Source organism: Variovorax ginsengisoli (assembly GCF_030811835.1).
GTDB lineage: Bacteria > Pseudomonadota > Gammaproteobacteria > Burkholderiales > Burkholderiaceae_C > Variovorax > Variovorax ginsengisoli_C.
The window spans coordinates 1-53,977 of the sequence record NZ_JAUSRO010000011.1 but is presented as its reverse complement, the minus strand read 5'-3'; the positions used below and the strand labels follow the sequence as shown (position 1 = coordinate 53,977).

The following is a 53,977-nucleotide window of genomic DNA, read 5'->3' as shown; positions in this document are numbered from 1 at the left end:
GCGAGCAGATCACCGAACGCGGTTTGGGCAACGGCATCTCGATCCTGATCTTTGCAGGCATCGCGGCCGGTCTTCCGAACGCGGTGGGTGGGTTGCTGGAGCTGGTCCGAACAGGTGCCATGAATGTGCTGGTCGCGATCTTCATCGTTGCCGTGGTTGCCCTGGTGACCTACTTCGTGGTGTTCGTCGAACGTGGCCAGCGGAAGATTCTCGTGAACTATGCGCGGCGTCAGGTCGGCAACAAGGTGTATGGCGGTCAATCGTCGCACCTGCCCCTGAAGCTGAACATGGCTGGCGTGATTCCTCCGATCTTCGCATCGTCCATCATCCTGCTGCCGGCAACGCTGGTCGGATGGCTCAGCACAGGCGAAAGCATGCGTTGGGTGAAGGACATTGCAAGCGCGCTCACACCTGGTCAGCCGATCTATGTGATGCTCTACGCTGCCGCGATCGTGTTTTTCTGCTTCTTTTACACGGCACTCGTGTTCAACAGCCGGGAAACTGCCGACAACCTGAAGAAGAGTGGCGCGTTCATTCCGGGTATTCGCCCGGGTGACCAGACAGCGCGCTACATCGACAAGATCCTGGTTCGCCTGACATTGGCTGGCGCGGTGTATATCACCTTCGTCTGCCTGCTGCCGGAGTTCCTGATCCTCAAGTACAACGTGCCGTTCTATTTCGGTGGAACCTCATTGCTGATCATTGTGGTGGTCACCATGGACTTCATGGCCCAGGTGCAGAACTACATGATGTCCCAGCAGTACGAGTCGTTGCTCAAGAAGGCCAACTTCAAGACCTCGTAGGGGTTCAGAAGGTTCGAAAGTCGACGCCGCAAGGCGGACGCGCATTGATAGTGTTTCAGGCGATTGTTCGCCGCGTTGAACAAGTTTTAGGAGAATCAAATGAGAGTTTCGGCTTCGGTCAAAACCATCTGCCGTAATTGCAAGATCATCCGCCGCAAAGGTGTGGTGCGTGTGATCTGTACCGACCCGCGCCACAAGCAGCGCCAGGGTTGATCAAAGAGTATTAGAGGACGCACATGGCACGTATTGCTGGCATCAACATTCCGCCGCACAAGCACGCTGAGATCGGCCTGACCGCCATCTTCGGTATCGGTCGCACCCGCGCCCGTCAAATCTGCGAAGCGAGCGGCATCGAATATTCGAAGAAGATCAAGGATCTGACCGACGCTGATCTCGAAAAGATCCGCGACCAGATCGCTCTCTTCACCATCGAGGGCGATCTGCGCCGCGAGACCACCATGAACATCAAGCGCTTGATGGACATCGGTTGCTATCGTGGCTTCCGCCATCGCCGTGGCCTGCCGATGCGCGGCCAGCGCACGCGCACCAATGCCCGCACCCGCAAGGGTCCGCGCAAGGCTGCGCAGTCCCTGAAGAAATAAGGATAAATCAGCATGGCTAAAGCTCCTGCCAACAACGCCGCACAGCGCGTTCGCAAGAAGGTTCGCAAGAACGTTGCGGACGGTATCGCTCACGTGCACGCTTCGTTCAACAACACGATCATCACGATCACGGACCGCCAGGGCAACGCTCTGTCGTGGGCGTCGTCGGGTGGCCAAGGCTTCAAGGGCTCGCGCAAGTCGACGCCTTTTGCTGCACAGGTCGCTTCGGAAGTGGCGGGTCGTGCTGCAGTCGAACAAGGCATCAAGAACCTCGACGTCGAGATCAAGGGCCCCGGTCCTGGTCGCGAATCGTCGGTGCGCGCCCTGGCTGCGCTCGGCATCCGGATCAATTCCATTGCCGACGTGACCCCGGTGCCGCACAACGGTTGCCGTCCGCAAAAGCGTCGTCGCATCTAAGCGTTCGACGCAACGCGCAGTCCGCTTCACGGCGGCTGCGCATTTTGTTTTCAACGACAAGCCCACCGCCATCGGCACGCCGCTGATGGCTCCCGTGCGAAACGCGCGGCAGATGACATAAAAGGAAGATCAAGTGGCACGCTATCTCGGCCCCAAGGCCAAACTCTCCCGCCGTGAAGGCACCGACCTGTTCCTCAAGAGCGCACGCCGTTCGATCCAGGACAAGTCGAAGTTCGATTCCAAGCCCGGCCAGCACGGTCGCACTTCGGGTCAACGCACCTCCGATTTCGGCCTGCAACTGCGCGAAAAGCAGAAGGTCAAGCGCATGTACGGCGTGCTGGAAAAGCAATTCCGCCGCTACTTCGAGGAAGCCGATCGTCGCCGTGGCAACACCGGCGCCAACCTGCTGTTCATCCTTGAATCGCGCCTGGACAACGTCGTCTATCGCATGGGCTTCGGCTCGACGCGTGCCGAAGCGCGCCAGCTCGTGTCGCACAAGGCGATCACGGTCAACGGCAAGTCGGTGAACATTGCGTCGTACCTGGTCAAGACCGGCGACGTGATCGCCGTGCGCGACAAGTCGAAGAAGCAGACCCGCATTGCCGAAGCCCTGCAGCTCGCAGCGCAAGTCGGTATGCCGGCATGGGTGGATGTGAACGCCGACAAGGCAGAAGGCACCTTCAAGAAGGTTCCGGATCGCGACGAATTCGCAGCCGACATCAACGAATCGTTGATCGTCGAACTCTATTCGCGCTAAACGGACGACGACGAAGCTGCTGCGCGGCCTCGTCCTTGTGATTTTTTGTTCCCTCCGCGCTGCACCGCGACAGGGCACTTCACCAGCCTTACCGGTGTAACGAACCGGGGGTATTGAGAGGAAGTCTGCATGCAAACCACCCTGCTGAAACCCAAGACCATCCAGGTCGAGCAAATCGCCGCCAACAAGGCCAAGGTGACGCTCGAGCCTTTCGAGCGCGGCTACGGCCACACGCTGGGCAACGCGCTGCGTCGCGTGCTGCTGTCGTCGATGGTCGGTTATTCGGCCACCGAAGTGACGATCGCAGGCGTGCTCCACGAGTACTCGTCGATCGATGGCGTCCAGGAAGACGTCGTCAACATCCTGCTGAACCTCAAGGGTGTGGTGTTCAAGCTCCACAACCGCGATGAAGTCACGTTGAGCCTGCGCAAGGACGGCGAAGGCCCGGTGCTGGCATCGGACATCCAGACGCCGCACGACGTCGAGATCATCAACCCCGATCACGTCATCGCTCATCTGTCGCAAGGCGGCAAGCTCGACATGCAGATCAAGGTCGAGAAGGGCCGCGGTTACGTGCCCGGCACGATGCGCCGTTACGCCGACGAGCCGACCAAGTCGATCGGCCGCATCGTCCTCGATGCATCGTTCTCGCCCGTCAAGCGCGTGAGCTATACCGTCGAAAGCGCCCGCGTCGAGCAGCGCACCGACCTGGACAAGCTGCTCATCGAGATCGAGACCAACGGTGCCATCACCGCGGAAGATGCGGTCCGCGCCTCGGCCAAGATCCTGGTGGAACAACTTGCCGTGTTCGCACAGCTCGAAGGTGGTGAACTCGCTGCGTTCGATGCGCCCGCACCGCGCAGCGCCCAGCAGTTCGATCCGATCCTGCTGCGCCCGGTCGACGAGCTCGAACTCACGGTCCGTTCGGCGAACTGCCTGAAGGCCGAGAACATCTACTACATCGGTGACCTGATCCAGCGCACTGAGAACGAGCTGCTCAAGACCCCGAACCTGGGTCGCAAGTCGCTCAACGAAATCAAGGAAGTCCTCGCTTCGCGCGGTCTGACCCTGGGTATGAAGCTCGAAAGCTGGCCGCCGGCCGGCCTCGACAAGCGATAATTCGATTCATCGAAAGATAGGCCCCTCTTGCACCTTGCGGTGCGGGGCCAGTGCAATGGGCAGTACCTGATCCGGCTGCCTGTTTTTATAAAGTAAAGGAAAAGCACCATGCGTCACGGACACGGCCTTCGTAAACTCAATCGCACCAGCTCGCACCGCCTGGCGATGCTGCAGAACATGATGAATTCGCTCATCGAGCATGAAGTCATCAAGACCACGGTCCCCAAGGCCAAGGAACTGCGTCGCGTCATCGAACCGATGATCACCCTGGCCAAGAAGCCCACGCTCGCCAACAAGCGCCTGGCCTTCGACCGCCTGCGCGACCGCGACAGCGTCGTCAAGCTGTTCGCTGATCTGGGCCCGCGTTTCGCGGCACGTCCGGGCGGCTACACCCGCATCCTGAAGATGGGTTTCCGCGTGGGTGACAACGCCCCGATGGCACTCGTTGAACTGGTGGATCGCGCCGAAGAGAAAGAATCTTCGGAAGCCTCGCAAAACGCCGCAGAATAAGCTATACTTCTATCTTGCCGCGCGATGGAGCAGCCTGGTAGCTCGTTGGGCTCATAACCCAAAGGTCGCAAGTTCAAATCTTGCTCGCGCAACCAATTGAAAGCCCCTGTTCGAAAGAACAGGGGCTTTTCTTATTGGCCTTCGATCCTTGAGATGCGAGAGTTTCAGATCATCCGGCTCAGAATCCGTTTGCCCGATAACTCATGCTTGGCCAGCGCCGCCAGGTGAAGTGCGATGCAGGCGCCCAGCGTTGCGGTCGCCACGGTGTGCGAGTTTCTGAAGAGGTGAAGCGCAGAGGCATCCGTGACGAGTTGAGGAAGCTGTACGACTTCGAACAGGCGGATGTCATGGGGCATCATCAGCACGCCTGAGATCAGGACCGCTGCGATCACTGCATAGAAAAAGAGATGCATGGCACCTGCCAAAAGGGCTTCACGGTTCGACAGGGAGGCAGGGCGAGCGGGTGTTCCTCGCTGCAGGCGGTGCCAGATGCGAAAGAAAAAGAACGGAATGAAAAGGGTGGTGATCGAGACGTTGAAGCTGGCAATCTGATTCCTCACGCCAGGCTCGACGTTCTGGGTGGTGATCACAAAGCCCGAAATGGAGGCCCATAGGATCACCACAGCAGACACCCAATGGAGGACGCGCGCTGTCCTGTCGTACTTTTCTGCGGTGGCTTTCATCAAGATGCCTATTTCTTCGGTCCTGACGGGCGCGACTTCGCTCGACCACGGCGCCATCGCATGAGCGGTCGCGGAGCGGCCTTGGCCGCACGCGAAGCGCACCTCCAGAAGGGTAAGTCGCAGACCGTGCAGCCGATGGCTGGAAAAGCGCGTGTTTCGACAGCCATATCGATGCATAAGGGCCGAAGTCCGCGCTGGCGCCCCACCGGGCGCCGCTGTTTCAGAAGTCGACCAGGCTCAGACCGATGCTCAACACCGTACGCTTGCGGTTGTAGTCGACCAGCGTGTCGCCGTAGCCATAGAACAGCTGGGTGTGAAAGCGAAGATTGCTCTTGACGGGGTCGCCGATGGGCTTCATCCATTCGACGCGCACCGAGCCACGCCCGCTGTCGCGCAGGTTGTTGCGCACGGTCATGCTGAAGGAGTTCTTGCTGTCGTAGTTCCAGCGGCCGGTGAGTTCCGCGCGCCCGATGTAGTCGCTGATGTCAGGGTTGTCGTCGCTGTCTGCGCTCTCCTTGAGGCGGCTCCAGATCTTGCCGGTGACCTGGAAGCGGTCGTCGAGTTCGGCACCGCCCATCAGGTAAGTGCGGTTCCAGCTGCGCGACAACGGCAGTGCCTGGCCATTCGACTGGTGGACGAGGCCCAGGCCGGCATAGCGCCAGCGCCAGCCACCGGGCAGCTTGAAGTCGGCGGGATAGACATACATCAGCTCCGGCTCATGGTCGGTGGAGCGAAAGGGCCGGGAGAGTTCGCCGTTAAACACCTGCCAGGTCGACTGCTGCGAGTAGGCGAACCAGATCGAATCCTTCTTGTCAGGGTCGTTCTGCGTGAGCAGACCCTGGGCGAGCTTGGTGCGCATGGACAGTCCAATGCGCATCTCGTTGGCCTGGTAGTTGGTGGCGGTGCCGGTGTGGCCGGCGGAGGGCGATGTCGGTATTTCGGGCTTGTGCGTCGCGGCGGAGACGGACACGTTGAGCGGGCGGTAGCCGCGGAAGCCAAAGGTGCCGCAGTCACTGCCGTTTTCCAGCTCCCAGAAGCGCGACAGTGCCGAATACTGTCGATCGCGGCATCCCTCTTCGGTCGCCACGGAGACCACGCGCGTGGCGGGAATCGCCGCGTCGACGGGCGGCGCGGGCTGTGCGCTGGCAAGCACCGACGGTGCGGCCGGTACGGCGGCTGCGGGCAGCGTCTGCTGCTGGGCCCATCGATCGAAGCAGGCCAGGCGTGCGTCCTTGTCGCTGCCCAGTTGCTGGCATTGCTGCCAGGTGAGCTGCGACTGCGCGAGCGGACTCGGCGGCTTGTCCATGGCCTGCGCATGAGCGCTGCCGGCCACGGCGGCCAGCGAGGCGAATCCGACCCATGCCTTGAATCCGATGGACCCGGTGCGTCCGCGCCGCAGGTTGAAGAGTGCGGGCTTGCCGCGGTACGGCGTCGTCATGGCGCTTTAGCTTTCTTGGTGAGCACAAAGGAAAGGGTGGCATCGTCGGCGGCGTTGCGCCAGGTGCCCTTGAACTCCCTGCCGCAGGAGCCCCGGGTCATCCGGCCCGACCAGACCGCACTGATGGTGCGGCCGTCCTGCGACTCGTCGAGGGTGAACACGCCATCGTCGTCGATGTCGCCAGCAAGTTGCGCGCCCGCCGCGCGGCGCATGATCTCGCCGCGCACGCTGCCAGGGTATTCGGGATGGGGCCGGAAGTTCACGCTCGCTGCCTCGATGGCGCCTGACGGCTGCGTGAAGAGAGCGTCCCAGCCGCCGTAGAGCGCCTGAACGGGAACGTCGTCGGTGCTGGTCGGACACCCGGGCGTGCCCGCAGGCGGGGCGGTCGCACAGCCGGCCACCCCAACGCAGAGCGCGGCGGCGGCGAGCAGGGCGGCGAGGGAAGGGGGGCGAAAGGTCGTCATGGCTGGTTGGCTGCAGCGGCCGCTGCGGCGGTATCGGCCGCGCGCTGGGCGAATTCGGCGCGCAGCGCCTTGAGCTTCTCGCGCGGATCTTCTTTGGCGGTGGTCTTGTCGAGCGCCATTTCGGCGATGAAGCGGCTGGGGATGGCCGGGATCATTTCGCGGCCCTTCTTGCGGCGTTTGGTCCAGCTCACGGCCAGGCTGCGCTGCGCGCGGGTGATGCCGACGTACATCAGCCGGCGCTCTTCCTGCAGGCGTTCCAGCGTGTTCTCGCTGACCTTCTCCTGCTTGCCGTTCTCGTCGTCGAGCTTGAAGGGCAGCAGGCCCTCGTTCACGCCGATGAGCATCACGTGCGGCCATTCGAGGCCCTTGGAGGCATGCAGCGTCGACAGGGTGACCACGTCCTGGTCTTTCTCGCGTTCGCTGATGGTCGACAGCAGCGAAATGGTTTGCGCCACCTCCAGCAGGCTCTTGCGTTCGCTCTCGATATTGCTGATGGCGCCGGAGGCGTCGTCGAGTTCGCCGCCCGCACGTTGCGACATCCAGTCGACGAACTCCAGCACGTTGGTCCAGCGCGCGGCCGCCGCCTGTTCGCTGTCTTCGCCGTCGTAGAGATGCTGCTCGTAGCCGATTTCCTTGAGCCAGTCGAGCATGAAGGCACGCGAATCCTCGGCGCCCATCGTGCGGCGCGCCTTGTATTCGAGGTCATTGATGTAGCGGCCGAATTCGTGGATGCCTTCGACGGTGCGCTTGGGCATGACGCTGGGCAGCGAGGGGCTGAAGAGCGCCGCGAACAGGCTCAGCTTGTACTGCGTCGCAAAGCTGCCCAGCGCGGCCAGCGTGGTGTGCCCGATACCGCGCTTGGGCGTGGTGATGGCGCGCAGGAAGGCCGGGTCGTCGTCGTTGTTGACCCACAGGCGAAACCAGCCGCACAGGTCCTTGATCTCGGCGCGGTCGAAGAAGCTCTGGCCGCCCGACACCTTGTACGGAATGTTGGCCTTGCGCAGCGCTTGCTCGAACACGCGCGCCTGGTGGTTGGCGCGGTAGAGGATCGCGAAGTCCCGGAACTCCTTGTATTGCTTGCCCTGCGTGACCGTGCCGCCGGCGCGCAGGCTCTGGATGCGGGCGACCGCCCGTTCGGCCTCGTGCGCCTCGTTGTCGGCGTCGACCAGGCGCACCGGCTCGCCTTCGCCCAGCTCGGAGAACAGCGTCTTTGGAAAGAGCTTGGGGTTGGGGCCGATCACGTTGTTGGCTGCGCGCAGGATGGCGCTGGTCGAGCGATAGTTCTGCTCGAGCTTGACCACCTTGAGGTTCGGATAGTCGACGGGCAGCTTGCGCAGGTTGTCCAGCGTGGCGCCGCGCCAGCCGTAGATCGACTGGTCGTCGTCGCCCACGGCGGTGAAATGGCCGCGCTCGCCCACCAGCGCCTTGAGCACTTCGTACTGGGTGGCGTTGGTGTCCTGGTACTCATCGACCAGCACGTGGCCCAGCGTCTGCTGCCACTTGGCGCGCACTGCGTCGTGCTCGTGCAGCAGCTTGAGCGGCATGCCGATCAGGTCGTCGAAGTCCACGCTCTGGTAGGCCGACAGCCGCTCTTCGTAGCGCGCCATGATGCGCGCGGTGATGCGCTCGTTGTCGTCCACCGCCAGCGCTTCGGCCTGGGCGGCGTTCAGGCCCATGTTCTTCCACTTGCTGATGGTCCACTGCCAGATGCGCGCGGTCGCCAGATCGCTGGTGCCACCTGCATCCTTGAGGATCTTGGCCACGTCGTCGCTGTCGAGGATGCTGAAGGCGGGCTTCAGACCGAGCACGGCGCCGTCCTCGCGCATCATGCGCACGCCCAGCGCGTGGAAGGTGCAGACCACCACATGCTTGGCGTCGCGCCCGATCAACCCCTTGGCGCGCTCGCGCATTTCTGCGGCGGCCTTGTTCGTGAAGGTGATGGCGGCAATGCGCTTGGGTGCCATGCCGGCCTGGATCAGGCGCGCGATCTTGTGCGTGATCACGCGCGTCTTGCCCGAACCCGCGCCCGCGAGCACGAGGCAGGGCCCATGCAGGTAATTCACTGCTTCCTGCTGGGCGAGATTGAGACCGGAAGACATGGGAGAGACATCGGGCACGCAGCGCAAAGCGCCGCACGCAGGGCAGACGGAAGCGCGCAATGATACTGGCCCGACCTACAACCCTGCCGAACGCGGCATGCTAGCTTCTGCGCCGACCATGCGCACGCCCCACACCTCCCTGAACCGTCGCCGCCCGATCGGCGCCATCTTTCTGACCTTTGCGCTGACCCTGGCGGCCACCCTGCTGGTGCTCAACTTCACCAGCGGCGAGAAGAAGATCGAGGACCGGGTCGAGCGCCAGTACGCGTTGCACGATCCGCAGTTCCAGCGCGCGCTGGGCGTGCTGCTGGGGCCGCCCATCGTCGGGGGCAATCGCTTCGAGTCGCTGCACAACGGCGACCAGATCTTCCCGGCCATGCTCGAGGCCATCCGCAGTGCCCAGCAGAGCATTACCTTCGAGACCTACATCTACTGGTCGGGCGACATTGGCCGCGCCTTCGCCGATGCACTGGCAGAACGGGCGCGTGCCGGTGTCAAGGTACATGTGCTGCTCGACTGGGTTGGCAGCGCAAAGATCGACGCGCATTTCCTCGAAGAGATGCGCGCCGCGGGCGTGGCGATCCAGAAATTCCATGCGCCCAGCTGGTACGACATTGCACGCATGAACAATCGCACCCACCGCAAGCTGCTGGTGGTCGACGGTCACATCGGCTTCACCGGCGGCGTAGGCATCGCGCCCGAGTGGACGGGCAACGCGCAGGACCCCTCGCACTGGCGCGACTCGCACTACCGCGTCGAAGGCCCGGTGGTCGCGCAGATGCAGTCGGTGTTCATGGACAACTGGATCAAGGCCTCGGGCGAGGTGCTGCACAGCGAGCGTTACTTCCCGGCCATTGCCCCGGTCGGCGACGGGCGCGCACAGGTGTTCAGCAGCTCGCCGTCGGGTGGCAGCGAGAGCATGCACCTGATGTATCTGCTGGCGATTGCGGCGGCCACACGCACCATCGACCTGTCGAGCGCGTACTTCGTGCCCGATGCGCTCACCAGCGACGCGCTGATCGCCGCCCTGCGGCGCGGCGTGCGCATCCGCATCATCACGCCCGGGCCGATCATCGATGCGCAGACGGTGCGCCATGCGTCGCGCGCCAGCTGGGGCCCGCTGCTGCAAGCCGGTGCCGAGATCAGCGAATACCAGCCCACCATGTTCCACTGCAAGGTGTTCACGGTCGACGGGCTGCTGGTGTCGGTGGGCTCGACGAACTTCGACAACCGGTCGTTCCGGCTCAACGATGAAGCCAATCTCAATGTCTACGACGCTGCATTGGCCGCCAGCGAGACCGCTGTATTCGAGGAAGACCTGAAGAAATCCAGGCGTGTCACGCTGGAGGCTTGGCAGAACCGCCCCTGGCGCGAGCGGGCGATGGAGCGTCTGGCCTCGCTCATGGCCTCGCAGCTGTAAAGCCGCGCGGTGCGGGAGTTGGCGACAATCGCGCCCGTGCTGCAGATTTTCGCCATCACCTTTCCGTTTTTCGCACTGATCGCGGCCGGGTACCTGGCCGCCCGCTGTCGTCTGCTGCCGTTGGAGGCCATTCCGGGCCTGAACGCCTTCGTGCTGTACTTCGCGCTGCCTTGCATGCTGTACCGCTTCGGTGCAGGCACACCCATTGGCCAGTTGCTCGACGGCAGCGTCGCGCTGGTGTGGGGGGCGGGGGCGCTGGCCGTGGTCGGTGGCGTGATGGCGCTGACCCGGCGTGGGCCACGAAGCTGGAACGACGCGGCCTTCGGCGCGCTGGTGGCGGCTTTCCCCAATACCGGCTTCATGGGCGTACCGTTGCTGGCTGCACTTCTGGGTGCGCAGGCCGTCGGCCCGGTCATCATCACCATGGCGTTCGACATGGTTGTGACGTCCTCGCTGTGCATCGCGCTCTCGCGGCTCGACGGGGTGGGCGATCGGGTGGGGGGCACCTCACCCGGCACCTCACGCGGCGGTGCTGCACAGGCCTTGCGCCAGGCGCTGCGCGGCATGCTGCGCAACCCCATGCCGTGGGCCATGCTGCTGGGCGCACTGGCTTCCGCGCTGCAATACCGGGCGCCGGCACCCGTCGACGCCACCGTGGCCATGCTGGCGTCGGCGGCCTCGCCAGCGGCGCTGTTCACCATTGGCGCGGTGCTCGCGCGGTCGGCCTTGCAGGCCCGAGCAACGGGTCACCGTGCACCGGTGGGCGAGGTGTTGCCCGTGGTGGTCGCCAAACTGGTCGTCCATCCGCTGCTGGTGTACGGCTTGGCGCAAGGGGCCCGCGCCATCGGGCTGCCACTGGACCGCACGGCGCTGGTGGCCCTGGTGTTGGTGGCGGCGCTGCCCAGTGCGAGCAATGTCTCGATGCTGGCCGAGCGCTTCGGCGCAGACAACGGGCGCATCGCGCGCATCATTCTGTGGACGACGGTGGCTGCCTTTTTCAGTTTTCCGCTGCTGGCCGCCTGGCTGCACTGAATTCGCGCCGGCCAACCCGGCCGATGTGTGGAATCAGGGTGTCAGCACGCCCAGCTTGTAGGGGTCGGCATCGCTCAGCAGTTCGCACTTGGACACATCGCGGCCCTGCGTGCCGTCGCAGTAGTAGGTGTTGTAGATGCGGCCGAACAGCGTCGGTGTGGAAGTGAACAACACGCCGTGGTCGGGTCGCCAGTTGTCCGGCGGTGGCGCTTCGGCGGCAGGTGCTGCCGGCAGATCGGCGGTCAAGGACGTGTCGGCCACGGCCGGGCCCGAAAGGTCTGCGAGTGTCTTCTGCACGCCGACGCCGCGCCAGCGTCCGACCAGGTCGGCGGACTGTGGCCGCGAGGCCACAGGAATCATCAAGGCATTGATATACAGGCCGCGGCCGAACCTGTGCTCGGTGCCCGCCAAAAATGCATAGGCACAGGCTGCCTGGCATTGGCCGATCATCTCGGTGCGGACACCGCTTGCGCGAATCGCCGCAGCATAGCTCTCCGCCACGTCGGCATTGCCTCCAGTGGAGTTTTCGAACACCACCGTGCGGACCTTGTCCGACGCCAGGTGCTCCTTGAAAGCTGTCAATGCGGTGCCGTCGAGCGCGCCGGTGACGAGCAAGCGGTTGCCCTCGAGCTCCAGTTCCGCAGACGATGCCACGCCCGCCGCCAACGCAAGCATGAGGACACCCAGATTCCGTGACAGCGCTTTCACAGGAACACCACCCCGCAGAGATTGGACGACTTGACTCTACCTGCGATATGTAGCCCGCGTGTGAGACACGGTGACAATATGTTTCGGATGCCTTCCTACACCGCCGCGCCGACACATCGTTGACATTGGTGTCCTGATCTGAACCGGATGGTCCGGGTCGGATGGTTCTCTGTCCGCGTATTCACAGACTCTGTGAATGGCGTATCTCTTGGAAGGCGTGTGTGATGAGCACCTGGGTTCGCTGTCTTGGTGGGGGAATGTGGCTCGCGGCCTGCCTCTGGGCCTGGCATGCGGGCTGGCTCGGACCGGTCGCTGCGGGTGTGGCCGGCGCGGCGAGCCTGTTGGTCTGGTGGGGCGCAGGCGGCGCTCCGCGTCGGCGTCGGACGGCGCTGCGCTATGTCGAGATGGCCAAGCAGCCCGTCGGCATGCCTTGAGCCATGCAGCGCCCCGCGCTGGCCTGCGCCAGCGCGGGGCAGACGCTCAAGGCGTTCCGGATGCCATGCGCTGGAACTCGGCGCGTTTCATCTGCAGGTAATCTGAGCGCTCGACTTCATGGAGTTGTGGCGCGTAGCGTTCGGTGGCGTCGAACCATTGCGCCAGCCGTTGGTCGAGCTGGCCTGTCGCGGGTGCATCCAGGTAGCTGTCAATGGCCAGGTAATAGCGCATGGTGTTGCGTTCAACCACGCCGCGCACGCCACCGATCGGGGTCGGCTTGCCCGAGCCGTCGCCAGTGGCCGGCAGGGTTGTGAAACCGATCTTGTCGCTGCCCAGCGTGGCCAGGTAACCCTTCATCGCAAGCCGTGCGGCGGTACCGTAGGCATAGGCATAGCCCAGGTGGATGAAAGTCTGGCGGCCTTCGATCGGCGTGGCTTCGAGCACGATGCGGTAATTGCGTGTGGACATCGGTCCTTGCGCTGCGTCGAGCCGCACGTCCAGGTAGTCCGAGGTGGCCGCCGCGACCCGATAACCGAACGCGATGCGCTGGGCGCTGTCGAGCGGCTGGTCGAATTTGCGCCCCACGGCAACCGCCACTGTGGTGTCCTTGCCGCCCCCTTGCACCGCGCAGTGCTTGGTGTTGAGGTGCAGCATGAGGATGTCGCACCAGACGCCCGGCTGCTGGAGCGCGCGTGCGACATCGCCAAAGGGGTGGTCGATGACCGCATAGATGTCGCCGCTGAGCCGGTCGGCGGCCTCGTTGGATTGCAACGCGAGCTTGCGGCCGAAGACGTTGTGCTCGAGCTGCGCGCCGAGCGCCTGGTAGCGGTCGCGCAGCGCCTGTGGGCCAGCGCCCGTCTGCGGCGTCGCAGCCTGGGCCAAGGCTGCCAGCGGTGCGAGGGCTGCGAAGGCCGCCATCAAGAGGCCCGCCAGCAGGTGCCCTAGCGCGGGCGGGCGCTGCACGCGGCGCATGATCGTCGAAGGCACTGGATGATTCATGGGCGCCAGTCTTGGTCTCGCGACGGGGCGGGCGTGCAGGACATCGGCCTCAGATGCTGTGCGGATCGACGTCGATCAGCCAGCGGATCACGCCCTTGCCTTCGGGTTCGCGGCGCAGCGCGTGCAGCAGGGGTTGCCATGCGGCGAGCAGCCGCTGGAGCGCGGCGCGCGAGGGGCTTTCGAGCAGCATCTGCGCGCGTTCCACGTTGGCCACGCGCTGGATCGCCAGCGGCACGGCCGGGTAGCGGGTGACCCGGTCAGCGCCTTCGAGCACATCGGCCGCAGCGCTGGCAGCCGTCAGAAAGGCCTGCGCTGCCTCCTGCGTGCGCGCGTCCGCCCGCAGCAGCGCCTGGAAGGCGAAAGGCGGCATGCCTGCGGCGCGGCGGTCTTCGAGTTCCGGCTCCGCGAAGCTGGTGTAGTCGTGCCGGCGCAGTGCCGCAAACAGCGGGTGCTGTCCGTGGTGCGTCTGCAGCCACATCTCGGCGGTCGTGCCCTGGGCGGCCAGGTAGGCCGCGTCGCGGCCCGCTCGCCCGGCCGACTGCATCAGCAGGCTGAACAGACGCTCGGGTGCGCGGAAGTCACTGGAGAAGAGCGCGCCGTCGGGGTTGATCGCCGCCACCAGCGTGATGCGGCGAAAGTCATGGCCCTTGGCGATCATCTGCGTGCCGACCAGCACGTCGACTTCGCCCGCATGCACGGCGGCCAGCTGCGATTCGAGGGCGCCTTGCGCCCGCGTGCTGTCCGCGTCGATGCGCGCGATGCGCACCGGCGTGCCGTCGGGCCGTTTCACGTCGGCGAAGAGTTCGCCCAGGTGCTCTTCCAGCCGCTCGGTGCCACGGCCGACCGGTGCGATGTCCAGGTTGCCGCAGGCCGGACACGCGCGTGGCACGCGTTCGGCAAAGCCGCAATGGTGGCAGCGCAGCGTGCGGTCGATCTTGTGGAACACCCGGTAGGCGCTGCAGTGCGGGCATTCGCTCTTCCAGCCGCAGTCGCCGCAGGCGAGCACCGGCGCATAGCCGCGGCGGTTGAGGAAGACCATGCTCTGCTCGCCGCGCGCGACGCGTTGGCCGATGGCGTCGAGCAGCACGCCGGAAATCACGGTCTTGCCCGGCTGCAGGTTCATGTCGACGGTCCGCACCGTGGGCAACGCGCCGGCGCCCACGCGAGACGGCATCGCCAGGCGCTGGTAGCGCCCGCCCGAGTCGGTGCCTGCCGCCGGCCGGCTCTGGTGCCAGCTCTCGAGCGAAGGCGTGGCCGAGCCCAGCAGCACTCGGGCGTTCTCGCGCTGCCCGCGCCACACCGCCAGGTCGCGCGCCGAGTAGCGCGCACCCTCCTGCTGCTTGTAGCTCGGGTCGTGCTCCTCGTCGACCACGATCAGCTGCAGCCCCGGCATCGAGGCGAACACCGCCATGCGGGTGCCCAGCACGATGCGCGCCGCGCCGCTGTGGGCCGCCAGCCAGCTCGCCAGGCGCTGCGGGTGCGTCATGCCACTGTGCAACGACACCACCGAACCGTTGCCGAAACGCGCATCGAAGCGCGCCTTGAAGCGGGTTTCGAGCTGCGGCGTCAGGTTGATCTCGGGCACCATGACCAGCGCCTGCGCGTCCGGCTGGCGTTCGAGCAGCGTGGCGACGGCGCGCAGGTAGACCTCGGTCTTGCCGCTGCCGGTGCTGCCGAAGAGCAGGAAGGTGCCGCTGCCGGCTTCGATGCGTGCCAGGGCTTCGGATTGCTCCTGCGTCAAGGCGACGGGCAGGGCCTGTGGGGCCTGCATGGCTTGTGGTGTGTGGTCGGCCGGCGCCTGTGCGGGAGGGGCCTGCCGCTTGAGCCGCCGTGAGAGCTGCACGTTGGTCAGATCGCGCAGTTGCGGCGGCAGCGCAGCCAGCGCGATTTCGCCGAGCGAGCGCTGGTAGTAGCGCGCTGTGAACATCACCAGGTCGCGCCAGGCTTCCCCCAGGGGTGCGAGGCCGTCGAGCGCGATGCCCACGGGCTTGAGCGTCATCGCCGAGGCGTCCGGTGCGGGGGGGGCCGCGTGCACCTCACCCTCGTCGAGCGCCGAGCGCCACACCACGCCCAGCACCTCGCGGCGGCCCAGCGGCACCCGCACCAGCGTGCCCGGCGCCAGGGCCCGGTCGCTGGCATAGCTCAGCAGATCGCCGAGCGCGGCGTGGGCGGGGGTGTGGACCGCCACGTCGATGCGCCAGCTCATCGCACGCGTCCTCTGGGCGGGTTTGTTAAAGCGAGTTTGAGCAAAATGGCTTAAGTTGTTGATTTTCCTGCGATTTAAAAGGCATCCAGAGTTTCTGTGGATAACTTTGTTGATATCTGGGCCTGACACGCTGCCAAGGCCCGCAAATCAACGCTTCCACTGGATTGCCCGTAAAAAAAGCAATGTTCAAAACCTATATGAATCAATGACTTAAGAGCGCTATCGTTTGAGGAGCGCCGGGCGGGGTCCCAACGATTTTTTTCTGCACCGCAACACATGTTTTGTGCATAAGTCAGCCGCCTCGCAACAGTTTGGGCTTGACAAACGCAATTCACCGCCATCGGGGGTGCATCTGGCCGCAGCCCCGCGCGAGCACTTGCAGCGTCTACCGCCGCATCGCGCGCGACTGCGTGTGAACCGCCTCCACCAGCGCTGCCACATGCTCGGGCGGCGTGAACTGGCTGATGCCATGGCCCAGGTTGAAGATGTGGGTCGGACCGGTGACCGACAGGTCCGCATGCGGTGTGCCGAAGGCCTGCAGCACCTTGGCCACCTCGGCTTCGATCTGCGCCGGCGGGGCAAACAGCACGTTCGGATCGATGTTGCCCTGCAGGGCCTTGGCATGACCGTCGGTGCCTTCGGCGACCAGGCGGCGCGCCACCGACAGGTTCACGGTCCAGTCGACGCCCAGCACCTGGCAGTCGAGCGCGCGCATGGCGTCGAGCCACAACCCGCCGCCTTTGGTGAACACAAGGCGTGGCACGGGCTGACCGTCCGGCCCCGTGCGCTTCAGGCCCGCGAGCACGCGCGCCGTGTAGGCCAGGCTGAATTCCTGGAAGGCGCCATCGGCCAGCACACCACCCCAGCTGTCGAAGACCATCACAGCCTGCGCGCCCGCATCGATCTGGGCGTTCAGGTAGGCGGCCACCGAATCGGCGTTGACCGCGAGGATGCGGTGCATCAGGTCGGGACGGCCGTAGAGCATGCTCTTGACGCGACGGTAGTCGCTCGAACCCGCACCCTCCACCATGTAGCAGGCCAGTGTCCATGGGCTGCCCGAGAAGCCGATGAGCGGCACGCGGCCGTCGAGTGCCCGGCGGATCGACGTCACGGCGTCGAACACATAGCGCAGCTTTTCCATGTCGGGCACTTCGAGCGCCGCCACCGCCGCCTCGTCGCGCACCGGGCGTGCGAAGCGCGGACCTTCGCCGGCTTCGAACGACAGGCCCAGGCCCATGGCGTCGGGCACGGTCAGGATGTCGGAGAACAGGATGGCGGCGTCCAGCGGGTAGCGCGCAAGCGGCTGCAGCGTCACTTCGGTCGCGTAGTCGGTGTGGGTGGCCAGCCCCATGAAGCTGCCGGCCTTGGCGCGCGTGGCCACGTACTCCGGCAGGTAGCGCCCGGCCTGGCGCATCAGCCAGATCGGCGTGTGATCGGTGGCCTGACGCCAGCAGGCGCGCAGGAAGGTGTCGTTTTGCAGGGGGGCGAAGGGCATGCGTCGATTGTCGCCTGCCCTGTGCGCCGGGCGCTTGCTCAGGCCGGAACCCGCACGCCGCGCTTGTGCACCTCGGCGCGTCGGTAGAGCAGCAGCGTGGCCAGCAGGCCGCACAGCGCGGCCGCGGTCATCCACAGGCCGGGCGCGCCCTTGTCGCCGGTGACCTCGATCAGGGCGGTGGCAATGGCCGGCGTGAAGCCGCCGAACAGGGCCGTGGCCAGGCTGTAGGCCAGCGAAAAACCGGCCGTGCGCACGTTGACCGGCATCACCTCGGTCAGTGCCACCACCATTGCGCCGTTGTAGCTGGCATAGAGGAAGGACAGCCACAGCTCGACCTCCAGCATGCGCATGAAGCTTGGGGCGGCTACCAGCCATTTGAGCGCCGGGTAGGCCGTGAGAATGGCCAGCACGGTGAACAGCACCAGCAGCGGCTTGCGGCCCACGCGGTCGGACAGGGCGCCCATGATCGGCAGCCAGATGAAGTTGGAGATGGCCACGCACAGCGTGACGATCAAGGCGTCGGTGGTACTCAGGTGCAGCACGCTCTTGCCGAAGGTCGGCGTGTAGACGGTGATCAGGTAGAAAGAGACGGTGGTCATCGACACCAGCATCATCCCGGCGATGACCAGACCCCAGTTCTCCACCATCGAGCGAAAGATCTCGCGCGCGTCCGGGCGGTGCTTGCGCGCCATGAACTCCTCGGTCTCCTGCAGCGAGCGGCGGATGACGAAAAGCACCGGCACGATCAGGCAGCCCACGAAGAAGGGCACCCGCCAGTAGAAGTCGCCGATCTCCTGCGAGCTGAAGGTCACGTTGAGCCAGTAGCCCAGTGCCGCGGCCACGACAATGGCGACCTGCTGGCTGGCTGACTGCCAGCTCACATAAAAGCCCTTGTGGCCCGGGGTCGCCATCTCCGACAGGTAGACCGACACGCCGCCGAGTTCCACGCCGGCCGAAAAGCCCTGCAGCAGCCGGCCGATCAGCACGAGGAATGGCGCGGCCAGGCCGATGGTGGCGTAGCCCGGCACGCAGGCGATGAGCAGGGTGCCCGCCGCCATCAGCGCCAGCGTGACGATCAGGCCCTTGCGCCGGCCCACGCGGTCCACATACGCGCCCAGGAAGATCGCGCCCAGCGGGCGCATCAGGAAGCCCGCGCCAAAGGTCATGAAGGTCAGCATCAACGAGGCGAACTCGTTGCCTGACGGGAAGAAGGCCTTGGCGATCTGGTTCGCGTAGAAGCCGAACAGGAAGAAGTCGAACATCTCCATGAAGTTGCCGCCGGTCACGCGAAGGACGGTGGCGAACTTGGAGGACGGCGGGCCCTGGACGATGGGCGGGTGGGCGTTGGCCAAAGAAGTCTCCGAATTCTGAATCGGCAGGCAGTGTCGGCGCGGGAGTCTGACCGCTGGCTGACTCGCCCCTCGGCCGGGGGGGCTGCGGTACACTCGCGCCGCGTTGTCAGGTGTCCTGCCGCTTCCTGGAAACGGGGAAGTGGGCAGGGTGAAACGGGAAGTCGGTGCGCGGTGGTGACAACACCCCGCCATGCCGACGCTGCCCCCGCAACGGTAAGCGAGTCGAAAGCAAGACCCCGGGATCCGGTCCCGAACCACTGTGTCACGAACGGCATGGGAAGGTGGTCTTCGCTGGTGTGCACAGCCCGTGCGCACCGCTCGCGAGCCCGGAGACCGGCCTGACGACCAGCGCATGACCTTGCGGTGGGCGAGGATCGGCGGGCGACGCATGGCGTCCGGCTCGATGCATCGCTGCATCCGCCGGAACCGACCCACCGACGCCTCCCGATTTCCTTCCTCCGCCAGGTCGTACCGACCATCGAACGCGCGGCGGGCGCGGAGGAAGCAACATGAACGAGCGAGCCATCGCTCCACCCGATACGCTCCACAGCGCGTCGAAGCCGGGAACCGTCTGGTTCGTCGGCGCGGGTCCCGGCGACCCGGAACTCATCACCGTCAAGGGCCACGGCCTGATCGAACGCGCCGGGGCCATCCTGTTCGCGGGCTCGCTGGTGAGCGAGGCCGCCACGCGCTGGGCGCCGGCGGACTGCGTCATTGCCGACAGCAAGGACATGACGCTGGAACAGATGTCGGCCTGGCTGATCGCGCAGGCCGCGCGCTGCGAGACCGTGGTGCGCCTTCAGACCGGCGACCCGGGCCTCTACGGCGCGCTGATCGAGCTGGTGCAACCGCTGGACGCGGCCGGCGTGCCGATCGCGGTGGTGCCGGGCGTGTCCTCCGCCATGGCCTCGGCCGCCGCGGCAGTCGAGAGCCTGACCCTGCCCGAGGTCACGCAGACCGTGATCTTCACGCGCGTCGAAGGCCGCACGCCGATGCCCGAAGGCGAGTCGCTGGAGGCGCTGGCCGCCCACCACAGCACCCTGTGCATCTTCCTGAGCATCACGCTCATGGGCAAGGTCACGGCCGCGCTGACGGCCGCCGGCTGGTCGCCCGACGCGCCGGTGGTGGTCGTGCACAAGGCAAGCTGGCCGGGCGAAGAGAAGATCGTGCGCGGCACGGTCGCCACCATCCAGGCGCTGTGCCGCGAGGCCCGCATCGTGAGCCAGTCGATGATCATCGCCAGCCCGAACCTGGGCGCCCGGCACTGGACCACGCTCGCCAAATCCAAGCTCTACGACGCGAGCTTCACCCATCGGTTCCGGCGCGCCAGCGTGCCCGTCGACCACCTGCTCCAGGACACCCCATGAACGACGAAACCATCCTGCTGGTGGGCCACGGCTCGCGCGAGAAATCCGGCAACGACGAGATCGAGGCCTTTGCCGCGCAGTGGCGCGAACGCCAGCCCGGCTGGCGCATCGAGGTTTGCTTCATCGAGTTCTCCGAGATCACGATGAGCGAGGGTCTGCGCCGCGCGGCCGAGGGCGCGCGGCGCGTGGTCGTCGTGCCGCTGATCCTGAACGCCGCGGGCCACGTGAAGATGGACATCCCGCAGGCCATCGACGGCGCCCGGCTGAAGTTCCCGTTCGTGCAGTTCCTCTATGCGCCGCATCTGCAGGCCTGTGACCCGATCCTGGCGATCCTGCGCCGGCGCCTCAAGGGCGCGATGCAGGCGCTCGACATGCCCGACCCGACCACCACCGGCGTGGTGATCCTGGGGCGCGGCTCATCCGACCGGCAGGCCAACGGCGACATGGCCAAGATGGCGCGCTGGCTGATGGAGGAAACCGACCACGAGCTGGTCGACCTGGCCTTCACCGGCATCACCTACCCGCGCCTGGAGAAGGCCGTGCAGCGCCAGAGCCTGCTGGGCATGACGCAGGTGGTCGTGCTGCCGTACTACCTGTTCAACGGCACGCTGGTCGAGCGCATCACGCGCCAGGTCGAGCACCTGAAGGCGCAGTACCCGACGATCCGCTTCATCTCGACGAAGTACTTCGGCTTCGAGCGCGAGATCTTCGAGCTGCTGGAGCAGCGCGTGACCGACCTGCGCCGCGGCGCGCCGATCGGGCTCATGCCTTGCGACGGCTGCAAGTTCCGCGACTTCGCGGTCGAGCACGGCCTGGGCGGCCATCACCACGACGACGCGGTGCCGCACAGCCACGACCATGACCATGCGCATGACCACGCGCATGCGGAACCTCCGCATCCCCACGATCACGCGCACGACCATCCCCATGACCATGGACACGATCACGGACACGACCATGCCCACGCCCGCTGAGTCCCGCGTCAACGTCGTCACCGAGCAGCTCACCGCCGCCGGCCGCGCGATCGAGCACGACTCCTTCGCCGTGATCGACCGCGAGGTCAGCTCGCACGCCTACACCGCCGACCAGTGGCCGGTGGTGCGCCGCATGATCCATGCGAACGCCGATTTCGATTTCAACGGCCTGACCGACTTCCACCCTGGCGCGGTCGATGCCGCCATCGCCGCGATCCGCTCCCGCGCGAGCCGCGTGGTGGCCGACGTCGAGATGATCTGCGTCGGCCTCTCGGCCCCGCGCCTGGGTCACTTCGGCATGGGCACGCGCCAGTTCATCAGCGACGAAGACGTCATCGCGCAGGCCAAGGCCGAGGGCACGACGCGCGCCGTGCAGGCCATGCGCAAGGCGCACCGGCTGGGGTTGGTCGATGGCGCGATCGTCGGCATCGGCAATGCGCCGACCGCGCTGATCGAGATCGTGCGGCTGATCCATGAAGAGGGCGCGCGACCGGCGCTGGTGGTCGGCATGCCGGTGGGCTTCGTGTCCGCGGCCGAGTCGAAGGATCTGGTGGCGCTGGAGCGCGAAGTGCCCTGGATCGTGATCCGCGGTCGCAAGGGCGGCTCGACGCTGGTGGTGGCGGCGATCCATGCGTTGCTCGGGCTGGCGGAGGCACGCGAACTCGCATGATGATGAAGAAGGACGCGCCCCGCGGCACCCGCACCGGTTTCACCACCGGCGCGTGTTCCGCTGCGGCCGCGCGCGCCGCCGTCATCGGCCTGGTCACGGGCCAGGTGCCCGAGCAGGTCGAATGCCTGCTGCCCAACGGCGACCTCGTGACCTTCGCCGTGCAGGACGGCCGTCTCGACGCGGCCGGCACGCTGGCGCATGCGATGGTCATCAAGGACGCGGGCGACGACCCCGACTGCACCGACAAGGCCCATCTCACCGCCGACGTGCGCGTGCTGCCCGATCGTGGGGGGCAGGTGCTGCTCGCCGGCGGCGTGGGCGTGGGCACCGTCACCCTGCCGGGGTTGGGGCTGGAAGTCGGCGGGCCGGCCATCAACCCGGTACCGCGCCGCAACATCGAGGCCAACGTGCGCGCGGTGGGCACGACGCTGCTCGACGAGGTCGGACTCGAAGTCGCGATCTCCGTACCGCAGGGCGTGGAGATGGCCAAGAAGACGCTGAACGCCCGCCTGGGCATCCTGGGCGGCATCTCCATCCTCGGCACCACCGGCATCGTCAAGCCGTACTCCACCGCCGCTTACCGCGCGAGCGTGGTGCAGGGCGTGCACGTGGCCGGCACGCTGGGCCACGGCGTGGTGGTGCTCACGACAGGCGGGCGTACCGAGAAGTTCGTCATGGGCGAGATGCCCGAGCTGCCCGAAGCCGCCTTCGTGCAGATGGGCGACTTCCTGCGCTACGCCCTGGGCGCCGCGGTCAAGGCGGGCATCCGGCGCGTCGTCATCGGCGGCATGGTGGGCAAGCTCACCAAGATCGCGCAGGGCGAAACCATCACCCACGCCGGCCGCGCCGAGGTCGACACCGGCCTGCTGGCCGACATCGCCGCCGAGCTCGGTGCGCCGGGCGACGTGTGCGACGCCATCCGCGGCAACGAAACCGCGCGCTATGCCGGCGAGCGCATGGACGCGCTGGGCCTGGGCACGCAATTCCACACCGCGCTCGCGCAACGCGTCATCCAGACGCTGCGCGCGCGCTACCCCGATCAATTCGAACTGAAAGTGCTGGTCTGCGACTTCGATGGCCGCAAGATCGCGGAGGCCTCGTGAACACCGACGAACCCAAGATCAACCGATGCCGCATCCTCGGCGTGCTCGACGACGGCGAGGCCAGCCTGGGGCGCGCCGCGCTGGCGCATCTGCAGGCCGCACAACTGGTGATCGGCGGCACGCGCACGCTGGCGCTGTTCGCCGCGCACATCGCGCCCGGCGCCGTGCAGCGCGACCTCACCGGCGCGCTGTCGCAGGTGCCCGAATGGATCCGCGCCGCGCAGTCCGACGACTTGCGCGTGGTGGTGCTGGCCACCGGCGACCCGCTGTGCCACGGCATTGCCGCGTACCTGGCATCGCGCCTGTGCATCGAGGCGATCGAGGTGCTGCCGAATGTGTCGACGCTGCAACTCGCTTGCGCGCGGCTGGGCCTGCCGTGGCAGGAAATGAAGTTCGCGTCGGTGCACGCGAAGGACGCCGGCGACTGGCTGCCGGGTTCGACGCCCGCGCACGGCCTGTATGCGCTGCTGCGCGACATCCGCCAGCACGACCGCCTGGCCGTGCTCACCAGCCCCGACAACACACCCGACCGCATCGCCCGCATGCTGGTGGCAGAAGGCCTGGCCGACGATTTCGAGATGGCCGTCGCCGAGCGCCTGTGCCAGCCCGAGGAGCGCGTGGTCAGCGGCCTGCGCATCGCGGCCGTTGCCGACCTGCGCTTTGCCGACCCGAACGTCGTGCTGCTCTGGCGCACGCGGCTGCGCACGCCGCAGGTGCTGTTCGGCCTGCCCGATGCGAGCTTCGAGCAGCGCCATCCGGAGAAGGGCCTGATCACCAAGAACGAGGTGCGCGCCGTGTCGCTCGCGCGCATGCAGCTGCGCGCCGACAGCGTGGTGTGGGACATCGGCGCGGGCTCCGGCTCCGTCGGGCTGGAGGCCGCGCGGCTGTGCCGGCTGGGCCATGTCTACGCGATCGAGAAGAACGCGGACGACGCCGCCATCGTCGGGCGCAACCGGCTGGCGATGGGCATCGGCAATCACACGCTGGTGCATGGCAAGGCGCCGGAGGGCCTGCAGCACTGGGCCGATCCGGACGCGGTGTTCATAGGTGGGTCGGGCGGCGAGCTGGGCGAACTCATCGCGCAGGTGCTGCAGCGGCTGCGTCCCGAGGGCTGGCTGGTGATGAACTTCGTGACGATCGAGAACCTGGCTGCCGCCGTCGAGGCGCTGAAGGCGCAGGGCGCGACCTGGGACGTGCTGCAGTTGCAGGCCTCGCGCAGCAAGCCGATCCTGCACATGCACCGGCTGGCCGCGGAGAACCCGGTGTGGATCGTGTGCGCGCAGGCGGGGCAAGGCACAACGGCACCAGAGGTGAGCGCATGACCGCGCCCGGCATGCTCTACGGCGTTTCGCTCGGCCCCGGCGATCCGGGGCTGATCACGCGCCGCGCCTGGTCGCTGCTGACGCGGCCCGATGCGATCTGGACCTACCCGGTGCGCAGCCTGCGCAAGGAAAGCTATGCGCTCGACATCGCGCTGCGCGCCGGCCTCACCACGCCCACGCAGCACCAGTCGCTGCTGTTCCCGATGACGCACGACGCCGAGAAGCTCGCGCGCCACTGGCTCAAGGCGGCCGAGACGGTGCGCGAGATGCTCGCCACCGGCCAGGACGTGCTGTTCCTGGTCGAAGGCGATGCCTCGACCTACGCGAGCTTCTGCTATCTGGCGCGCGTGCTGCGCGAGCTCGAACCGGCCGCGCGCATCGAGATCGTGCCCGGCGTCACCTCCTTCAACGCCGCCTGCGCGCAGCTGCAGGTGCCGCTGTCGGAGCAGGACGACACCATCGCCATCGTGCCGGCGGCCTACGGCATCGCGGCCGTCGAGAAGATGCTCGACGACTTCGACACGCTGGTGCTCATGAAGGTCAAGCCGCTGCTCGACGACCTCATCGACCTGCTCGATCGCCGCGGCCTGCTCGCGCACAGCCGCTTCATCGAGAAGGCCGGCGCGCCGGTCGAGCGCGTGGTGCTCGACGTCGCCAGCCTGAAAGGCACCAAGGTCAATTACCTCTCGCTGCTGCTGGTGAAGAACCCGCACCGCGTGCGCGGCGAGCTGGTGCGCGGCTGCCGCAAGAAAACGTCCACTGAACTGGAAGAAGAATCCGAATGACCGACACCCTGTCCGAACCGGCCACGCCCCGCGTGGTGCTGGTCGCCATCACCAAGCATGGCGCGCAACAGACCGCCGACCTCGCACGCCAACTGCCCGATGCGCATGTGTGCGTGGCCGAGAAGTTCGCGCCGCTCATGGCGGGCCTGCCGAACACCGTGCGCGCCTACGCGGGTGCCTTTCGCGACGAGATCGCCGCGCTCTTCGCCGACTACGACCAGATCGTGTTCTTCGTCTCGCTCGGCGCCGTGGTGCGGCTGATTGCGCCGCACCTCAAGAGCAAGGACGAAGACCCCGGCGTGCTGGTGGTCGACGACGCCGCGCAGTTCGTGATTCCGGTGCTGTCGGGCCACGTCGGCGGCGCCAACGCGATGGCCGAGCAGGTCGCCGGGCTGCTGGGCGCGACGCCGGTGCTCACCACCGCTTCTGACGTGGGCAAGACCATCCCGGTCGACATCCTCGGGCGCGAGCTCGGCTGGAAGGTGGAGGCACCGAAGATCAACATCACGCGCGTCTCGGCGCACGTGGTCAATGGCGAGCCGATCGCCGTCGTGCAGGAAGCCGGCAGCCCGAACTGGTGGACCCGCCCGACGCCGTTGCCCACCAACATCCACACGTTCGCCCGCTTCGACGAGGTCGACCTCGCGCGCTTCAAGGCCGTGCTGCGGATCACGCATGCCGACGTGAGCGCGGCGCAGTGGGATGCGCTGGCCGAGCGCCTGGTCGTGTACCGGCCACCGCAATGACACCTGTGCGCTACGCCATCGGCCTGGGCTGCGACCGCGGTACGCCCGAGGCCACGCTGCAGCAACTGCTCGACCAGGCCCTGGCAGGCCTCGGCGCACAGGCCGCGCAAGTGGTGGCCGCCGCCAGCATCGACCTGAAGGCCGACGAGGCCGGCCTGCTGGCGCTGGCGCGGACCCACGGCTGGACGATGCAGTTCTATGCGGCGGCCGAACTGGCACAGGTGCCCGTGCCGCATCCCTCCGAAACCGTGCGCAGGCACACCGGCACTCCGTCGGTCAGCGAGGCATCCGCGCTGCTGGCCGGTGGTGGGCTGCCGATGACGACCCTGGTCGTCGAGAAACACAAACACCGCGGCGCCGATGGGCGCCACGCGACGATCTCGATCGCGCGCATTTCCTGACCCTTCCATTTCACAAGGACCTTTCCATGACCCCATCCATCCGCACCACCGCTCCGGCCACCGGCTCCACCGAGGCCGGCATCGCGCGCAGCCTGCTGCTGCAGCTCGCCAGTGCTGCTGCGCTCGGCCTGCTCGTGCTCTACGGCGTGGCATTCGCCGAAAGCCCGCTGGCACACAACGCCGCGCACGATGTGCGCCACGTCACGGTCAAGCCCTGCCACTGAAGCCGGACCTTTCCATGATGTTGTTTCAACGACTGATCGGGTCGGCCCTGGCCGTGGCCGTGGTGGTGGGCAGCGTGCAGACCGGTGTCCAGCTGTGGCAGGCGACACCCATCATCCACGCGGCCGAACGCTACGAGTCGCAGAAGATCGAATCGCCTGCAGCGCCCGCTGCGCTGTCGACCGTCCCCGTGCAGGCCGGTGCGCATGACCATGCACACGACCACGCGCATGCTGCCGCCCCCGACTGGCAGCCCGAGGACGGGGCCGAGCGCACCTTCTGGACCTGGATCGCCAACCTGCTGCATGCCTTCAGCATGGCGCTGCTGGTGCTGGCCGTGATGGGCGTCTGCCTGTGGCGCGGCACGCCGGTGCGCTCGCTGCCGCTGGCCGCGCTGGTCGCCGCCGCGGGCTGGCTGAGCACGCATTTCTGGCCGTCGCTGGGCCTGCCCGCCGAAATTCCCGGCATGGACGCGGCCCGCCTTGGCTCGCGCCAGGGCTGGTGGGTGCTGGCGGCCGTGAGTGCCGCGCTGGCATGCGGCGCTGTGGCCGGGCTGCGCAGCCCGCTTCGCTGGCCCGCCGCCGCCGCTGTGCTGGCACTGCCTTTGATCGTCGGCGCGCCGCACATCGCGGCCGATCCGTTCGCAGGGTTCAGCGCTGAGGCACAGACCGCCTTGCGTGCGCTCGATGCGCAATTCGTGCAGGCCACGACCTGGATCGCCGTGTCCTTCTGGCTGTCGATGGCACTGGCGTGCGGCCTGGCCTTTGAACGCTGGTTGCGACCCACGCTCGCGCAGGGCTTCGGTGGCAACCCGGTCGTCACCCCCACCCTGGAGCCGAAGGCATGAGCGGAAAAATCATGCTCGTGGGCATCGGCCCCGGCAGCCACGACCACATGACCCAGCGCGCGCGCGCTGCCATCGCAGAGGCGGACGTGGTGGTCGGCTACAGCACCTACATCAAGCTGGTCGCCGACCTGCTCGAAGGCAAGGAGGTCATCAAGAAAGGCATGACCGAGGAGCTCGACCGCGCCGTCAACGCGCTCGAATGCGCGCGCGAGGGCAAGAAGGTGGCACTGATCTCCAGCGGTGACGCTGGCGTCTATGGCATGGCCGGGCCGACCTATGAGGTGCTGTTCCAGGCCGGCTGGACGCCGGACTCGCCGATCACTGTCGAAGTGGTGCCCGGTGCCTCGGCCATCAACGCCTGCGCGGCGCTGGTGGGCGCGCCGCTCACGCACGACTTCTGCTCCATCTCGCTGAGTGACCTGCTCACGCCCTGGCCGGTGATCGCGCGCCGGCTCGACGCCGTGGCCGCCGCCGACTTCGTGGTGGCGCTCTACAACCCCAAGAGCGGCCGGCGCACCCAGCAGATCGTGCAGGCGCAACAGCTCTTCCTGCGGCACCGCCGGCCCGACACGCCGGTGGCGGTGGTCAAGTCGGCCTACCGGCGGCGCGAGCGCATCGAGTTCACCACGCTCGACCGCATGAGCGACTGCGACATCGGCATGCTGACGACCGTGCTCATCGGCAACAGCCACACCTTCGTGCAGCACGGTCTGATGGTCACGCCGCGCGGCTATGCGAACAAGTACGACCTGGACGACGGCGGCGCGACGCGCGAGGGCGAGCGCGCCGGCCGATCGCTCTCGACTGGCCTGCTCGGCTGGCTGCAGAACCTGCGCGCCGACCACGCAGAGGGCGCGAGCGCGGCCGAGCTGGCCCAGCGCCACCGGCTGCCGGTCGATTACATCGAAGCGGTGCTCGCGGCGCCGGTTGAGGACGACGCTGCAGCGGCGGCCGTGCCACTCGAAGAGGCGCAGGAATGACCGAGGCCGTCAAGCCGAAGATCGGCAGCTACAAACGCCACCTGCTGGTGTGCACCGGTCCGCGCTGCACGCCCGACGGCGCCTCGCAGGACCTGTTCGACAGCCTGGGCGAGAAGTTCAAGGCGGCCGGGCTGAACGAGGGGGAACTGCGCGTCAAGCGCAGCCGCGTGGGTTGCTTTGCCGCCTGCAAGGGCGGCCCCGTGATGTGCGTGCAGCCCGACGGCACCTGGTACTACAACGTCACGCCCGAGAACATGGACCGCATCGTGGCCCAGCATCTGGTGGGTGGAAAGGTGGTCGACGACCTCGTGTTCCACCAGGGGCCGAACGGCAGCGAGCCGGAATCGGCCTGATGCCTTTGTAGGCCTTTACGGGCCTTTGCAGGCTGGCACGGCGGTGCCGTCGTGACCGCCCGGCTCAGCCCGAGGCGACAGTCCCCGTTGCCGGTGCCCCGGGCATGGTGCCCATGGCGGTGCGCAGCACATCGTCGACCTGCTGCAGCGCGGCGCGCGGATCGTCGAGGCTGGCGGCGGACATCAGCACGCCGTCCGGGCTGATCACGAACAGGTGCGGGCGCATCTTCGCCCCATAGGCTTGCCCGATGACGCCGTTCTCGTCCACCAGCAATGCCGTGGGCGCGGCGGCGTGCTCGGCCATCCAGCGTTCCAGCGCGCCAGGCTGTGGGCGGGCGCCGGCGACTGTGTCCGTCGGGACCATCGACAGCCAGACCGCGCCTTGCGCCGTGGCCGATTTCTGGGTGGCGGGCAAGGCGCCGCTGTCGTAGTGCGTCAGCACTTCGGGCGATGCGGTGTCGGCCCATTCGAGCACGACGAAGCGGCCAGCGAAGTCGGAAAGCTGGTGGCGAGTGCCCTGGGTGTCGATGGCGACGAAATCGGGTGCGCGATCGCCCACGGCGGGTGTGGCGTTCGCATGGCTGCCCAGCAGCAGGGTGGCACCCAGGGTGACGGCCGCAGCCATCAGGGCGCGGCGGGAGGCGCGCGACAGTGCGGCGCTGGCTTTGCGTGCGGCACGGGCCGATCGCGCGGCGGACGATGACAAGGATGGCATGGCCTTCGTTGTGCTCCAGTGAAAATTTCGAACGACGCCGTCAGCTTAGAACGCTTTCTTCAACGCCGTGTGACAACCCGTACTTCCCCAAGGTCTTGCCGTTCGGCGCCGGACGGCCGCGCCGTGCCGTGCGCTAAAGCGCGCCGAGTGCGCGGTGGAGCTCGTCCTTGCCCAGGATCTCGGTGAGCACCACCGGTGGCTTGCCCGGCGCCTGCAGCACGTAGACGGGAACGCCGTTGCGCCCGAGGGCAGCCAGTGCGGCGGTGATCTTGGGGTCCTGCCGGGTCCAGTCGGCGCGCAGGGTCGCCACCTTCTTGGCGTCGAAGGCCGCCAGCACCGTGGCGTCGCCAAGGGTCGTCTTCTTGTTGTACTGGCAGGTCACGCACCACGCAGCGGTGAAGTCGATGAACACAGGCTGGCCGGCCGCGCTCAACTCGGCCACGCGTGCGGCCGACCAGGGTTGCCAGCGTGCGCCTGCGGCGGCGGCCATGGGCTCGACCTGGCGCACGAGGTTGGGGCCGAGTGCGCTGGCGAGCAGGGCGGTCACGGCCACCAGCGCGCCGGCCAGCACCACGCGCGTGCGGCCCTGCAGGGTCAACGCCCAGACCACCGCGGCCATGCACACCAGCAGCGCGAGCAGCGTGCCCGCACCGTCGATGCCGCTTTGTTGGCCGAGCACCCAGACCAGCCATGCGACCGTCGCGAACATCGGAAAGGCGAGCAGGCGGCGCAGCGTGTCCATCCATGCGCCGGGCCGGGGCAGCAGCCGCGCCACCGCCGGCACGAAGCCCGCCATCAGGTAGGGCAGCGCGAGCCCGAAGCCCAGCACGCCGAACAGCAGCATCGCCTGTGTCGCCGGCAGCCCGATGGCAAAGCCGAGCGAAGCGCCCATGAAGGGGGCCGTGCAGGGCGAGGCAATGACCACCGCCAGCACGCCCGACAGGAAGTCATTGGCCACCGGGTGTTTCATCTGCGCGGAGCACAGCGACGCTGGCGCCACGATGCCGAACTGGAACAGGCCGGCGAGATTCAGGCCGATGAGCGTGAACAACGCGGCCAACGCAGCCACCAGGGCGGGCGATTGCAGCTGAAAACCCCAGCCGAGCTGGGTGCCGGCCGCGCGCAGTGTCAGCATCACCGCGCCCAGCGCCAGAAAGGCGGTGAGCACACCGCCCGTGTAAGCCAGTGCCGCCGTGCGATGGCCGCGCCGGTCGCCGGCCTGCTGCGCGAACCCCAGCACCTTGATCGCAAGCACCGGGAACACGCAGGGCATCAGGTTGAGCAGCAGGCCGCCGAGCAGCGCGCCCAGCAGGGCTGCCAGCAGTGTGCCAGTGGGTTGCGGCGCCAGCGGCACTGCGTTGGCATCCAGCGCAGCCTGCAAGGCCGGCGAGACTTCGGTGCGCGCGGCGCCGGCGGGCCAGGTGCCACTGACCAGCGCCTCGGCGCGCCAGGCGGTCGGCGGCGGCGTGCCTGCGGGCGCATCGACCAGCGTCACCACCACGGGCATCGTGCTCGGGCTGGCACCGCGATGGTCGGCCAGCGGCAGTGTGGCGGTCCACACCTTGCCTTGCCAGGCCTGCGTCCAGTCGGTGCCCGACACCGCGCCGTTGCGGATCACGTCGGCGGTTTCGGGGAAGAATTCCAGCGTCTTGCCCTGAGCGGCGGGCGGCAGGCCTTCGAGGCGCACGCGCAGCGTCTGATCGACCACCTCGATCGAGCCCGCGGGGATCAGCGCCTGGGGCTGCGCCGCCAGGGCTGCATCGAAGGCTGGCTTGGCGAGCGCGGTCGAGCCCTGCAGCGGCAACTGCAGCGCGAAGTCGCCGGATTCGGGAATGCACTCCTGGCGGCAGACCAGCCAGCTCGCATGCAGCCGGATGTCCAGCGCCGCCGCGCCGGTGAGGGTGGCAGCCGGTTTGAAGTCGGCGGCAAGCGTGAGCGGCACGGGCAGCAGCACCGTGTCTTCGTAGCCATAGTTGGCGAGCGTGCCGATCTGGATCTTGCGGGGGGCCGGCCAGGCGATGTCGCCGGCGCTCACGCCCGTGGGGAGTGTCCAGGCCAGTTCGGTCGGCAGGCCGGAGTCACCCGCGTTCTTCCAATACGTATGCCATTGCGGCTGGTGGGTGATCTGCAGGCCGACCCAGACCGGCGCGCCGGCGGCCACGCCATCCGGCGCGATCGCCATCAGTTCGGCGCGCACGTGCGGCGTGGTCACCACGGGCCCTGCCTTCGGCGCCAGCTGGGCCGCGGCAGGCAGGCAGAGTGCCAGCAACATGCACGACAGGCATGTCAGGAAGAAGGAGTGCAGGCGGGAGAACATCATGCCGGTCAGTCGGAGCCCCTCCGGGCGGACAAGGTTCCGCGCGTTGGGCGCCACAGTGGTGGTTCACGCCGATGGTAGCCGGTGCGAGCCGGACTGAGGCGCGCGGGGGCGCCCACGCCGCAAAGCGCCTCCAGCCGACACGGCGGGCGCGGACGGGCGGCGATCATCGGTTGCCCGGTGAGCACCGTGCGGCCATCCGGTCGTGCGCGTGCCGGCCGTTCGCCCCCAAGGAGACCTTCGTGAATTCCACCCTCTACCGTCTGGCCCTCGTGCCGTTGGCCGCGCTCGTCCTCGGTGCCTGCGGCGAAACCGCCAAGCTGCCGTTCGAGGCCGGCGTCGGTCCGACGCCGCAACTGCCTGCGCCCCACAAGACACTGATTCCGACGGTCAAGGTCTCCGAGGCCATCGGCTGGACCGACACGGCAGGACCGACTGCCGCACCCGGTTTCAAGGTCAGCGCGCTGGCACGCAACCTCGACCATCCGCGCTGGGTGTACACGCTGCCCAACGGCGACGTGCTGGTCGCCGAGAGCAACAAGCCGCCCAAGCCCGAAGGCAGCTCCGACGGCGGCAGCGGGCTGATCGCCAAGGCGCGCCAGATGGTGATGGGCGCGGTCATGAAACGCGCGGGGGCCGGCGTGCCGAGCGCCAACCGCATCACGCTGCTGCGCGACGCCAACGGCGACGGCACGGCCGAGGTGCGCACCGTGTTCCTGCAGAAACTGACGTCGCCCTACGGCATGACGCTGGTGGGCAACGAACTCTTCATCGCCAACGCCGACGCGATCGTGAAAGTGCCCTACACCGAGGGCGAGACCGAGATCAAGGTCGCACCGGTCAAGGTGACCGACCTGCCCGCCGGCATCAACCATCACTGGACCAAGAACGTCATCGCCAATGCAGACGGCAGCAAGCTCTATGCGACGGTTGGCTCCAACAGCAACGTCGGCGAGAACGGACTGCCCGCCGAAGAAGGCCGTGCGGCCATCTGGGAGATCGACACGAAGACGGGAGAGAAGCGCCTGTTCGCCAGTGGGCTGCGCAACCCCAACGGCATGGGCTGGGAGCCGGAGACGAAGGTGCTCTGGACGGTGGTCAACGAGCGCGATGAAATCGGCAGCGACCTGGTGCCCGACTACCTGACCTCGGTGAAGGACGGTGCCTTCTACGGCTGGCCATGGAGTTACTTCGGCGGCAATGTCGACATCCGCGTGCAGCCCCAGCGCCCCGACCTGGTGGCCAAGGCGGTGGCGCCCGATTACGCGCTGGGCACCCACGTCGCGCCGCTGGGTTTGGCCTTCTCCGACAAGCGCGGCATGCCCGACGCTTTTTCCAATGGGGCCTTCATCGGCGAGCACGGCTCCTGGAACCGCAATCCGCAGGCAGGCTACAAGGTTGTCTTCGTGCCGTTCATCGCAGGCCGGCCGACCGGCGCGCCGGTCGACTTTCTCACCGGCTTCCTGAGCGCCGACGGCAAGGCGCAAGGCCGCCCGGCTGGCGTGGCGCTCGACAAGAGCGGTGCCTTGCTTGTGGCCGACGACGTGGGCAATGCGGTGTGGCGCGTATCGCGCAGCAGTCAATAGACAAGAGAAGCTAGAAGGAGTCGAAGGGCCCGCGCGTCGCTCGCAGCCGGTGCGCCATCGCTCTAAGATCGCTGGATGACCATTCCTACCGCCGGCCTGGCTGGCTCCCCGGGCGCACCGGGCCTTCCCAGCCGTTTCTGGTCGGGCCTGTGCACCCGCGATTTCGCCGCGCTCGACGCGGCCACCGCCGTCGCGGTCCTGCCGCTGGGTGCCACCGAGCAGCACGGCCCGCACCTGCCGCTGAGCGTCGATACCCTGCTGGTCGACGGCATCGTGCAGGCGTCGTTGCCGTTGTTGCCACCGGCGCTGCCCGTGCTGTTCCTGCCGACCCAGCAGATCGGGCTCAGCCCCGAGCATGCGGCGTTCGCCGGCACGCTGACCCTGTCGGCCGAGACGCTGATGCGCGTCTGGCGCGAGATCGGCGCCAGCGTGGCGCGATCGGGTGTGAAGAAGCTGGTGCTGTTCAACGCGCACGGCGGTCATGTGGGCGCCATGGACGTGGTGGCGCGCGAACTGCGTGCGGCGCACGGCCTTCTCGTCTACAGCGTGAGCTGGTTCAACCTGCCGCTGGGCGCCGCGGGCGCGCAGTTCAGCGCCGACGAACATCGCTTTGGCGTGCATGCGGGCGAGATCGAGACGTCGATGGTCCTGGCGCTGGCACCGCAGGCGGTGCGCATGGCCGCGGCGCAGGACTTTGGGTCGGCGTCGCGCGATCGGGCTCCAGCCTATCCTCTGCTTGGCAACGGCCGCAGCGCCAAGTTCGCCTGGGCCATGGAAGACTACAACCCCCAGGGTGCGGCAGGCAACGCCGCTGCCGCAACAGCGGACAAGGGGCGTGCCGTCATCGACGCGGCCGCAGCGCAACTCGCCTTGCTGCTGGGAGAGGTATCGCAGCTGCCGCTGAGTGTGCTGGGGCGTCCGGATTCACCATTGCCCGAATGACGTTGCACAGGGGCGGGTGAAGCGGGCTCTTTCGGCCCGATCTTCCGTCTCAGGCCGCGAGCACGGGCCCGGCAGGCGCGCCTTCGTCGATGCGGATGGATCCATCGGGGCGCTCGCAGGTGCCGATCAGCAACCCGCTGGCGACCGCATGGGCGCGCAGCGCGTCCACCACCTCGTCGCGTCCTGGCGTGTCCGAGAACGTCGGGAGGGCGCCCAGCGCAAAAAGCTGGAAGGCATAGCGGTGCACGCCGTGGCCCGGGGGCGGATCGGGTGGCAGCCAGGCCGCCTGCAGGTAGGAATTGAGACCGGCATGCAACCCCGTGCCGGGATGGTCCCCGCTGGGCAGTGCGGCCTCCGGGAGTCCGCCGTCGCCCGGCGGCAGGCCGACCACGATCGCATGGACCAGCGGATGGGGCGTGGGCGAGTCGGCGTCCTCGACCACAAGCACTGCCGACACGGCGGTGGCGGGCAGGCCGGTCCACTGGAGCGACGGAAAAAGGCCCTCGCCATCGGCCGTGTAGCGCGCGGGCAGGGGGGCATGGTCACCGAATGCCAGGCTGCTGACGGTAAGCGATGCCATGCCTTCGCGCAGACCGAGCGCGTTGAAGACGATCGCATCCAGGCCGGCACGCACGTTGTGCAGCGCATGACCGATGACACCAGGGAGGTTTTCGAGCATCTACAAGGTATAGCGCCGCTGACTGTCAGCGTATGTAGGAATTTTCATGACAAAAACGGCGGCGCCGGGTCTGCAAAATAGCGCTCATGCCAAGTTCAAGCCCGCCGAATGCCTCGCCTCACGTCAAACGTGCTGTTCCTGCGGTGGTTCCCCAGCAGCGTTCACCCACCGGCATCGACGGGCTCGACCATGTGCTCGGGGGCGGTCTGCCGCGGGGCCATCTTTACCTGGTCGAGGGCACGCCGGGCGCGGGTAAGACCACGCTGGGACTCCAGTTCCTGATGGACGGGCGTGTGCGCGGCGAGAGCTGCCTGTACGTCACCCTGTCGGAAACTGCCAACGAGCTCTCCATCGTGGCGCAGTCGCATGGCTGGACGCTCGACGGCATCGAGGTGTTCGAACTGGTCAACGAGGAGGGGCTCAGCCCCTCGGCGGAGCAGTCCATCCTCTATCCGTCGGAGGTTGAACTGGGCGAAACCACACGCGGCATCATGGGCGTGGTCGAACGCCTGGCGCCGACGCGCCTGGTGTTCGACAGCCTTTCTGAAATGCGACTGCTCGCGCAGGACCCGTTGCGCTACCGGCGCCAGATTCTGGCGCTCAAGCACTTCTTCGCCTCGCGCGACTGCACTGTGCTGATGCTCGACGACAAGAGCTCGAAGGCCGACGACCTGCAGTTGCACAGCATTGCGCACGGCGTGCTCGCGCTCGACCAGGCCATGGTCGATTACGGCCCGGTGCGGCGGCACCTTCGCATCGTCAAGATGCGGGGTGTGCGTTACCGCGGCGGTGAGCACGACCTGCACCTGGACACGGGCGGCATTCAGATCTTTCCACGGCTGATTGCGGCCGAGCATCGCAAGGAGTTCGATGCGCAGACGGTGTCGTCGGGCACAGCCGAGCTCGACAAGCTGTTGGGCAGCGGGTTGGTGCGCGGCAGCAACACGCTGCTGATCGGCCCCTCGGGCGTGGGCAAGACCACCACCGCCATGTCGGCCGTGGTGGCTGCGCTGGGGCGCGGCGAAAAAGTGTCTTACTACCTGTTCGATGAAGGCATGGGAACGCTGCTTTACCGCTGCGCATCGCTTGGCCTTCCGCTGGAGGGCTATATCGAAAGCGGTCAGCTCGACCTGCAGTCGCTCGATCCGGCCGAGATGTCGCCAGGTCAGTTCTCCAACATGGTGCGTGCTGCGGTGCAGGAGGCCGGTGCATCGATGATCGTCATCGACAGCCTGAACGCTTACATGCAGGCCATGCCAGGTGCCAAATTCCTGTTGCTGCAGATGCATGAACTGCTCAGCTTCCTCAACGGGCAGGGCGTGCTCACGCTGCTGGTGCTGGGCCAGCACGGCATCATCGGCGACGTGCGCAGTGACCTCGACCTGAGCTACCTGTCCGACGCGATCCTGCTGTTCAGTTTCTTTGAGGCGAGGGGTCAGTTGCTCAAGGCAGTCTCGGTCGTCAAGAGCCGCACCAACCGGCACGAGCTGAGCATCCGCGAGTTTCGTCTGGGCGATCATGGCGTGCAGGTCGGCCCCGCGCTGACCGACTTCGAAGGCGTGCTCAGCGGCGTACCGTCGTACGCCGGCAAGATTGCGCTGCTCGGCGACGTCAAAGCCTAGTATGGAGCGACGGGTCCTCATCCATGCGCCGCGCGGACGCGACGCTTCCGTCGTGCAGCGCGTGGTCGAAAGCCTCGGTCTGTCGGGCGTGATCTGCACGTCGGCCGAGCAGATCCTGGCCGAACTCGATGGCGGTGCGGCGGCCGCCATCCTGACGGAAGAGTCGCTGCTCGAAGTGCCCGAGGCGCCACTGCGCGCCTGGCTGACGGCGCAGCCGAGCTGGTCGGACTTTCCGTTCATCGTGCTGTCGTCGCGCGACGCCGGCGGCCGGTCGCGCAAATCGTTGGCCTTGCTGCAGACGCTGGGCAATGCGTTCGTGCTGGAGCGGCCGGTCCATACCGAAACGCTCGCGCGAGCGGCCGATGCGGCGGTGCGCGCGCGCAGCCGCCAGTACGCCACGCGGCTGCATCTGGGCCAGCTCGAAGACACCCGCGCCGAGGTGGAGCGGCTCAACGCCGAACTGGAAGGCCGGATCGCCGCACGCACCCGCGAACTGGCAGGCGCCAACGACCGGCTGATGGCCGAAATCGCCGAACGCGAACGCGCGCAGGCGGCCCTGATCCAGGTGCAGAAGATGGAGGCGATCGGTCGACTGACCGGTGGCATCGCCCACGACTTCAACAACCTGCTGCACGTGGTCAACATGAACCTCGACCTGGTGGCCCGCGTCGCCAAGGATGAAAAGGTTCTGGGCATCGCGGCACGCGCCAAGGGGGCCGTCGGCCGTGGCGCCAAGCTCACCGGCCAGCTGCTGTCCTTTGCCCGCAACCAGTCGCTGCTGCCGCGGTTGACCGACGTGAATGCCCTGCTCGAAGGCATGCGCGAACTGGTGGCGGTGTCGGCGGGGCCGACCATCCAGATCGAACTGGCACTCAGCGATGAGCCGATGTGGTCGGTGGTCGATGCCAACCAGCTCGAAATGGCGGTGCTCAACCTTGCGGTGAACGCGCGCGATGCGATGCCCTCGGGCGGCACGCTGACCCTGTCGACCGACCGCGTCCACGATCCGGCCGAACTGCCGCGCGGCGATTACGTCAGCGTTCGCGTGAGCGACACAGGCGTGGGCATCGCCCCGCATCTGATGACCAAGGTGTTCGATCCGTTCTTCACCACCAAGCCTGTCGGCAGCGGCACCGGCCTCGGCCTGAGCCAGGTCTACGGCTTTGCGCGCCAGTCCGGTGGGCATGCGACCCTGCACAGCCAGGAAGGCAGCGGCACCACGGTCGAAATGAAATTCCCGCTCTCTGCGCATCCGGGTGAGCAAGCCGTGGCAGTCGTGGGCGAGGCGGTGCCCGAGCACGAAGCCAAGCGCCGCAAGGTGCTGGTGGTCGAAGATGACCACGAAGTGCGTCGCGTCATCGTCGAGAGTCTCACCCTGCTGGGCTATGTGGCGAGCGAGGCAGCCGACGGCGCCAGTGGCCTGGCCGCCCTCGCGGCGTCGCCGCACGATCTGCTGGTGGTCGACTATGCGATGCCGGGCCTCAACGGCGCGGAGGTCATCTCGCAGGCGCGCGAACTCGTCGGCGACATTCCGGTGATCCTGGCCACGGGCTATGCGGACATGGCCGAAGTGGGCCGCGTGCTGGGCACGCATTCGATCCTCATCAAGCCGTTTGACATCTCCACGCTGGCCGCTGCCGTGGCGCAGGCCTTGCCAACGAAGGGGGACCCGGCAGCGCACGCGTTGCCCCTGATCTAATGACCGCCGGCTGCGGGGGGTGTGACCGAAAGGGAGCGTGCCGCCGCAGTTTTTTTCCAACCTCGTTTTTCAATTCAACTTCAACACAGGGAATCCCATGAGCATCATCTGGACCATCTTGATCGGTTTCGTCGCAGGCCTGATCGCACGCGCCATCAAACCCGGCAACGACAGCGCAGGCTTCATCGTCACGACACTGATCGGTATTGCCGGCTCCCTCATTGCGACCTACTTGGGCCAGGCGATGGGCTGGTATACGGCAGGCCAGGGCGCAGGCTTCATCGCCTCGGTCGTCGGCGCCATCGTGCTGCTCTTCGTCTGGGGCATGATCAAGGGCAAGCGCTGATTCTTCGTCGGCGCACTGCGGGCCGGGGGGCGGCCTTTTCATGGCACGGCGTCCACACCACCACGTCTATGTGATCGAACTCGATGACCGGGTGTGGAACGTGGCGCGCTTCCGGCGCGCCAATCCGGGCTACGTGCTGGGCAAGCCCTTCGTCTACGTCGGCATGACCGGGCTCGATCCGGACGTGCGCTTTGACAAACACAAGGCCGGCATCCAGGCCAACGCCTTCGTGCTCGATCACGGACTTCGGCTGCTGCCGCAGCTCTATGAGCGTTACAACCCGATGGCCTACGAAGCGGCGCGCAGCATGGAAGTCGAACTCGGCATCCGTCTGCGCGCCGCAGGCTATGGGGTGTGGCAGGCTTGAAGCGCGCAAGGCGCTGCAGCGCAGCGCGGCCTTACGCGTACGTCACCCAGTCCTCGTAGGCCGGTCCATCCAGATGCGGCAGCGTGTTGTAGGTCACCAGCATGTGCCGTTTGGGCGTGAACGCGAACTCCGTGACCGAGGTGTTGCGGATGCGCAGGTTCAGCTCGATGGTGGTTTGCGCGCTGGTCCCCAGCACGTGACCCACGGCGGTGCTGATCGGCCCCCCGCTTGACACCACCAGCACGCGCGCCCCATGGTGGTGGCCGCGCACATGGTCGAGCGCGGTGGTCACGCCCGACAGGAAGTCGAGGTAGCTCGGCATGCCAGCGGGTGCCGTGCGCCCTTGCATCCAGGCGCCGAGGCCGTCTCGCAGCAGGCGGAAGTGGTGGCGATACAACTCGGGCGTGGTGGCCTTCTCGAGCTTTTCGGGATGGATGGCTGCAATCACCGCTTCACTGTCGTACTCGTTGAGGCCGGGCCATGGCAGCACGTCCTGTTCCGACAGCTGCAGCCCCTCGGCAATGCCTTCCCAGGTCTGGCGGTGGCGCTGGAGTGTGCCGGTGATCACTGCGTCGAAGCGCATGCCGCGCTCGCGCCAGTACGTGCCCAGCCGCACCGCCTGCCGGTGGCCGAGTGTGCTCAGTTGGTCGTAGTCGGCCGCGCCGAAGCTGGCCTGCCCGTGTCGGACGAGATAGAGGGTGCCCATGACCGCATTCTGGCAAGCCGGTGCCGCGGCGTGGGTCGCCGCGGCGACGCTCAGCCGGCTGCGAGCACGCGCGCGTAGACCTCGGCGTCGACGTTGCCGCCGGTCAACGCGACACCCACGGTCTTGCCCTGCCAGCGCTCGCGCTGCTGCAGCGCGGCCGCCAGTGCGGCGGCGCCGGCGCCCTCGGCCACGTTGTGCGTGTCGGTAAAGAGGATGCGCATGGCGGTGGCCACCACGTCGTCGGCCTCGCGCAGCAGCAGCTCGACCGATTCGGGCACCGGCGTGCGGCAGGCCATGCCGTCGGCCAGCAGCGTCGTCACGGGCGCTTCGACAGGGCGACCCGCGCGCAAGGAGTCGCGGTAGGCGGTGGCATGCGACGACACCACGCCGATGAGCTTCGTGCGCACGTCGCAATGCCGCCGTGCGGCCGCGGCAGCTGCAAACCCCGACCCGAGTCCGATGGGCACGAACAGCACGTTGGGCACCTCGCCTGCGCGCTGCAGCGCTTCAAAGAATTCGACGTAGGCCGTCGCGACGCCGCGCACCAGGTCGCGCGCGAACGAAGGCACGCGGTGCAGCCCCTGGACGGTGGCGAGCACTGCCGCATGCTCGCTGGCGGCCTGGAAGTCGTCGCCGTGCTCGACGAGCTGCACGCCGAGCGCGCGCATCGCCGCGTTCTTCTCGACCGAATTGCCGTGCGGCACGACGATGGTCGCGGCCAGGCCGTGGCGCGCCGCGGCGAAGCCGATCGACTGGCCATGGTTGCCGCGCGTGGCGCTCACCACGTGGCGAACCTCGGGCCGCTCACGCACCAGCGCTTCCATGTAGGTCAGCCCGCCGCGCACCTTGAAGGCGCCCAGCGGCGTGTGGTTCTCGTGCTTGGCCCAGAGGCGACAGCCCAACCGTGCGCCGAGCTGCGGCCAGGCGTACTGCGGCGTCGGCGGCATGGCCGCATAGACGGTGCGCTGCGCGGCTTCGATGTCCTCGCGGGTGAAGTTCATGCGCCCGCCTTGCGCGTGTCGACGGCGATGCGCACCGCCAGCAACGCGAGCACGCTGCCCATCACGTAGCGCTGCGCGCGCAGCCAGCCCTCGCTGCGCGACAGCACCGCGGTGATGGACGCGGCGCCGAGCACCAGCATCAGGTTGACCAGCCCGCTGACCGAAATCTGGATGGCGCCGAGCGCCGCGCTTTGCCACAGCACCGAGCCGCGCTCGGGGTGGAGGAACTGCGGGAAGAAGGACAGGTAGAACATCGCGACCTTCGGGTTCAGCACGTTGGTGAGAAAGCCCATGCGGAACAGCTTGGCTGGCGGGTCGATCGGCAGCGTGCGCGCCGCGAACGGCGCCTGGCCACCGGGCTTGACCGCCTGCCACGCCATCCACAGCAGGTAGGCCGCACCGGCCAGGCGCACCGCGTCGAAGGCGAAGGGCACGGCCGCGAGCAGTGCCGTCAGGCCCAGCGTTGCGGCGACCAGGTGCACGAGGAAGCCAACCAGCACGCCGGCGAGCGACACGATGCCGGCGCCGCGCCCCTGACAAAGCGCACGCGACACGCAATAGATCATGTTCGGCCCGGGCGTCAGCACCAGCAGCAGCGAGGCGAGCGAGAACCAGGCGAGTTCGGCGGCGGTGAGCATGGGTCAGGTCCCTTTCGATTCGAGCGTGCGGGCGGCGACGACCAGGGGGTCGATCTGTGCGGGCATGGGGTCAGAGGTGCACACTGCCTTCGATGCAGGTCACGGCGTCGCCGCCAACCCACACCTGGCCGTCGGCGTCGCGCTCGATGTGCACCCGCCCGTCGCGACCCATGCACTGACCCTGGCCGGCGACGTAGCGCTCAGGCATGTAGCCGTCGGCGATGAGCCACTGCGCGATGCTGGCGTTGAAGCTGCCGGTGACCGGGTCTTCCTCGACGCCGATGGGCGCCGCGAAGGCGCGCACCTCGAGGCCGACCGCCGAGGGCTGCGCGCGGGCACCGAAGGCGCGCGCTTCGCGGTTCGAGCGGCCGATGAGCGCGGGTGCCTCTTGCGTTGCATTCGGCACGGCGGCCACGCCGACCTTTTGCCGCAATTCCTTCAGTGCACGATGGTCGGGCTTGAGTGCCAGCACCGTGTCGACGTCGTCGAGCAACAGCCCCATCCACACCGGCCCGTTGTCGAGCATCTGCGCGCCACGGATCTGCGCGGCCTTCAGCCCCAGGGCGGCGGCCACGCGCGCCAGCACGCTCGGACTCGGCGCGCTGCGCTTGACCGGCGGCGCCGCGAAGGCCAGGCGCTCGCCATCGCGGCGGATCGGCACCAGACCGACCGCGCTCTGCTGCACGATGCGGCCGGCCGACTTCGGCTTGCCGCCGGCGCGCAGCCACGCATGGCAACTGCCGATCGTCGGATGGCCGGCGAAGGGCAGTTCGCTGCCGGGCGTGAAGATGCGCACGCGGTAGTCCGCCGCCGGGTCGGTCGGCGGCAGCAGGAAGGTCGTTTCCGACAGGTTGGTCCACTGCGCGAAACGCTGCAGCTCGGCGTCGTCCAGATCGGTGCCGTCGAGCACCACCGCGAGCGGGTTGCCGCGGTAGGGGACGGCGGTGAACACGTCGACTTGTTGGAAGGGGCGGGTCTTCATCATCTTCTCTGCGTCATTCCAAAGGGAGGTCGAGCACGCCGCGCGCGGCGGAGCGTGCCTTCAGGTCGGCGAACCAGCGTTCGACGTGGGGCCAGGCGGGTCGCGTGTACTCGGTGGGCGGCAGGCCGAACCAGCGGTGTGCCTCGCAGCCGACCGGGATGTCGGCCATGGTGAACGCGTCGCCGAGCATGAAGGCGCGCGTGGCCAGGTGCGCGTCGAGCAGCGCAAACAGGGGCTCGGTGGCGCGCACCGATCGTTCGATGACCGCGCTGTCGCGTTCGGCCGCCGGCGTGCGGATCCACTGCTTGAACGCCCCGCCGCTGACGGGGTTCAGCGTGGTCTGCTGCCAGTCCATCCAGCGCTCGGCGTCGAAGCGTTCCGGCAGCGGCTCGGGGTAGAGCGTGCCTGGCGCATGCTTGGCGCACAGGTAGCGCACGATCACGTTCGATTCCCACAGCACCACGCGCGCCTCGCCCTCGCCGTCGTCGATGCAGGGCACCATCGCGTTCGGGTTGAGCGCCAGGTACTCGGGCGTCTGCACCATGCCGAACTTGCCGCCGGCCTCGGTGCGCTGGAAGTCGAGCCCGAGCTCCTGCGCGCACCATGCCACCTTGCGCACGTTGATCGAACTGATGCGGCCCCAGATGTTGAGCATCTCTTTTCTCTCTCTCTCTCTTGATTCGTTGTCGTGTGCGCTGACGGTGGCTCAGCGCGGCGCCGGGCGGTCCAGCATCAACAGACGCAGCGCCAGGCCGAGCATCGCCACGGCCAGCAGCCGGTGTTGCAGGCGCGCGGCGCCAGGGCGGCGCTGCAGCCATCGGCCCACCTGCCCGCTGAAGGCGCCCAGCAGCGTGTTGAAGGCCAACGCCGCGAGCGAGAGCACACCGCCCAGCAGCACCAGCTGCCATGTGACGTGGCCGCGCGCCGGGTCGACGAACTGCGGCAGGAACAGCATGAAGAACAGCAGCGCCTTCGGATTCACCAGGTTGTTGAGCCAGGCCTGCCGCACGATGCGCGCGAACGGCGCTGGCGATGTTGCGCCGGCCATGACCGCACCACCTTCACGCCAGGCCTTGGCCGCGAGCCAGAGCAGGTACAGCGCCCCGGCGTAACGCAGCAGATCGAAGGCCGGTGCCCAGGCCGCGACCAGCGCGGTGATGCCGGTGGCGGCGCACAGCGTGTGCACCAGGTCGGCCGCCGAGATGCCGATCGCCGCCGCGAAACCGCCGCGCGGTCCCTGGGCCACTCCATGGGCCAGCACGAAGGCCATGTTCGGCCCGGGCGAGAGGAACAGGGCCAGGACGGCGAGCAGGAACAGGCCGAGGGTGGCGAAGTCGATCATGGTGTTCGTACCGGCTCTGTGGAATGTCTCGCTCAGTTTTCAGCCAGCTCGTGCTGCACGCGTGCGGCCGCGTCGTGCGCCAGCTGCTCGCGCACCGTCGCGGCGAGCGCAGCGATGCCGATGTCGATCTGCTCGACCGATGCGGTCACGAACGACAGGCGCATCGTGCGTGGATCGCCTTCGCCCGCATAGAACGGAGCGCCTGGCACGAAGGCCACGTTGCGCTCCACCGCCTTGGGCAGCAGCGCGACCGTGTCGATGCCCTCGGGCATGCGCAGCCACAGGAACATGCCGCCCACGGGCACGTTGAACTTGACGTCCAGTCCCTTCATTTCGCGTTGCAGCGCAGCGACCATGGCATCGCGCTGGCGCTTGTAGAGTGCGCGGATGGTCGGCACGTGGCGTTCCAGGAAGCCGTCCTTCATCACCGTCGACACCATGCGCTGGGTGAAGATCGGCGTGTGCAGGTCCACTGCCTGCTTGGCCTGCAGGAGCTTGGGGTAGACGGCCTTCGGGGCCACCAGGAAGCCCAGGCGAAGCCCCGGTGCCAGCACCTTCGAGAAGGAGCCGAGGTAGATGCAGCCTTCGGGGTTGCGTGCGGTCAGCGGCAGCGGAGGGGCTTCGTCGAACCAGAGTTCGCCGTACGGGTTGTCCTCGACGATCGGCAGACCGGCCGCTGCCGCAGCGGCAGAAACGGCGGCGCGGCGCGCTTCGGTCATGGTACGTCCGGTGGGGTTCTGGAAGTTCGGCAGCAGGTAGACGAAGCGCGCGGCGTCGGCCGGCGACTTGCCACGGGCCTGGGCCACCAGGTCGTCGACGATCACGCCTTCGTCGTCGCTGGCCACCGCCACCGGCGTCGGCTCCATCGGACCGAAGGCCTGCAGTGCGCCGAGGTAGGTGGGGGTTTCGACCAGCACGCGGCTGCCCGGGTCAAGCAGCACTTTGGCGACCAGGTCGAGGCCCTGTTGCGAGCCGGTGGTGATGAGCACCTGCGCGGGGTCGACATTCCAGGGCAGCATGTCGGCCACGGCCTGGCGCAGGGGGCCGTAGCCTTCACTCGCGGCGTACTGCAGCGCGGCCTGGCCGTCGGTTTCGAGGATTTCCGCACAGGCCGCGGCGAATGCGCTGATCGGGAAGGTCTGCGGCGAGGGCAGGCCGCCGGCCAGGCTGATGATGCCGGGGCGCTCGGTCACCTTGAGGATCTCGCGCAGCACGGAGGGGTTCATTTTCTCGGCGCGGGCGGCCAGTTTCCAGTTCATCGGGGTCTCCTTGGGACGATGCGTGTTCGGTGTGAGGTTGGGGATTCAGCGTGTGCCCGGTACCCCGGACAAGGGGGCGAGCGCACGGGGCTGTGACAGTTTCCTGCTCAGGACAACGGTGGAAACCACGGCGGCGGCAAAGGCCAGCGTGACGACGTCCAGTGTCTCCCCGAGCAGGGGAATGGCGGCAAGGATAGACAAAAACGGCTGAAGCAGCTGAGTCTGGCTCACGCGCAAGGCGCCGCCGAGCGCCAGGCCGCGGTACCAGGCGAAGAATCCGATCCACATCGAGAACACGCCGACATAGACAAAGCCGACCCAGGCGGAGGCCGCCACTGGCGCTGCGGGCCACAGCATGAGCGTGGCGGGCAGCGTCACGGGCAAGGCCAGCACGCAGACCCAGCAGATCACGCGCTCGGCGCCCAGCGCTGGCGTGACCTGCGCGCCATAGATGTAGCCGAACGAGGCTGCGACCACGGCGCCCACCAGCAGCAGGTCGGCCCACTCGAAGCCGAAGCCGCCGCTGTGCTGGCTGGCGCGCAGCACCGAGAAAGCCATCACCAGGACACTGCCCGCGCCTGCACACAGCCAGAAGCCCAGGCGTGCGCGCTGGTGCAGCACCAGCGCAGCGACGGCTGCCGTCACCAGCGGCAACAGCGCGGTGATCACCGCTGCATGGCTGGCGGTGACCACGCGCAGCGCGTAGCCCAGCAGCAGCGGGTAGCCGATCACGTTGCCGAGCACCGCCATGCCGATCGGCTTCCACTGATGCGGCTGCGGCCGCGGCGACCGGGTGGCCAGCAGGAACACCACCGACAGCAGCCCGGCCAGCGCGGCGCGTCCGAGCGTAACGAACCAGGGCGAGAGCTGCGGCGCGGCCGAGGTGCCCGTGGCCAGCCGGGTCATGGGCAGCGTGACGGCAAAGAAGGCCACGCCGAGCACGCCCAGCCACATGCCGAGGGTTTCGCTTCTGAGCTTCATGTGCCCAGCATCCACCAGGCCGTGAGCACCAGCACGGCGGCCATGGCACGGTTGAACCAAAGCAGGCGATGGCCCTGCGTGAGCCAGTGGCGCAGCAACGCACCGGCCGCGGCATAGGTCAGGTTGCTCGCAAAGGCATAGACCATCATCACCGGCGCAACGATGGCAAAGCGATGCAATGCATCGGGCTGGCCGGCGATCCAGCCGGCCACCAGCGTGAGCGCCAGCAGCCAGGCCTTGATGTTGAGAAACTGCAGCATCACGCCCTGGCCGAAGCCCACGTCGAGCCGGGCCGCATCGGTGCTGCCCAGTGTCGCACTGCGTGCCAGCTTGAATGCCAGCCACAGCAGGTAGGCCACGCCCACGGCCTTGATGGCCAGGCGCAGGCCCGGTGCGGCCATCACCAGGGCGCCGACGCCGGCGGCACACAGGGCGAGCAGCAGCGTCCAGCCGACCGGCACGCTCCAGACGAAGCGCATGGCGCGCTGGAGGCCGCCATTGGCGGCCAGGGCGGTGGCGAGCGTGGTGTTGGGTCCGGGCGAGAAACTCATCGCCGTGGCCAGCACCAGCAGCGCGGTGAATTCTTGCCAGTTCATGACACACACTCTAAACTTGTTGACCATTACAGTACCAGTACAGATTGCCGAACAATTCGGCCCACTGTATTGGTGCTGGTTTCGACACAGACGTCCATGTTGACACGCACTTCCACCCAGTCCCTGGCCGAACAGCTTGCAGCGCTCTTCGCCGAGCGCATCCGCAACCGCCTGCTGGCCCCCGGTTCACGCCTGCCCTCGGTGCGCGAATGCGCGCGCCAGCAGGACGTGAGTCCGCACACCGTCGTCGCCGCATACGACAAGCTGCTCGCGCAGGGATTGGTCGAGGCGCGGCGCCAGCGCGGGTTCTTCGTGCGCGATGCCGCCAGCGCCGAACCGGTGCGCCGGCTTGGTGCCGCGACCGCACCGGCCGCACCGGCCGTGCCGCTGGTGCTCGCTGCCACGCAGGCTGACGCCAGCTCGCTGATCCGCGGCATGTTCCACCGCCAGAGCGACAAGCCGCAGCCGGGCATGGGCGTGTTTCCCCCTGATTGGATGGACTCGACCTTCATGCCGACGTCGCTGCGCCGCCTGACCGGCACCAAGGCGCTGCAGGAGCTGTCGCTGCAGTACGGTGAGCCGGCGGGCGACGCCGCGCTGCGGCGCAGCCTGTCGCAGAAGCTGGTGGGCATCAACGTGCCAGCGCCGCCCGAGCAGATCCTCACCAGCATCGGCGCGACGCATGCGCTGGACATCGTGAGCCGCACCCTGCTGCGCGCGGGCGATCCGGTGATGGTCGAGGAGCCGGGCTGGGCGATCGAGTTCGCGCGGCTGGAGTCGCTGGGCATGCGCATTCTGCCCGTGCCCAGGCGCGCCGACGGGCCCGATCTGGCGGTCATGGCGCAGTACTGCGAGGCGCACCAGCCCAAGCTGTTCGTCAGCGTGAGCGTGCTGCACAACCCGACCGGCTACAGCCTGACACCCGGCAGCGCCCACCGCGTGCTGCAGTTGGCCAACCGCCACGACTTCCACATCGTCGAGGACGACACCTATAGCCACTTGGCGCCTGAGCACGCCACGCGGCTGTGCGCGCTCGACGGCCTGCAGCGCACGATCTACGTGAGCGGCTTTGCCAAGATTCTTGCCCCCAACTGGCGGATCGGCTTTCTGGCTGCGCCGCCCGCATTGTTCTCGCGGCTGCTGGAGACCAAGCTGCTGTCGACGCTGACCACGCCGGCGTTGTTCGAGCGGGCGCTGGCATGGTGCATCGACCAGGGCCAACTGCGCCGCCACGCGGAACGCGTGCGCTTGCGGCTCGACGGGGCGCGTGCCCGCACGGTGAAGCTGGCGATTGCGCACGACTGCAGTTTCGTGTCGGAACCGGCAGGCCTGTTCGGCTGGGTCGAGACGGGCGTCGACACCGACGCGCTCACGCAGCGCATGCTCGACGAGGGCTACCTGCTCGCACCCGGCTCGCTGTTCCACGCAAGGCGCCCGCCGAGCACGTTGATGCGCGTCAATTTCGCGACCGCACAGGATGCGACGTTCTGGAAGGTGTTTGCGCGGGTGCGGGCCAGCATGAAGGCCTGAGCAACGGTCAATCGAACTTCAGCGACCCCAGCCGCGCGACGATCAGGTCGTGCAGCGTTTGCGCTGCGATTGACAGGCTGCCTTCCCGCCGCTGTACCAGATAGACCGTGCGCGTGAGTGCAGGCAGCGGCAACGGCCGCGTCATCAGGGTGTCCCGACGAAAGTGAAAGAGCGTCAGCGCCGGCACCACGCTGATGCCCAGGCCGGCTTCGACCAGGCCCATCACGGTGGCCAGGTGCTCGACCTCGAACACGGCGTTCATGCGCAGTGGATGCAGCGCCGCGTCGAGCGACTGGCGTACGCTGCTGTTGCGCGCCATCTGGATGAATGGCCAGGGCGCGAGTTTCCTTGCCGTCAACCGCGATTCAGACGCCAGCGGATGATCTGCGCGGCACACCAGATGGAAGCGGTCGCTGCACAGCGTGCGGCTGCGCAGGTCGCTGGCGGCGGCATCGGCACCGGAGGAAGCCAGCGCAAAGTCGACCTGGCCGCCCCGCACCAGCGCGATGCAGGCGTCGGACAGCGCATCGTTCAGGTCGACCGTGATACCCGGCCAGGCCTGCATGAATTCGGCGAACACCGCGGGCAACCAGCCGGCCGCCAGCGAGGGCAGTGCGGCCACCCGCACGCGGCCTTTTCGGCGCGCCACATGGTCGGCCAGATCGCCAAGCGCGCCGCCCATGTCGTCGAGCAGGCGGCGTGCGGGCCCTTCGAACAGCCGGCCCTCCGGCGTGAGCTGCACGCTGCGTGTGTCGCGGTCGAACAGGCGCGCGCCGAGCGCGTCTTCCAGCGTGCGGATGAGCGCGCTGAAGGCCGGCTGCGACAGGTGGCAGGTCTGCGCGGCCCGCGTGAAATTGCGCTGGTCCGCCAGCGCCAGGAAGGCGCGCAGCTGGCGTGTGGAGAGATCAGGGGGTTTCAAGCGTGATTCGCCATCCGGATGAATCGATCTGAAATTTCGATTTTACGGATGAACGTGCGCGCCCTACATTGCAACCGGACAAGAACCAGAGCCCAGAGACGCGCACGATCTTCACCGACCTGCGCGTTCTCCACACCGGAGACAAAAAGCATGACCCGCATTTCCCCCTCGCCATCCTCCCTCGCCATCGCAGTCTCGACCCTCGCTGCGGTGCTGGCCCTCGCGCCCGTACCCGGCCAGGCCCAGGCCTTCCCCGAGAAATCCATCACTTTCGTCGTGCCCTTTGCCGCGGGCACCGCGACCGACCAGCTCGCGCGTGCCATCGGCAACGGCGTGAGCGCCGAGGGCAGGCAGCCCGTGGTGATCGACAACAAGGCCGGTGCGAGCGGATTCATCGCGTCGCAGTTCGTCGCCAAGGCCGCGCCGGACGGCTATACCGTGCTGATCACCACCAACACCACGCATGCCGCCAACGAGCATCTGTTCAAGAAGCTGCCCTACGACCCGGTGAAGGACTATGTGCCCGTCGCCGCTTTGGGCAAGGGTGGCCAGATCATGGTCGTGAATCCGGCATTTCCGGCCAGGACCGTGGCCGAGTTCGTGGCGCTGGCGAAGAAGAATCCGGGCAAATACAGTTTCGGCAGCGGCAGTTCGTCCAGCCGCATGGCCGGCGAACTGTTGCAGCAGATGGCTGGCATTCAGCTGCTGCATGTGCCCTACAAGAGCAACACGCTGGCCGTGACCGATCTGCTGGGCAGCCAGATCGACATGATGATCACCGACACGACGACCGGTCTGCCGCAGGTCAAGTCGGGCAAGCTGCGTGCGCTGGGCGTGTCGGGTGCCGCGCGTTCGCCGCTGGCGCCCGATGTGCCGACCATCGCCGAGGCCGGCGTCAAGGGCTACGAGATGGGCTACTGGTTCGCCGCCTATGCGCCGGCCAAGACGCCGCCTGCCGTGGTCAACCGACTGAACGAGTTGCTGGTGAAGGCTGCGAAGAGCGAGGCCGCCAGGTCCGCCTTCTACGAGCCGACCGGCACCGAGGTGTTCACCACCTCGCCCGAAGACATGGGGAAATTCCAGACCGCCGAGGCCGCCAAGTGGGGCCGGATCGTGAAGGCGGCGGGCATCGAGGCCGAGTAGGCCTGCATGCTGGGCCCGATGTGCCGGCGCATTGAAGCCGTGCTCAGAGCAATTCGTCGGGCGCCAGCGGTCCGAAGAGCTTGAGCAGCAGGCGCAGGCCGGCGCTGGTGTCGGGCTCGGTGCGGCTGTCCTGAAGGCCGCTGCCTTCCGGCGCGCGCCAGAGCAGCTGGCCGTCGACGATCTCCACATGCCAGGCGCCCTTGCGCAGCGCCTCCTCGATTTGTTGCGTGGCGATCGCAGACAGACGCTGACTGCCGATGAGCAGCGCAATCTCGGTGTTCTGGAGCTGCGAGCGCAGGTCGAGGTTCATCGAGCCGACCACCAGCAAGCGGCCGTCGAGCACCAGCACCTTCGAGTGAAGCATGGCCCGGGATTCGCCCGTCACACTGCTGCCCGACGAGCCGAAGGCGCTGACCACGCCAGCCTGTTCGCTGCGCAGTTCATAGAGTTCCACCCCCATGCGCAGCAGCGCCTCGCGATGCCGCGCGTAGCCCACATGGGCCACCGGCGCATCGTTGGACGCCAGCGAGTTGGTGAGCACGCGCACCCGCACGCCGCGGTCGCGGGCACGCTGAAAGGCGGCCAGCATGTCCGGACCGGGGACGAAGTAGGGCGAGATGATCAGGAGGTCCCCCCGGGCTTGCCCGATCAGCTGCAGCAGGCCCTCGACCACGGTTTCGCTGCCGGCCGTGAGGTTGGATGCGGCACCCAGGACGTTCCCGCGCGGCGCGGCTGCACGGCCGTCGCGCGGCTGCGTGACCACCAGGCCCGGGTTCTTGCCGGCGTCCTGCACGTCGGTGTCCGTATCGCCTGCATCGTCGAGTGCGATCTTTCCGGGCTTGTCCGCCAGCACGATGGCAGGCGCCCAGACCAGGTCCGCGGTGCGCAGGTCGAGTGCTTTCTCGTCCCAGACCTGGGCGCGTTGCGCGTCGGTCGGTCCCTGCGGTGCGGGCCGCGGTTCGCCGTCCGGGGGCGTCGGTGTGCTGCTGGCCGTCGCCGGGCTGGCACCTGGTGCGCGGGCGCTGGCCTCGGACGCGATGGCCTCTTCACGCAGCTGGAGCAATTCCTCGCGGCTGATCAGCGAGGCCACGGGATAGGCGCGCTCGTTGTTCCAGTAGCTGTCGAAGCTGCGCGAAAGATCCTGAACGATCGGACCGGCCGCAAGCACATCGACGTCGATGAAGTTGCCGGTGGTCGCGATACCGAAGTAGGCGTCGCCCAGGTTGCGTCCGCCTGCCACTGCCATGGCGTTGTCGGCGATGAAGAGCTTGTTGTGCATGCGCTGCTGGACGCGCGAAAAGTCGCCCAGCGCGTTGAACATGCGGCCGATCGTCGAGCCACGCGCGCCGGCCAATGGGTTGAACATGCGCATCTGGATGTTCGGCTCGGTCGCGAGCGCCATCACCATCGCGTTGCGGCCGGTACTGTGGAAGTCGTCGAGCAGCACCCGCACCCGCACGCCTCGCCGGGCGGCTTCGACCACGCCGCGCAGCAAGCGGCCGGTACTGGCGTCGGCATGGATGGCGTAGTACTGCAGGTCGAGCGTCTGCTGCGCGCCTTCGACGAGCGCGAGCCGGCTGCCGTAGGCCGCAGGTGCGCCCGACAGCAGCATGAAGCCCGATGCGAAGCTGCTGCTCGCCGCCTGCCGTCGTTGCTGGACGAGGGCACCCATCGGGGTGCTGTCCGGGGCCGCGATCGCGGTGGAAACCGGCCGTTCGACGTCCTTGGGCAACTGGGCGCACCCGGCCATCACCAAGGCCAGGGTGGCCAGGCCCAGCGAAACGAGCTGCCGCAGACCGGTGACCCGAAGGGGGAACGCAGGCGCTGGCGCGGGCAAAAATGGCATGAGGCGGTCCGGGATCTGACAGGGCATCCTGTATAGCCTACAGTGCGCTGCCGCGGCGTCGGACAAGCCCGGATGCGCAGCGGCCCGCACGCGCTTTGCGCCGGATCAGGCGGTGGCGCCCAGCGTCTCCCAGCGCTCGAGTGCCGCCATCAGGACCTCGTCGATTTCCGCATGGCGCGCACCCAGCGCCACTGCACGCGCGGCATCGCTGGCGTAGAGGGCGCCGCCGTCTTTCTCCAGCGTTGCGGTGATCTCCTTCTGTTCGGCTTCGAGTGCGGCGATCTGTGCCGGCAACGCCTCGAGTTCGCGCTGTTCCTTGTAGCTCAGTTTCTTGCGGGCCGGGGCCTTGGGCTGTGCCACAGGTTCTGCCGCGGGTGCGGGTGCGGTAGCTGGTGTCGTCGGTGTCGGATTGGCCGAAGCGATCGGAGCGGCCCCAGCAACTCCTGCGCGCTGCACGGCGATCTCGCGTGCGCGCTTGGACTGGATCAGCCAGTCGCTCACGCTGCCTTCGTACTCCCGCCAGTGGCCGTCACCCTCGAATGCGATGGTGCTGGTGACCACATTGTCGAGAAACGTCCGGTCGTGGCTCACCAGGAACACCGTACCGTCGTAGTTCTGCAGCAGATCTTCCAGCAATTCGAGCGTGTCGATGTCCAGGTCGTTGGTCGGCTCGTCCAGCACCAGCACGTTGGCCGGACGTGCGAACAGGCGCGCCAGCAGCAGGCGGTTGCGCTCGCCGCCACTGAGCGACCGGACGGGGGAGTTGGCGCGCGCCGGGGAGAACAGGAAGTCGGTCAGGTAGCTCTTGACGTGCTTGCGCTGCTTGCCAATCTCGATCCACTCGCTGCCGGGGCTGATGAAGTCTTCCAGGGTGGCGTCGAGGTCGAGCTTCTCGCGCATCTGGTCGAAATAAGCGACCTCCAGGTTGGCGCCGCGGCGCACCTTGCCGCTGTCGGGTTCCAGGTCACCCAGGATCATCTTGAGCAACGTGGTCTTGCCGGCGCCGTTCGGCCCGATCAGGCCGACCTTGTCGCCGCGCAGGATGGTGTTGCTGAAGTTTCGGATGATGGTGCGGTCGCCGAACGACTTGGTTGCATCGGTCAGTTCGGCCACGATCTTGCCGGTCTGCGTGCCGGTCGCCACGTCCATGTTGACGCTGCCGACGGTATTGCGGCGGCTCTGGCGCTGTTCGCGCATCGCCTCGAGGCGGCCGATACGACTCTGGCTGCGCGTGCGGCGCGCTTCCACGCCCTTGCGGATCCAGATTTCCTCCTGCGCGAGCAGCTTGTCCGCCTTGGCGTTGATCACCGCCTCCTGCGCGAGTTGTTCTTCCTTCTGGATCAGATACTGCGCGAAGTTGCCGGGGTAGGAGCGAAGCTTGCCCCGGTCCAGTTCGATGATGCGGGTCGCCACGCGATCGAGGAAGGAGCGGTCGTGGGTGATGGTGACGACGCTGCCCTTGAAGTCGATCAGCAACTGCTCCAGCCACTCGATGGAGTCGAGGTCCAGATGGTTGGTCGGCTCGTCGAGCAGGAGCACGTCAGGTGCAGCGACCAGCGCCTGCGCCAGCGCAACACGCTTGCGCGTGCCGCCGGAGAGCGAGCCGACGAGTGCGGTCGGATTCAGGTGCAAGCGGTGCAGCGTTTCTTCGACGCGCTGTTCCCAGTTCCAGGCGTCGTAGGCCTCGATCTGCGACTGCAGGGCATCAAGGTCCAGCCCTTCCGCGCCCGACAGATATTGATCGCGCACGGCAATAACCGCACCCAGACCAGCACTCGCCGCCGTGAAGACAGTGGCGTCGGGGTCGAGCACCGGTTCCTGGGCCACATAGGCGATGCGCACGCCTGTCTGGAACTGCAGCGTGCCGTCATCCTGCTTCTCCATGCCTCCCAGGATCTTGAGAAACGAAGACTTGCCTGCGCCGTTTCGGCCAATCAGCCCGATGCGTTCAGATTCGATAAGAGAGAAGTCCGCATGATCGAGCAGCGGGACGTGGCCGAACGCGAGTTGCGCGTCGAGGAGTGTGATGAGTGCCATGTGGCTGCGATTATCGAGGAGGCATGCGCGGGGCGCACACGACACGGCCGGACCTCCATATATATAGGGGTCGGAGTGAGCCCCTCGCCAGTGCATGCGGGGTACCGCCTTCAAGGCAGATTTTCTTGTAGGACTGCTTCCCGTTCGCCGAATCCCGTCGTATACTCTAAGACCCGACCAACGGTGCCCATGGCACCTGAGGCTGACAAGTCCCAAGGATGAGTCAGGCGGGAAAAAAAGACCTTTAGTTTTGTGTGGATTGAAAAATCCGTGACATAATCGAAGGCTTCGCTGGAAGCGAGTTTGGTGTGACTGAAGAGGTTGTGCTGAGTGAGTGGAGGGTGAAAAAAGTCTTCGAAGGCTTGCAGGTTTTGCAAAAAGCGTGTGATAATCGAAGGCTTCGCAGAAAGCGAAA

At 67.3% G+C, this 53,977-nt stretch carries 55 protein-coding genes, 1 tRNA gene and 1 riboswitch (1 of these 57 cut by a window edge); of the genes, 31 read left to right on the top strand and 25 right to left on the bottom strand.

The window, feature by feature from the left end; all coding sequences use genetic code 11:
- The 8 genes from secY to J2W36_RS17195 form a co-directional block, all read left to right on the top strand.
- Positions 1 to 803, top strand: partial view of a preprotein translocase subunit SecY gene (gene secY / locus J2W36_RS17230; RefSeq protein ID WP_307690981.1) — the 3' portion only. The gene continues 508 nt to the left of window position 1, outside the view; the window shows 803 of its 1,311 coding nt (coding positions 509-1,311); its start codon lies beyond the left edge, outside the window; the stop codon is at positions 801 to 803.
- A 99-nt stretch (positions 804 to 902) separates the two neighbouring features.
- A complete protein-coding gene (gene rpmJ / locus J2W36_RS17225) occupies positions 903 to 1,016 on the top strand; it encodes a 50S ribosomal protein L36 (RefSeq protein ID WP_038201958.1) in 114 nt (37 codons plus the stop codon).
- A gap of 23 nt (positions 1,017 to 1,039) precedes the next feature.
- The gene (rpsM, locus tag J2W36_RS17220) at positions 1,040 to 1,405 is read left to right on the top strand and encodes a 30S ribosomal protein S13 (protein WP_013544105.1); all 366 of its coding nucleotides are present in this window, start codon (positions 1,040 to 1,042) and stop codon (positions 1,403 to 1,405) included.
- Between the two features lie 12 nt (positions 1,406 to 1,417).
- The gene (gene rpsK / locus J2W36_RS17215; protein WP_009124825.1) at positions 1,418 to 1,822 is read left to right on the top strand and encodes a 30S ribosomal protein S11; all 405 of its coding nucleotides are present in this window, start codon (positions 1,418 to 1,420) and stop codon (positions 1,820 to 1,822) included.
- Positions 1,823 to 1,955: 133 nt separating this feature from the next.
- Entirely contained in the window at positions 1,956 to 2,579 is a 624-nt protein-coding gene (gene rpsD, locus J2W36_RS17210; RefSeq protein WP_307690980.1) for a 30S ribosomal protein S4, read from the top strand.
- Between the two features lie 129 nt (positions 2,580 to 2,708).
- Complete coding sequence (locus J2W36_RS17205; RefSeq protein ID WP_307690979.1) at positions 2,709 to 3,698, top strand: DNA-directed RNA polymerase subunit alpha; 990 nt, start codon at positions 2,709 to 2,711, stop codon at positions 3,696 to 3,698.
- A 108-nt stretch (positions 3,699 to 3,806) separates the two neighbouring features.
- Positions 3,807 to 4,208, top strand: coding sequence for a 50S ribosomal protein L17 (gene rplQ, locus J2W36_RS17200; protein WP_307690978.1), 402 nt, complete (start codon positions 3,807 to 3,809; stop codon positions 4,206 to 4,208).
- Positions 4,209 to 4,226: 18 nt separating this feature from the next.
- A tRNA-Met gene (locus J2W36_RS17195) sits at positions 4,227 to 4,303 on the top strand.
- 69 nt (positions 4,304 to 4,372) lie between these two features.
- Here the strand turns inward: J2W36_RS17195 and J2W36_RS17190 are convergent.
- The 4 genes from J2W36_RS17190 to J2W36_RS17175 all read right to left on the bottom strand — a co-directional run bounded on the left by J2W36_RS17190 (position 4,373) and on the right by J2W36_RS17175 (position 8,892).
- Positions 4,373 to 4,891 (bottom strand): cytochrome b/b6 domain-containing protein, encoded by a 519-nt coding sequence (locus tag J2W36_RS17190; protein ID WP_307691121.1) that lies wholly within the window; start codon positions 4,889 to 4,891, stop codon positions 4,373 to 4,375.
- Positions 4,892 to 5,111: 220 nt separating this feature from the next.
- Positions 5,112 to 6,329, bottom strand: coding sequence for a phospholipase A (locus J2W36_RS17185; protein ID WP_307690977.1), 1,218 nt, complete (start codon positions 6,327 to 6,329; stop codon positions 5,112 to 5,114).
- On the bottom strand, positions 6,326 to 6,793 hold the full coding sequence (locus J2W36_RS17180; RefSeq protein ID WP_307690976.1) for a hypothetical protein: 468 nt from the start codon (positions 6,791 to 6,793) through the stop codon (positions 6,326 to 6,328). The genes J2W36_RS17185 and J2W36_RS17180 overlap by 4 nt, the downstream gene beginning before the upstream one ends.
- A complete protein-coding gene (locus J2W36_RS17175; protein ID WP_307690975.1) occupies positions 6,790 to 8,892 on the bottom strand; it encodes an ATP-dependent helicase in 2,103 nt (700 codons plus the stop codon). The genes J2W36_RS17180 and J2W36_RS17175 overlap by 4 nt, the downstream gene beginning before the upstream one ends.
- A 118-nt stretch (positions 8,893 to 9,010) precedes the next feature.
- On the opposite strand from J2W36_RS17175, the gene J2W36_RS17170 reads away from it, so the two are divergent.
- Together J2W36_RS17170 and J2W36_RS17165 are read left to right on the top strand one after the other, a co-directional pair.
- Positions 9,011 to 10,312, top strand: a complete 1,302-nt coding sequence (locus J2W36_RS17170) for a phospholipase D-like domain-containing protein (protein WP_307691120.1) — start codon at positions 9,011 to 9,013, stop codon at positions 10,310 to 10,312.
- A 36-nt stretch (positions 10,313 to 10,348) separates the two neighbouring features.
- Entirely contained in the window at positions 10,349 to 11,344 is a 996-nt protein-coding gene (locus tag J2W36_RS17165; RefSeq protein WP_307690974.1) for an AEC family transporter, read from the top strand.
- A gap of 33 nt (positions 11,345 to 11,377) precedes the next feature.
- Here the strand turns inward: J2W36_RS17165 and J2W36_RS17160 are convergent, their stop codons facing one another.
- Positions 11,378 to 11,998: a hypothetical protein gene (locus J2W36_RS17160; protein WP_307690973.1), complete on the bottom strand. Its 621-nt coding sequence runs from the start codon at positions 11,996 to 11,998 to the stop codon at positions 11,378 to 11,380.
- Positions 11,999 to 12,276: 278 nt separating this feature from the next.
- Here J2W36_RS17160 and J2W36_RS17155 point away from each other — a divergent pair, with 278 nt between their 5' ends.
- Entirely contained in the window at positions 12,277 to 12,486 is a 210-nt protein-coding gene (locus J2W36_RS17155) for a hypothetical protein (RefSeq protein WP_307690972.1), read from the top strand.
- 46 nt (positions 12,487 to 12,532) lie between these two features.
- Here the strand turns inward: J2W36_RS17155 and J2W36_RS17150 are convergent, their stop codons facing one another.
- From J2W36_RS17150 to J2W36_RS17135, 4 genes are all read right to left on the bottom strand, one after another.
- A complete protein-coding gene (locus tag J2W36_RS17150; protein ID WP_370869347.1) occupies positions 12,533 to 13,459 on the bottom strand; it encodes a hypothetical protein in 927 nt (308 codons plus the stop codon).
- A 76-nt stretch (positions 13,460 to 13,535) separates the two neighbouring features.
- Positions 13,536 to 15,692, bottom strand: coding sequence for a replication restart helicase PriA (gene priA / locus J2W36_RS17145; protein WP_307690970.1), 2,157 nt, complete (start codon positions 15,690 to 15,692; stop codon positions 13,536 to 13,538).
- Between the two features lie 385 nt (positions 15,693 to 16,077).
- The gene (gene hemE, locus J2W36_RS17140) at positions 16,078 to 17,187 is read right to left on the bottom strand and encodes a uroporphyrinogen decarboxylase (RefSeq protein ID WP_307690969.1); all 1,110 of its coding nucleotides are present in this window, start codon (positions 17,185 to 17,187) and stop codon (positions 16,078 to 16,080) included.
- A 38-nt stretch (positions 17,188 to 17,225) separates the two neighbouring features.
- The gene (locus tag J2W36_RS17135; protein WP_307690968.1) at positions 17,226 to 18,539 is read right to left on the bottom strand and encodes an MFS transporter; all 1,314 of its coding nucleotides are present in this window, start codon (positions 18,537 to 18,539) and stop codon (positions 17,226 to 17,228) included.
- Positions 18,540 to 18,630: 91 nt separating this feature from the next.
- Positions 18,631 to 18,895, top strand: a riboswitch (cobalamin riboswitch).
- Between the two features lie 153 nt (positions 18,896 to 19,048).
- On the opposite strand from J2W36_RS17135, the gene cobM reads away from it, so the two are divergent.
- Genes cobM through J2W36_RS17075 form a run of 12 tightly spaced genes read left to right on the top strand, consistent with a single transcriptional unit; the run spans position 19,049 to position 28,309 of the window.
- Positions 19,049 to 19,906 carry a precorrin-4 C(11)-methyltransferase gene (gene cobM, locus J2W36_RS17130; RefSeq protein ID WP_307690967.1) on the top strand — a complete coding sequence of 286 codons (858 nt, stop codon included), beginning with the start codon at positions 19,049 to 19,051 and terminating at the stop codon, positions 19,904 to 19,906.
- Positions 19,903 to 20,880 (top strand): sirohydrochlorin chelatase, encoded by a 978-nt coding sequence (locus J2W36_RS17125; protein ID WP_307690966.1) that lies wholly within the window; start codon positions 19,903 to 19,905, stop codon positions 20,878 to 20,880. Before cobM ends, J2W36_RS17125 begins: the two co-directional genes overlap by 4 nt.
- On the top strand, positions 20,840 to 21,550 hold the full coding sequence (locus tag J2W36_RS17120; protein ID WP_307690965.1) for a precorrin-8X methylmutase: 711 nt from the start codon (positions 20,840 to 20,842) through the stop codon (positions 21,548 to 21,550). The genes J2W36_RS17125 and J2W36_RS17120 overlap by 41 nt, the downstream gene beginning before the upstream one ends.
- The gene (locus J2W36_RS17115; protein WP_307691119.1) at positions 21,550 to 22,653 is read left to right on the top strand and encodes a cobalt-precorrin-5B (C(1))-methyltransferase; all 1,104 of its coding nucleotides are present in this window, start codon (positions 21,550 to 21,552) and stop codon (positions 22,651 to 22,653) included. Before J2W36_RS17120 ends, J2W36_RS17115 begins: the two co-directional genes overlap by 1 nt.
- Positions 22,650 to 23,975, top strand: coding sequence for a precorrin-6y C5,15-methyltransferase (decarboxylating) subunit CbiE (cbiE, locus tag J2W36_RS17110; protein WP_307690964.1), 1,326 nt, complete (start codon positions 22,650 to 22,652; stop codon positions 23,973 to 23,975). The genes J2W36_RS17115 and cbiE overlap by 4 nt, the downstream gene beginning before the upstream one ends.
- Positions 23,972 to 24,760, top strand: a complete 789-nt coding sequence (cobI, locus tag J2W36_RS17105; protein WP_307690963.1) for a precorrin-2 C(20)-methyltransferase — start codon at positions 23,972 to 23,974, stop codon at positions 24,758 to 24,760. Before cbiE ends, cobI begins: the two co-directional genes overlap by 4 nt.
- Complete coding sequence (locus tag J2W36_RS17100; RefSeq protein ID WP_307690962.1) at positions 24,757 to 25,506, top strand: cobalamin biosynthesis central domain-containing protein; 750 nt, start codon at positions 24,757 to 24,759, stop codon at positions 25,504 to 25,506. The genes cobI and J2W36_RS17100 overlap by 4 nt, the downstream gene beginning before the upstream one ends.
- Entirely contained in the window at positions 25,503 to 25,907 is a 405-nt protein-coding gene (locus tag J2W36_RS17095) for a cobalamin biosynthesis protein (protein ID WP_307690961.1), read from the top strand. Before J2W36_RS17100 ends, J2W36_RS17095 begins: the two co-directional genes overlap by 4 nt.
- Positions 25,908 to 25,933: 26 nt before the next feature.
- Entirely contained in the window at positions 25,934 to 26,131 is a 198-nt protein-coding gene (locus J2W36_RS17090) for a CbtB domain-containing protein (RefSeq protein WP_307690960.1), read from the top strand.
- A 14-nt stretch (positions 26,132 to 26,145) separates the two neighbouring features.
- Positions 26,146 to 26,976 (top strand): CbtA family protein, encoded by an 831-nt coding sequence (locus J2W36_RS17085; RefSeq protein WP_307690959.1) that lies wholly within the window; start codon positions 26,146 to 26,148, stop codon positions 26,974 to 26,976.
- Positions 26,973 to 27,956, top strand: a complete 984-nt coding sequence (gene cobJ, locus J2W36_RS17080) for a precorrin-3B C(17)-methyltransferase (RefSeq protein WP_307690958.1) — start codon at positions 26,973 to 26,975, stop codon at positions 27,954 to 27,956. The genes J2W36_RS17085 and cobJ overlap by 4 nt, the downstream gene beginning before the upstream one ends.
- Complete coding sequence (locus tag J2W36_RS17075) at positions 27,953 to 28,309, top strand: (2Fe-2S) ferredoxin domain-containing protein (protein WP_307690957.1); 357 nt, start codon at positions 27,953 to 27,955, stop codon at positions 28,307 to 28,309. The genes cobJ and J2W36_RS17075 overlap by 4 nt, the downstream gene beginning before the upstream one ends.
- 64 nt (positions 28,310 to 28,373) lie before the next feature.
- Here J2W36_RS17075 and J2W36_RS17070 read toward each other — a convergent pair whose 3' ends face one another.
- Together J2W36_RS17070 and J2W36_RS17065 are read right to left on the bottom strand one after the other, a co-directional pair.
- On the bottom strand, positions 28,374 to 29,024 hold the full coding sequence (locus J2W36_RS17070) for a redoxin domain-containing protein (protein ID WP_307690956.1): 651 nt from the start codon (positions 29,022 to 29,024) through the stop codon (positions 28,374 to 28,376).
- 133 nt (positions 29,025 to 29,157) lie between these two features.
- Positions 29,158 to 31,344: a protein-disulfide reductase DsbD family protein gene (locus J2W36_RS17065; RefSeq protein WP_370869341.1), complete on the bottom strand. Its 2,187-nt coding sequence runs from the start codon at positions 31,342 to 31,344 to the stop codon at positions 29,158 to 29,160.
- A 239-nt stretch (positions 31,345 to 31,583) separates the two neighbouring features.
- Here J2W36_RS17065 and J2W36_RS17060 point away from each other — a divergent pair, with 239 nt between their 5' ends.
- Together J2W36_RS17060 and J2W36_RS17055 are read left to right on the top strand one after the other, a co-directional pair.
- Positions 31,584 to 32,927, top strand: coding sequence for a PQQ-dependent sugar dehydrogenase (locus J2W36_RS17060; RefSeq protein ID WP_307690955.1), 1,344 nt, complete (start codon positions 31,584 to 31,586; stop codon positions 32,925 to 32,927).
- A 75-nt stretch (positions 32,928 to 33,002) separates the two neighbouring features.
- On the top strand, positions 33,003 to 33,869 hold the full coding sequence (locus tag J2W36_RS17055; protein WP_307690954.1) for a creatininase family protein: 867 nt from the start codon (positions 33,003 to 33,005) through the stop codon (positions 33,867 to 33,869).
- A 49-nt stretch (positions 33,870 to 33,918) separates the two neighbouring features.
- On the opposite strand, the gene J2W36_RS17050 is transcribed toward J2W36_RS17055, so the two are convergent.
- Positions 33,919 to 34,548, bottom strand: a complete 630-nt coding sequence (locus J2W36_RS17050; protein ID WP_307690953.1) for a YbhB/YbcL family Raf kinase inhibitor-like protein — start codon at positions 34,546 to 34,548, stop codon at positions 33,919 to 33,921.
- 86 nt (positions 34,549 to 34,634) lie between these two features.
- On the opposite strand from J2W36_RS17050, the gene J2W36_RS17045 reads away from it, so the two are divergent.
- The 4 genes from J2W36_RS17045 to J2W36_RS17030 all read left to right on the top strand — a co-directional run bounded on the left by J2W36_RS17045 (position 34,635) and on the right by J2W36_RS17030 (position 38,582).
- Positions 34,635 to 36,170 carry an ATPase domain-containing protein gene (locus tag J2W36_RS17045; protein ID WP_307690952.1) on the top strand — a complete coding sequence of 512 codons (1,536 nt, stop codon included), beginning with the start codon at positions 34,635 to 34,637 and terminating at the stop codon, positions 36,168 to 36,170.
- Between the two features lies 1 nt (position 36,171).
- Positions 36,172 to 37,869 carry an ATP-binding protein gene (locus J2W36_RS17040; protein ID WP_307690951.1) on the top strand — a complete coding sequence of 566 codons (1,698 nt, stop codon included), beginning with the start codon at positions 36,172 to 36,174 and terminating at the stop codon, positions 37,867 to 37,869.
- A gap of 97 nt (positions 37,870 to 37,966) precedes the next feature.
- The gene (locus J2W36_RS17035) at positions 37,967 to 38,215 is read left to right on the top strand and encodes a GlsB/YeaQ/YmgE family stress response membrane protein (protein ID WP_307690950.1); all 249 of its coding nucleotides are present in this window, start codon (positions 37,967 to 37,969) and stop codon (positions 38,213 to 38,215) included.
- A gap of 40 nt (positions 38,216 to 38,255) precedes the next feature.
- Positions 38,256 to 38,582 carry a hypothetical protein gene (locus tag J2W36_RS17030; RefSeq protein WP_307690949.1) on the top strand — a complete coding sequence of 109 codons (327 nt, stop codon included), beginning with the start codon at positions 38,256 to 38,258 and terminating at the stop codon, positions 38,580 to 38,582.
- A gap of 31 nt (positions 38,583 to 38,613) precedes the next feature.
- Here the strand turns inward: J2W36_RS17030 and J2W36_RS17025 are convergent, their stop codons facing one another.
- The 9 genes from J2W36_RS17025 to J2W36_RS16985 all read right to left on the bottom strand — a co-directional run bounded on the left by J2W36_RS17025 (position 38,614) and on the right by J2W36_RS16985 (position 46,087).
- Complete coding sequence (locus tag J2W36_RS17025) at positions 38,614 to 39,288, bottom strand: histidine phosphatase family protein (RefSeq protein ID WP_307690948.1); 675 nt, start codon at positions 39,286 to 39,288, stop codon at positions 38,614 to 38,616.
- A gap of 50 nt (positions 39,289 to 39,338) precedes the next feature.
- On the bottom strand, positions 39,339 to 40,289 hold the full coding sequence (locus tag J2W36_RS17020; protein WP_307690947.1) for a threonine dehydratase: 951 nt from the start codon (positions 40,287 to 40,289) through the stop codon (positions 39,339 to 39,341).
- Positions 40,286 to 40,927 carry a LysE family translocator gene (locus tag J2W36_RS17015; protein WP_307690946.1) on the bottom strand — a complete coding sequence of 214 codons (642 nt, stop codon included), beginning with the start codon at positions 40,925 to 40,927 and terminating at the stop codon, positions 40,286 to 40,288. Before J2W36_RS17015 ends, J2W36_RS17020 begins: the two co-directional genes overlap by 4 nt.
- A 70-nt stretch (positions 40,928 to 40,997) precedes the next feature.
- Positions 40,998 to 41,909, bottom strand: a complete 912-nt coding sequence (locus tag J2W36_RS17010) for a PhzF family phenazine biosynthesis protein (protein WP_307691117.1) — start codon at positions 41,907 to 41,909, stop codon at positions 40,998 to 41,000.
- Between the two features lie 13 nt (positions 41,910 to 41,922).
- On the bottom strand, positions 41,923 to 42,564 hold the full coding sequence (locus J2W36_RS17005; protein WP_307690945.1) for a glutathione S-transferase family protein: 642 nt from the start codon (positions 42,562 to 42,564) through the stop codon (positions 41,923 to 41,925).
- Between the two features lie 51 nt (positions 42,565 to 42,615).
- Complete coding sequence (locus J2W36_RS17000) at positions 42,616 to 43,251, bottom strand: LysE family translocator (protein ID WP_307690944.1); 636 nt, start codon at positions 43,249 to 43,251, stop codon at positions 42,616 to 42,618.
- A 32-nt stretch (positions 43,252 to 43,283) separates the two neighbouring features.
- The gene (locus J2W36_RS16995; protein ID WP_307690943.1) at positions 43,284 to 44,510 is read right to left on the bottom strand and encodes an aminotransferase-like domain-containing protein; all 1,227 of its coding nucleotides are present in this window, start codon (positions 44,508 to 44,510) and stop codon (positions 43,284 to 43,286) included.
- Positions 44,511 to 44,555: 45 nt separating this feature from the next.
- On the bottom strand, positions 44,556 to 45,491 hold the full coding sequence (locus tag J2W36_RS16990) for a DMT family transporter (protein WP_307690942.1): 936 nt from the start codon (positions 45,489 to 45,491) through the stop codon (positions 44,556 to 44,558).
- Positions 45,488 to 46,087: a LysE family translocator gene (locus J2W36_RS16985; protein ID WP_307690941.1), complete on the bottom strand. Its 600-nt coding sequence runs from the start codon at positions 46,085 to 46,087 to the stop codon at positions 45,488 to 45,490. The genes J2W36_RS16990 and J2W36_RS16985 overlap by 4 nt, the downstream gene beginning before the upstream one ends.
- A 96-nt stretch (positions 46,088 to 46,183) precedes the next feature.
- Between J2W36_RS16985 and J2W36_RS16980 the strand changes: the two genes are divergently transcribed.
- A complete protein-coding gene (locus tag J2W36_RS16980; RefSeq protein WP_307690940.1) occupies positions 46,184 to 47,617 on the top strand; it encodes an aminotransferase-like domain-containing protein in 1,434 nt (477 codons plus the stop codon).
- A gap of 7 nt (positions 47,618 to 47,624) precedes the next feature.
- Here the strand turns inward: J2W36_RS16980 and J2W36_RS16975 are convergent, their stop codons facing one another.
- Complete coding sequence (locus J2W36_RS16975; protein WP_307690939.1) at positions 47,625 to 48,536, bottom strand: LysR family transcriptional regulator; 912 nt, start codon at positions 48,534 to 48,536, stop codon at positions 47,625 to 47,627.
- Positions 48,537 to 48,686: 150 nt separating this feature from the next.
- On the opposite strand from J2W36_RS16975, the gene J2W36_RS16970 reads away from it, so the two are divergent.
- A complete protein-coding gene (locus tag J2W36_RS16970) occupies positions 48,687 to 49,679 on the top strand; it encodes a Bug family tripartite tricarboxylate transporter substrate binding protein (RefSeq protein WP_307690938.1) in 993 nt (330 codons plus the stop codon).
- 43 nt (positions 49,680 to 49,722) lie between these two features.
- On the opposite strand, the gene J2W36_RS16965 is transcribed toward J2W36_RS16970, so the two are convergent.
- The 3 genes from J2W36_RS16965 to J2W36_RS16955 all read right to left on the bottom strand — a co-directional run.
- Positions 49,723 to 51,525, bottom strand: a complete 1,803-nt coding sequence (locus J2W36_RS16965) for a phospholipase D family protein (RefSeq protein ID WP_370869340.1) — start codon at positions 51,523 to 51,525, stop codon at positions 49,723 to 49,725.
- A gap of 105 nt (positions 51,526 to 51,630) precedes the next feature.
- A complete protein-coding gene (locus tag J2W36_RS16960; protein ID WP_307690937.1) occupies positions 51,631 to 53,562 on the bottom strand; it encodes an ATP-binding cassette domain-containing protein in 1,932 nt (643 codons plus the stop codon).
- Positions 53,563 to 53,672: 110 nt separating this feature from the next.
- A partial coding sequence (locus J2W36_RS16955; protein WP_307690936.1) for a hypothetical protein occupies positions 53,673 to 53,977 on the bottom strand: 305 nt, incomplete at its 5' end.

What these genes read in the sequence shown, in the direction of transcription:
- J2W36_RS17175 (WP_307690975.1), bottom strand. Translation starts at nt 8,892, where the DNA reads ATGTCTTCCGGTCTCAATCTCGCCCAGCAGGAAGCAGTGAATTACCTG.
- J2W36_RS17025 (WP_307690948.1), bottom strand. Translation starts at nt 39,288, where the DNA reads ATGGGCACCCTCTATCTCGTCCGACACGGGCAGGCCAGCTTCGGCGCG.
- J2W36_RS17020 (WP_307690947.1), bottom strand. Translation starts at nt 40,289, where the DNA reads ATGAACTTCACCCGCGAGGACATCGAAGCCGCGCAGCGCACCGTCTAT.
- J2W36_RS17030 (WP_307690949.1), top strand. Translation starts at nt 38,256, where the DNA reads ATGGCACGGCGTCCACACCACCACGTCTATGTGATCGAACTCGATGAC.
- J2W36_RS17180 (WP_307690976.1), bottom strand. Translation starts at nt 6,793, where the DNA reads ATGACGACCTTTCGCCCCCCTTCCCTCGCCGCCCTGCTCGCCGCCGCC.
- J2W36_RS17055 (WP_307690954.1), top strand. Translation starts at nt 33,003, where the DNA reads ATGACCATTCCTACCGCCGGCCTGGCTGGCTCCCCGGGCGCACCGGGC.
- J2W36_RS17045 (WP_307690952.1), top strand. Translation starts at nt 34,635, where the DNA reads ATGCCAAGTTCAAGCCCGCCGAATGCCTCGCCTCACGTCAAACGTGCT.
- J2W36_RS17015 (WP_307690946.1), bottom strand. Translation starts at nt 40,927, where the DNA reads ATGCTCACCGCCGCCGAACTCGCCTGGTTCTCGCTCGCCTCGCTGCTG.
- priA (WP_307690970.1), bottom strand. Translation starts at nt 15,692, where the DNA reads ATGAGCTGGCGCATCGACGTGGCGGTCCACACCCCCGCCCACGCCGCG.
- J2W36_RS17095 (WP_307690961.1), top strand. Translation starts at nt 25,503, where the DNA reads ATGACACCTGTGCGCTACGCCATCGGCCTGGGCTGCGACCGCGGTACG.
- rpsK (WP_009124825.1), top strand. Translation starts at nt 1,418, where the DNA reads ATGGCTAAAGCTCCTGCCAACAACGCCGCACAGCGCGTTCGCAAGAAG.
- J2W36_RS17115 (WP_307691119.1), top strand. Translation starts at nt 21,550, where the DNA reads ATGATGAAGAAGGACGCGCCCCGCGGCACCCGCACCGGTTTCACCACC.
- J2W36_RS17185 (WP_307690977.1), bottom strand. Translation starts at nt 6,329, where the DNA reads ATGACGACGCCGTACCGCGGCAAGCCCGCACTCTTCAACCTGCGGCGC.
- J2W36_RS16970 (WP_307690938.1), top strand. Translation starts at nt 48,687, where the DNA reads ATGACCCGCATTTCCCCCTCGCCATCCTCCCTCGCCATCGCAGTCTCG.
- cobJ (WP_307690958.1), top strand. Translation starts at nt 26,973, where the DNA reads ATGAGCGGAAAAATCATGCTCGTGGGCATCGGCCCCGGCAGCCACGAC.
- J2W36_RS17100 (WP_307690962.1), top strand. Translation starts at nt 24,757, where the DNA reads ATGACCGACACCCTGTCCGAACCGGCCACGCCCCGCGTGGTGCTGGTC.
- J2W36_RS16980 (WP_307690940.1), top strand. Translation starts at nt 46,184, where the DNA reads ATGTTGACACGCACTTCCACCCAGTCCCTGGCCGAACAGCTTGCAGCG.
- J2W36_RS17005 (WP_307690945.1), bottom strand. Translation starts at nt 42,564, where the DNA reads ATGCTCAACATCTGGGGCCGCATCAGTTCGATCAACGTGCGCAAGGTG.
- J2W36_RS17125 (WP_307690966.1), top strand. Translation starts at nt 19,903, where the DNA reads ATGAACGACGAAACCATCCTGCTGGTGGGCCACGGCTCGCGCGAGAAA.
- J2W36_RS17040 (WP_307690951.1), top strand. Translation starts at nt 36,172, where the DNA reads ATGGAGCGACGGGTCCTCATCCATGCGCCGCGCGGACGCGACGCTTCC.
- J2W36_RS17205 (WP_307690979.1), top strand. Translation starts at nt 2,709, where the DNA reads ATGCAAACCACCCTGCTGAAACCCAAGACCATCCAGGTCGAGCAAATC.
- J2W36_RS17170 (WP_307691120.1), top strand. Translation starts at nt 9,011, where the DNA reads ATGCGCACGCCCCACACCTCCCTGAACCGTCGCCGCCCGATCGGCGCC.
- J2W36_RS17050 (WP_307690953.1), bottom strand. Translation starts at nt 34,548, where the DNA reads ATGCTCGAAAACCTCCCTGGTGTCATCGGTCATGCGCTGCACAACGTG.
- J2W36_RS17065 (WP_370869341.1), bottom strand. Translation starts at nt 31,344, where the DNA reads ATGATGTTCTCCCGCCTGCACTCCTTCTTCCTGACATGCCTGTCGTGC.
- J2W36_RS17085 (WP_307690959.1), top strand. Translation starts at nt 26,146, where the DNA reads ATGATGTTGTTTCAACGACTGATCGGGTCGGCCCTGGCCGTGGCCGTG.
- cobI (WP_307690963.1), top strand. Translation starts at nt 23,972, where the DNA reads ATGACCGCGCCCGGCATGCTCTACGGCGTTTCGCTCGGCCCCGGCGAT.
- cobM (WP_307690967.1), top strand. Translation starts at nt 19,049, where the DNA reads ATGAACGAGCGAGCCATCGCTCCACCCGATACGCTCCACAGCGCGTCG.
- J2W36_RS16990 (WP_307690942.1), bottom strand. Translation starts at nt 45,491, where the DNA reads ATGAAGCTCAGAAGCGAAACCCTCGGCATGTGGCTGGGCGTGCTCGGC.
- rpsM (WP_013544105.1), top strand. Translation starts at nt 1,040, where the DNA reads ATGGCACGTATTGCTGGCATCAACATTCCGCCGCACAAGCACGCTGAG.
- J2W36_RS17150 (WP_370869347.1), bottom strand. Translation starts at nt 13,459, where the DNA reads ATGCGCCGCGTGCAGCGCCCGCCCGCGCTAGGGCACCTGCTGGCGGGC.
- J2W36_RS17010 (WP_307691117.1), bottom strand. Translation starts at nt 41,909, where the DNA reads ATGAAGACCCGCCCCTTCCAACAAGTCGACGTGTTCACCGCCGTCCCC.
- J2W36_RS17190 (WP_307691121.1), bottom strand. Translation starts at nt 4,891, where the DNA reads ATGAAAGCCACCGCAGAAAAGTACGACAGGACAGCGCGCGTCCTCCAT.
- J2W36_RS17090 (WP_307690960.1), top strand. Translation starts at nt 25,934, where the DNA reads ATGACCCCATCCATCCGCACCACCGCTCCGGCCACCGGCTCCACCGAG.
- J2W36_RS17000 (WP_307690944.1), bottom strand. Translation starts at nt 43,251, where the DNA reads ATGATCGACTTCGCCACCCTCGGCCTGTTCCTGCTCGCCGTCCTGGCC.
- J2W36_RS17120 (WP_307690965.1), top strand. Translation starts at nt 20,840, where the DNA reads ATGGACACGATCACGGACACGACCATGCCCACGCCCGCTGAGTCCCGC.
- J2W36_RS17070 (WP_307690956.1), bottom strand. Translation starts at nt 29,024, where the DNA reads ATGCCATCCTTGTCATCGTCCGCCGCGCGATCGGCCCGTGCCGCACGC.
- J2W36_RS16995 (WP_307690943.1), bottom strand. Translation starts at nt 44,510, where the DNA reads ATGAACTGGAAACTGGCCGCCCGCGCCGAGAAAATGAACCCCTCCGTG.
- J2W36_RS16965 (WP_370869340.1), bottom strand. Translation starts at nt 51,525, where the DNA reads ATGCCATTTTTGCCCGCGCCAGCGCCTGCGTTCCCCCTTCGGGTCACC.
- J2W36_RS17155 (WP_307690972.1), top strand. Translation starts at nt 12,277, where the DNA reads ATGAGCACCTGGGTTCGCTGTCTTGGTGGGGGAATGTGGCTCGCGGCC.
- J2W36_RS16985 (WP_307690941.1), bottom strand. Translation starts at nt 46,087, where the DNA reads ATGAACTGGCAAGAATTCACCGCGCTGCTGGTGCTGGCCACGGCGATG.
- J2W36_RS17075 (WP_307690957.1), top strand. Translation starts at nt 27,953, where the DNA reads ATGACCGAGGCCGTCAAGCCGAAGATCGGCAGCTACAAACGCCACCTG.
- J2W36_RS16960 (WP_307690937.1), bottom strand. Translation starts at nt 53,562, where the DNA reads ATGGCACTCATCACACTCCTCGACGCGCAACTCGCGTTCGGCCACGTC.
- J2W36_RS17035 (WP_307690950.1), top strand. Translation starts at nt 37,967, where the DNA reads ATGAGCATCATCTGGACCATCTTGATCGGTTTCGTCGCAGGCCTGATC.
- rplQ (WP_307690978.1), top strand. Translation starts at nt 3,807, where the DNA reads ATGCGTCACGGACACGGCCTTCGTAAACTCAATCGCACCAGCTCGCAC.
- hemE (WP_307690969.1), bottom strand. Translation starts at nt 17,187, where the DNA reads ATGCCCTTCGCCCCCCTGCAAAACGACACCTTCCTGCGCGCCTGCTGG.
- rpmJ (WP_038201958.1), top strand. Translation starts at nt 903, where the DNA reads ATGAGAGTTTCGGCTTCGGTCAAAACCATCTGCCGTAATTGCAAGATC.